Source organism: Yeosuana aromativorans, from assembly GCF_014646655.1.
Lineage (GTDB): Bacteria > Bacteroidota > Bacteroidia > Flavobacteriales > Flavobacteriaceae > Yeosuana > Yeosuana aromativorans.
Genome location: NZ_BMNR01000005.1, coordinates 173,014 through 230,684, shown reverse-complemented (window position 1 = coordinate 230,684; position 57,671 = coordinate 173,014). Strand labels below are relative to the sequence as shown.

The 57,671-nt window shown below is 34.2% G+C and carries 52 protein-coding genes (2 of these 52 only partly in view); 33 read left to right on the top strand and 19 right to left on the bottom strand.

Annotation, left to right across the window (positions count from 1 at the left end):
- A protein-coding gene (locus IEW94_RS12335; protein WP_188653488.1) for a TonB-dependent receptor domain-containing protein crosses the window boundary here: on the bottom strand, nucleotides 1-1,830 show its 5' portion. The gene continues 603 nt to the left of window position 1, outside the view; only the first 1,830 of its 2,433 coding nucleotides appear in the window; the start codon lies at nucleotides 1,828-1,830; its stop codon lies beyond the left edge, outside the window.
- 193 nt (nucleotides 1,831-2,023) lie between these two features.
- Between IEW94_RS12335 and IEW94_RS12330 the strand changes: the two genes are divergently transcribed.
- From IEW94_RS12330 to IEW94_RS12315, 4 genes are all read left to right on the top strand, one after another.
- Nucleotides 2,024-3,223 carry an alanine dehydrogenase gene (locus IEW94_RS12330; RefSeq protein WP_188653486.1) on the top strand — a complete coding sequence of 400 codons (1,200 nt, stop codon included), beginning with the start codon at nucleotides 2,024-2,026 and terminating at the stop codon, nucleotides 3,221-3,223.
- A 38-nt stretch (nucleotides 3,224-3,261) separates the two neighbouring features.
- Nucleotides 3,262-3,633 carry a hypothetical protein gene (locus IEW94_RS12325; RefSeq protein WP_188653485.1) on the top strand — a complete coding sequence of 124 codons (372 nt, stop codon included), beginning with the start codon at nucleotides 3,262-3,264 and terminating at the stop codon, nucleotides 3,631-3,633.
- A gap of 3 nt (nucleotides 3,634-3,636) precedes the next feature.
- The gene (locus IEW94_RS12320) at nucleotides 3,637-4,230 is read left to right on the top strand and encodes a sugar transferase (protein WP_188653483.1); all 594 of its coding nucleotides are present in this window, start codon (nucleotides 3,637-3,639) and stop codon (nucleotides 4,228-4,230) included.
- Nucleotides 4,231-4,336: 106 nt separating this feature from the next.
- Nucleotides 4,337-5,416 carry an SDR family NAD(P)-dependent oxidoreductase gene (locus IEW94_RS12315; protein ID WP_188653481.1) on the top strand — a complete coding sequence of 360 codons (1,080 nt, stop codon included), beginning with the start codon at nucleotides 4,337-4,339 and terminating at the stop codon, nucleotides 5,414-5,416.
- Between the two features lie 16 nt (nucleotides 5,417-5,432).
- On the opposite strand, the gene IEW94_RS12310 is transcribed toward IEW94_RS12315, so the two are convergent.
- Nucleotides 5,433-6,608 (bottom strand): proline dehydrogenase family protein, encoded by a 1,176-nt coding sequence (locus tag IEW94_RS12310; RefSeq protein WP_188653479.1) that lies wholly within the window; start codon nucleotides 6,606-6,608, stop codon nucleotides 5,433-5,435.
- Between the two features lie 92 nt (nucleotides 6,609-6,700).
- Between IEW94_RS12310 and aroB the strand changes: the two genes are divergently transcribed.
- The 3 genes from aroB (at nucleotide 6,701) to IEW94_RS12295 (ending at nucleotide 9,203) form a co-directional block, all read left to right on the top strand.
- Complete coding sequence (aroB, locus tag IEW94_RS12305) at nucleotides 6,701-7,768, top strand: 3-dehydroquinate synthase (protein ID WP_188653477.1); 1,068 nt, start codon at nucleotides 6,701-6,703, stop codon at nucleotides 7,766-7,768.
- A 265-nt stretch (nucleotides 7,769-8,033) separates the two neighbouring features.
- Nucleotides 8,034-8,345 (top strand): hypothetical protein, encoded by a 312-nt coding sequence (locus IEW94_RS12300; protein ID WP_188653475.1) that lies wholly within the window; start codon nucleotides 8,034-8,036, stop codon nucleotides 8,343-8,345.
- Nucleotides 8,346-8,456: 111 nt separating this feature from the next.
- Nucleotides 8,457-9,203, top strand: coding sequence for a tyrosine-protein phosphatase (locus IEW94_RS12295; protein WP_188653473.1), 747 nt, complete (start codon nucleotides 8,457-8,459; stop codon nucleotides 9,201-9,203).
- On the opposite strand, the gene IEW94_RS12290 is transcribed toward IEW94_RS12295, so the two are convergent.
- The 4 genes from IEW94_RS12290 to IEW94_RS12275 form a co-directional block, all read right to left on the bottom strand.
- Entirely contained in the window at nucleotides 9,192-11,585 is a 2,394-nt protein-coding gene (locus IEW94_RS12290; RefSeq protein WP_188653471.1) for a GumC family protein, read from the bottom strand. The genes IEW94_RS12295 and IEW94_RS12290 overlap by 12 nt on opposite strands.
- 9 nt (nucleotides 11,586-11,594) lie before the next feature.
- Complete coding sequence (locus IEW94_RS12285; RefSeq protein WP_229669517.1) at nucleotides 11,595-12,317, bottom strand: polysaccharide biosynthesis/export family protein; 723 nt, start codon at nucleotides 12,315-12,317, stop codon at nucleotides 11,595-11,597.
- Nucleotides 12,318-12,410: 93 nt separating this feature from the next.
- Nucleotides 12,411-14,363, bottom strand: a complete 1,953-nt coding sequence (locus tag IEW94_RS12280) for a polysaccharide biosynthesis protein (protein WP_188653469.1) — start codon at nucleotides 14,361-14,363, stop codon at nucleotides 12,411-12,413.
- Nucleotides 14,360-15,490 carry a DegT/DnrJ/EryC1/StrS family aminotransferase gene (locus tag IEW94_RS12275; RefSeq protein WP_308423696.1) on the bottom strand — a complete coding sequence of 377 codons (1,131 nt, stop codon included), beginning with the start codon at nucleotides 15,488-15,490 and terminating at the stop codon, nucleotides 14,360-14,362. Before IEW94_RS12275 ends, IEW94_RS12280 begins: the two co-directional genes overlap by 4 nt.
- Nucleotides 15,491-16,553: 1,063 nt before the next feature.
- On the opposite strand from IEW94_RS12275, the gene IEW94_RS12270 reads away from it, so the two are divergent.
- The 13 genes from IEW94_RS12270 (at nucleotide 16,554) to IEW94_RS12210 (ending at nucleotide 31,175) form a co-directional block, all read left to right on the top strand.
- Complete coding sequence (locus IEW94_RS12270; protein WP_188653465.1) at nucleotides 16,554-17,552, top strand: SDR family oxidoreductase; 999 nt, start codon at nucleotides 16,554-16,556, stop codon at nucleotides 17,550-17,552.
- A gap of 218 nt (nucleotides 17,553-17,770) precedes the next feature.
- The gene (locus tag IEW94_RS12265) at nucleotides 17,771-19,057 is read left to right on the top strand and encodes a nucleotide sugar dehydrogenase (protein WP_188653463.1); all 1,287 of its coding nucleotides are present in this window, start codon (nucleotides 17,771-17,773) and stop codon (nucleotides 19,055-19,057) included.
- 28 nt (nucleotides 19,058-19,085) lie between these two features.
- Nucleotides 19,086-20,615 (top strand): lipopolysaccharide biosynthesis protein, encoded by a 1,530-nt coding sequence (locus IEW94_RS12260; protein ID WP_188653453.1) that lies wholly within the window; start codon nucleotides 19,086-19,088, stop codon nucleotides 20,613-20,615.
- Between the two features lie 3 nt (nucleotides 20,616-20,618).
- Nucleotides 20,619-21,902: a hypothetical protein gene (locus IEW94_RS12255; protein ID WP_188653451.1), complete on the top strand. Its 1,284-nt coding sequence runs from the start codon at nucleotides 20,619-20,621 to the stop codon at nucleotides 21,900-21,902.
- A gap of 6 nt (nucleotides 21,903-21,908) precedes the next feature.
- Nucleotides 21,909-22,877 (top strand): polysaccharide pyruvyl transferase family protein, encoded by a 969-nt coding sequence (locus tag IEW94_RS12250; protein WP_188653449.1) that lies wholly within the window; start codon nucleotides 21,909-21,911, stop codon nucleotides 22,875-22,877.
- 43 nt (nucleotides 22,878-22,920) lie between these two features.
- Nucleotides 22,921-24,405, top strand: coding sequence for a glucosamine inositolphosphorylceramide transferase family protein (locus tag IEW94_RS12245; protein ID WP_188653446.1), 1,485 nt, complete (start codon nucleotides 22,921-22,923; stop codon nucleotides 24,403-24,405).
- A 48-nt stretch (nucleotides 24,406-24,453) separates the two neighbouring features.
- Nucleotides 24,454-25,566 (top strand): glycosyltransferase family 4 protein, encoded by a 1,113-nt coding sequence (locus IEW94_RS12240; RefSeq protein WP_188653445.1) that lies wholly within the window; start codon nucleotides 24,454-24,456, stop codon nucleotides 25,564-25,566.
- 4 nt (nucleotides 25,567-25,570) lie between these two features.
- Nucleotides 25,571-26,689: a glycosyltransferase family 4 protein gene (locus IEW94_RS12235; protein ID WP_188653443.1), complete on the top strand. Its 1,119-nt coding sequence runs from the start codon at nucleotides 25,571-25,573 to the stop codon at nucleotides 26,687-26,689.
- Nucleotides 26,690-26,961: 272 nt separating this feature from the next.
- The gene (locus IEW94_RS16980) at nucleotides 26,962-27,279 is read left to right on the top strand and encodes a serine O-acetyltransferase (RefSeq protein WP_262890542.1); all 318 of its coding nucleotides are present in this window, start codon (nucleotides 26,962-26,964) and stop codon (nucleotides 27,277-27,279) included.
- A 64-nt stretch (nucleotides 27,280-27,343) separates the two neighbouring features.
- Complete coding sequence (locus IEW94_RS12225; RefSeq protein WP_229669516.1) at nucleotides 27,344-28,381, top strand: EpsG family protein; 1,038 nt, start codon at nucleotides 27,344-27,346, stop codon at nucleotides 28,379-28,381.
- A 9-nt stretch (nucleotides 28,382-28,390) separates the two neighbouring features.
- Entirely contained in the window at nucleotides 28,391-29,272 is an 882-nt protein-coding gene (locus IEW94_RS12220; RefSeq protein ID WP_188653437.1) for a glycosyltransferase family 2 protein, read from the top strand.
- A complete protein-coding gene (locus IEW94_RS12215; RefSeq protein ID WP_188653435.1) occupies nucleotides 29,269-30,354 on the top strand; it encodes a glycosyltransferase in 1,086 nt (361 codons plus the stop codon). The genes IEW94_RS12220 and IEW94_RS12215 overlap by 4 nt, the downstream gene beginning before the upstream one ends.
- A 95-nt stretch (nucleotides 30,355-30,449) precedes the next feature.
- Nucleotides 30,450-31,175, top strand: coding sequence for a DUF2334 domain-containing protein (locus IEW94_RS12210; protein ID WP_188653433.1), 726 nt, complete (start codon nucleotides 30,450-30,452; stop codon nucleotides 31,173-31,175).
- Nucleotides 31,176-31,179: 4 nt separating this feature from the next.
- Here the strand turns inward: IEW94_RS12210 and IEW94_RS12205 are convergent, their stop codons facing one another.
- Nucleotides 31,180-32,031: an ATP-grasp fold amidoligase family protein gene (locus IEW94_RS12205; RefSeq protein ID WP_188653431.1), complete on the bottom strand. Its 852-nt coding sequence runs from the start codon at nucleotides 32,029-32,031 to the stop codon at nucleotides 31,180-31,182.
- Nucleotides 32,032-32,290: 259 nt separating this feature from the next.
- A complete protein-coding gene (locus IEW94_RS12200) occupies nucleotides 32,291-34,282 on the bottom strand; it encodes a right-handed parallel beta-helix repeat-containing protein (protein WP_188653429.1) in 1,992 nt (663 codons plus the stop codon).
- A 452-nt stretch (nucleotides 34,283-34,734) separates the two neighbouring features.
- Between IEW94_RS12200 and IEW94_RS12195 the strand changes: the two genes are divergently transcribed.
- A complete protein-coding gene (locus IEW94_RS12195; RefSeq protein WP_188653427.1) occupies nucleotides 34,735-35,742 on the top strand; it encodes a glycosyltransferase family 2 protein in 1,008 nt (335 codons plus the stop codon).
- Between the two features lie 22 nt (nucleotides 35,743-35,764).
- On the opposite strand, the gene IEW94_RS12190 is transcribed toward IEW94_RS12195, so the two are convergent.
- On the bottom strand, nucleotides 35,765-35,977 hold the full coding sequence (locus tag IEW94_RS12190) for a hypothetical protein (RefSeq protein ID WP_188653425.1): 213 nt from the start codon (nucleotides 35,975-35,977) through the stop codon (nucleotides 35,765-35,767).
- Nucleotides 35,978-36,658: 681 nt separating this feature from the next.
- Nucleotides 36,659-36,952: a GIY-YIG nuclease family protein gene (locus IEW94_RS12185; RefSeq protein ID WP_188653424.1), complete on the bottom strand. Its 294-nt coding sequence runs from the start codon at nucleotides 36,950-36,952 to the stop codon at nucleotides 36,659-36,661.
- A 987-nt stretch (nucleotides 36,953-37,939) separates the two neighbouring features.
- Between IEW94_RS12185 and IEW94_RS12180 the strand changes: the two genes are divergently transcribed.
- The 7 genes from IEW94_RS12180 to IEW94_RS12150 all read left to right on the top strand — a co-directional run bounded on the left by IEW94_RS12180 (nucleotide 37,940) and on the right by IEW94_RS12150 (nucleotide 45,806).
- Nucleotides 37,940-38,689, top strand: a complete 750-nt coding sequence (locus IEW94_RS12180) for a hypothetical protein (protein ID WP_188653422.1) — start codon at nucleotides 37,940-37,942, stop codon at nucleotides 38,687-38,689.
- A 478-nt stretch (nucleotides 38,690-39,167) separates the two neighbouring features.
- Entirely contained in the window at nucleotides 39,168-40,364 is a 1,197-nt protein-coding gene (locus tag IEW94_RS12175) for a glycosyltransferase family 4 protein (RefSeq protein ID WP_188653420.1), read from the top strand.
- Between the two features lie 13 nt (nucleotides 40,365-40,377).
- Complete coding sequence (locus IEW94_RS12170; RefSeq protein WP_188653732.1) at nucleotides 40,378-40,989, top strand: sugar transferase; 612 nt, start codon at nucleotides 40,378-40,380, stop codon at nucleotides 40,987-40,989.
- Nucleotides 40,990-40,991: 2 nt separating this feature from the next.
- A complete protein-coding gene (locus tag IEW94_RS12165; protein ID WP_188653418.1) occupies nucleotides 40,992-42,047 on the top strand; it encodes a hypothetical protein in 1,056 nt (351 codons plus the stop codon).
- A gap of 180 nt (nucleotides 42,048-42,227) precedes the next feature.
- A complete protein-coding gene (locus tag IEW94_RS12160) occupies nucleotides 42,228-43,259 on the top strand; it encodes a GNAT family N-acetyltransferase (protein WP_188653416.1) in 1,032 nt (343 codons plus the stop codon).
- Nucleotides 43,260-43,348: 89 nt separating this feature from the next.
- On the top strand, nucleotides 43,349-44,557 hold the full coding sequence (locus IEW94_RS12155; RefSeq protein WP_188653414.1) for a GNAT family N-acetyltransferase: 1,209 nt from the start codon (nucleotides 43,349-43,351) through the stop codon (nucleotides 44,555-44,557).
- A gap of 7 nt (nucleotides 44,558-44,564) precedes the next feature.
- Complete coding sequence (locus tag IEW94_RS12150) at nucleotides 44,565-45,806, top strand: GNAT family N-acetyltransferase (protein WP_188653412.1); 1,242 nt, start codon at nucleotides 44,565-44,567, stop codon at nucleotides 45,804-45,806.
- Between the two features lie 12 nt (nucleotides 45,807-45,818).
- Here the strand turns inward: IEW94_RS12150 and IEW94_RS12145 are convergent, their stop codons facing one another.
- The 7 genes from IEW94_RS12145 to IEW94_RS12115 all read right to left on the bottom strand — a co-directional run bounded on the left by IEW94_RS12145 (nucleotide 45,819) and on the right by IEW94_RS12115 (nucleotide 52,923).
- Nucleotides 45,819-46,913: a GNAT family N-acetyltransferase gene (locus IEW94_RS12145; protein WP_188653410.1), complete on the bottom strand. Its 1,095-nt coding sequence runs from the start codon at nucleotides 46,911-46,913 to the stop codon at nucleotides 45,819-45,821.
- The gene (locus tag IEW94_RS12140) at nucleotides 46,910-47,602 is read right to left on the bottom strand and encodes an HAD family hydrolase (RefSeq protein ID WP_188653408.1); all 693 of its coding nucleotides are present in this window, start codon (nucleotides 47,600-47,602) and stop codon (nucleotides 46,910-46,912) included. Before IEW94_RS12140 ends, IEW94_RS12145 begins: the two co-directional genes overlap by 4 nt.
- Complete coding sequence (locus IEW94_RS12135) at nucleotides 47,586-48,551, bottom strand: ATP-grasp domain-containing protein (RefSeq protein ID WP_188653406.1); 966 nt, start codon at nucleotides 48,549-48,551, stop codon at nucleotides 47,586-47,588. The genes IEW94_RS12140 and IEW94_RS12135 overlap by 17 nt, the downstream gene beginning before the upstream one ends.
- 62 nt (nucleotides 48,552-48,613) lie before the next feature.
- Nucleotides 48,614-49,573, bottom strand: a complete 960-nt coding sequence (locus IEW94_RS12130; RefSeq protein WP_188653404.1) for a hypothetical protein — start codon at nucleotides 49,571-49,573, stop codon at nucleotides 48,614-48,616.
- A gap of 5 nt (nucleotides 49,574-49,578) precedes the next feature.
- Complete coding sequence (locus IEW94_RS12125; RefSeq protein ID WP_188653401.1) at nucleotides 49,579-51,030, bottom strand: MBOAT family O-acyltransferase; 1,452 nt, start codon at nucleotides 51,028-51,030, stop codon at nucleotides 49,579-49,581.
- 185 nt (nucleotides 51,031-51,215) lie between these two features.
- Nucleotides 51,216-51,695 carry an Lrp/AsnC family transcriptional regulator gene (locus IEW94_RS12120; RefSeq protein ID WP_188653399.1) on the bottom strand — a complete coding sequence of 160 codons (480 nt, stop codon included), beginning with the start codon at nucleotides 51,693-51,695 and terminating at the stop codon, nucleotides 51,216-51,218.
- Between the two features lie 70 nt (nucleotides 51,696-51,765).
- A complete protein-coding gene (locus IEW94_RS12115) occupies nucleotides 51,766-52,923 on the bottom strand; it encodes a M14 family metallopeptidase (protein ID WP_188653398.1) in 1,158 nt (385 codons plus the stop codon).
- Nucleotides 52,924-53,224: 301 nt separating this feature from the next.
- Between IEW94_RS12115 and IEW94_RS12110 the strand changes: the two genes are divergently transcribed.
- Together IEW94_RS12110 and IEW94_RS12105 are read left to right on the top strand one after the other, a co-directional pair.
- Nucleotides 53,225-53,605, top strand: a complete 381-nt coding sequence (locus IEW94_RS12110) for a helix-turn-helix domain-containing protein (RefSeq protein WP_188653396.1) — start codon at nucleotides 53,225-53,227, stop codon at nucleotides 53,603-53,605.
- A 37-nt stretch (nucleotides 53,606-53,642) separates the two neighbouring features.
- Nucleotides 53,643-54,014 carry a DNA topoisomerase IV gene (locus IEW94_RS12105; RefSeq protein ID WP_188653394.1) on the top strand — a complete coding sequence of 124 codons (372 nt, stop codon included), beginning with the start codon at nucleotides 53,643-53,645 and terminating at the stop codon, nucleotides 54,012-54,014.
- Here the strand turns inward: IEW94_RS12105 and IEW94_RS12100 are convergent.
- The gene (locus IEW94_RS12100) at nucleotides 54,011-54,514 is read right to left on the bottom strand and encodes a hydrolase (protein WP_188653392.1); all 504 of its coding nucleotides are present in this window, start codon (nucleotides 54,512-54,514) and stop codon (nucleotides 54,011-54,013) included. The genes IEW94_RS12105 and IEW94_RS12100 overlap by 4 nt on opposite strands.
- Before the next feature lie 14 nt (nucleotides 54,515-54,528).
- Nucleotides 54,529-55,290, bottom strand: coding sequence for an MBL fold metallo-hydrolase (locus IEW94_RS12095; protein ID WP_188653390.1), 762 nt, complete (start codon nucleotides 55,288-55,290; stop codon nucleotides 54,529-54,531).
- Nucleotides 55,291-55,485: 195 nt separating this feature from the next.
- On the opposite strand from IEW94_RS12095, the gene IEW94_RS12090 reads away from it, so the two are divergent.
- The 3 genes from IEW94_RS12090 to IEW94_RS12080 form a co-directional block, all read left to right on the top strand.
- On the top strand, nucleotides 55,486-56,598 hold the full coding sequence (locus IEW94_RS12090) for a Re/Si-specific NAD(P)(+) transhydrogenase subunit alpha (RefSeq protein WP_188653388.1): 1,113 nt from the start codon (nucleotides 55,486-55,488) through the stop codon (nucleotides 56,596-56,598).
- A 2-nt stretch (nucleotides 56,599-56,600) separates the two neighbouring features.
- Nucleotides 56,601-56,909 (top strand): NAD(P) transhydrogenase subunit alpha part 2, encoded by a 309-nt coding sequence (locus IEW94_RS12085; protein ID WP_188653386.1) that lies wholly within the window; start codon nucleotides 56,601-56,603, stop codon nucleotides 56,907-56,909.
- A gap of 83 nt (nucleotides 56,910-56,992) precedes the next feature.
- Nucleotides 56,993-57,671 carry the 5' end (the start) of an NAD(P)(+) transhydrogenase (Re/Si-specific) subunit beta gene (locus tag IEW94_RS12080; protein WP_188653384.1) on the top strand. It continues 719 nt past the right edge of the window, so only the first 679 of its 1,398 coding nucleotides appear in the window; it begins with the start codon at nucleotides 56,993-56,995; its stop codon lies beyond the right edge, outside the window.

Here is a 57,671-nt window from a genome sequence, read left to right as displayed (position 1 = left end):
TTCATAACGATAATACGCTTCAAATGTATAGGTTTTATTGATAGTGTAACCCAAAATAAACACATCATCAATTTCAGGTTTTAATCTTGGGTTTCCAGTTACATAGGCATTGTCATTTAAATAATATTTAAACGGATTTAACTCACTATATCTAGGCCTGTAAATGCGTTTGTTGTAATTAAAATACAACTCATGGTGCTCATTAAAGGTATGCAACACATGAAACGATGGAAAAAACTTAGCATAGCTGCTCTTATTGACTTGCCCTGTGGATAAAGAATTCCCTGTAATATCGGTATATTCAACACGTAGTCCCGATTTAAAGCTCCACGTTTTCCAATCTTTAGAATAACTGGTATAACCAGCATAGTTCATCTCATCATATAAAAACGTATCGGAGTTTTGTATATCTTCTATTTTTTGATTGTTTTCAAAAATATATTGCCTTAATACGCTTTGTGAATTAATACTGGATAGCTTACCCCCTGTTTCAAAACTCTCAGAATCGGTAATTGGAAGCACGTAATCTATCTGTCCCGTATATAATTTGATTTTTTGGCTAGAGAATGTTTGAAATCTATTGTTTCTGAAGGCATCGGTTTCGTTGGGCAAAAAGTAACCGGTATCAACATTTTGGTAACTTGAAAAATCATAATTGGTATGATGTGCATTTGCTGAAAGCGTTTCCCCTGCCTTTTTGAATTTATGGATATAATCCAGAGTAAAGGCCAGATTATAGGTTTCATCAACCAATCGATTGGATGTGTTGAACATAGAGTCCAAAACACTATTTGAATCAAAGACCTCGGTTAATGAATTGACAAACGTTTTGGTGTGTTCTCTTGGCGACACTAAAATATTTGAAGAAAAACCAATGCTGTTTTTGGCATTCAGTTCATAATCTATATTGGCATTGATGTTTTGTGTAGCTGTTTCCCGGGTTCTTTTAAAATCGGTTTCCCAGCTGGATATCACCTGATTGTTTTCAATAAAATTGACAGATTCAGTATTGTGCCTAAAATCTTTTCTTGGGCTAATATTGTAACTCAAAAAAGCATCAATTTTATCAGTTTTAAAAAAATGGTTGGTACCCAAAGCGTATTTTGGATATTCTGAGCCTTGCTTATAGGTGCCAAAAATACTGCCATTGTAACCTGCTATAATATTTTTACTGGTTATGATGTTAATAACTGACCCGCCTTCTGCTTCATATTTTGCAGGTGGACTGTCTATAACTTCAACGGATTTGATCGTATTGGCCGAGGTGCCTTCCAATAATTGCACGACCTCATTTGAAGATAAATGTACTTTCCTATCATTAATGTAAATAGTTGGTGCGCCGTTTGATGTGCTAATGGCATCATTAAAAACCAAAACGCCAGGCGTATGTTTTAAAATATCAAACACGTTTCCGTTGGAGAGTGTGCTGTTTTCAACGTTAAAGACCAATCGGTCAACCATGCGTTTTACTGTTGGACGCTTAGCTATAACAGTAACGTTATCTAAATTTTCTGTTTGTTCCTTAAGTACAATTGGTTTATAATTGATGGTTCCATGTAATGATACCGTATCAGTATACGTTTCAAAGCCTAAAAAACTCACTTTTAAAATGTAATCATCGGCTTTTAAGCCTTCAAACTTAAAAAAGCCATGGTCATCACTTGTCGTTCCTTTGATGAAAGTAGTTTCTGAAACAGACTGTAAAGTAATATTAGAAAAAGCAACAGGCGCATTGTTTTCATCGTTAACAACACCTTTCAAAGTGTATTCTTGAGCAATACACGTAAAAGAATATAATAAGAAAATAAGAGATGATATTCTTATAGCCATATAAAAAATTATTTACAAACTTAAAATAATTAAATTAAAATCCTTGGGGTATATTATGTAATAGTAAAAAAAATGAAAATTTAATATCTTTTGTAAACCCAAATCCGATGAAATGCATAATTTATTTTAAAATTACGTTTATGCATTCAAATATTTATTCGTAATTTGATTTTTATTAAATACGTTACTGACCATGTCAAAATCACTATCCCCGTTCACTAAGCAACAACTTTTGCCACAAGAGGAAACGTTGGAAATTTTTAAACGCAAAGGTGAATTGTTTATAGGTATTCCTAAGGAAACAGCATTTCAGGAAAAGCGGGTTTGTTTAACGCCAGACGCCGTTTCTGCACTGGTTAATAACGGCCATAAAGTACTTTTGGAAGCGGGTGCCGGTAATGGTGCTAGTTTTAGTGACAAGGATTATAGTGAAGCGGGTGCCGAAATCACTAAAGACACGGCCAAGGTATATGCCTGCCCCATGATTTTAAAAGTAGAGCCGCCCAGTCTAGAGCAAATTAAACTCTTGAATCCGCAGACGATTTTGATTTCGGCATTGCAATTGAAAACGCAAAGCAAGAAATACTTTGAAGCATTAGCGTCTAAACGGATTACTGCTTTGGCATTTGAATTTATTAGGGATAACGACGGCATTTATCCAGCTGTAAGGTCATTGAGCGAAATAGCTGGTACGGCCTGTGTATTGATAGCTTCTGAACTACTATCCAATAGCACCGAAGGTAACGGACTTATGTTTGGAAACATAAGTGGTGTACCACCAGTAGAGGTTGTGATAATAGGTGCCGGCACCGTTGGTGAATTTGCCGCAAGAAGTTCTATTGGTCTAGGGGCCAATGTCAAGATATTTGATAATTCATTGTCTAAGTTAAGACGTATTCAAACCAATTTAGGAAGGACGCTCTTCACATCAACACTTCAACCTAAGAACCTTACTAAAGCCTTAAAACGATGCGATGTGGTTATCGGCGCGGTTAGGGGAACTAACAGAGCGCCTATTGTTGTGACTGAAGCCATGGTGGAATGCATGAAAAAAGGAGCAATAATCATTGATGTGAGCATTGACATGGGAGGTTGTTTTGAAACCAGTGAAGTGACCACGCATAGAAATCCAACCTTTGTCAAGCATGATGTCATTCATTATTGTGTACCCAATATTCCAGCCAGATATTCCAGAACGGCATCAGTATCAATAAGTAACATATTTACACCTTATTTATTAAAGATAGCCGATGATGGCGGTATAGAAAATTCTTTGAGATTTGACAAGGGTTTAAAAAATGGATTGTATTTTTACCACGGTATTTTAACCAATAAATCGGTTGGAGAATGGTTTGATTTAAAATACAGTGACATTAATCTGCTCATATTTTAGTTTTCAAATTTACATCCAACAAAACATAATAATTAAAAATGAAATTAATACAGCGTGTTGGATATTATCTTGGCGGCTTTTCTATGGGACTAGTTATTCTGGCAGTAGTTTTAAATGGTAAGCATGTGTCCTGTAGTTATGGTCCAGAAGCCAGGGTTTTAAAAGACATTGGTTCTAAACGGATTATATTCAGCCCAGTTGTTCAAACGGCTTTACAAGAAAATAAAATAGATTCAACCACTATCAATCAAATTTTAAAAGGCGGCTCCATAAATTTTTCAGATAGCCAAGCCAGGCACAAACCCTGTGGAATTTATGCCATTGAAAATAAGGATGAGAAAAACCCAATTGTTTTAACCGTTGAAAATTGTGATACTCTAGCGACCATTACCAACATTCACATCAAATAGCTCATGGTAAAACGCCTTTTTGATGTTGTTGTATCGCTGTTAGGTCTTATTATCCTCACTCCTATTCTGTTACTTATTGCCATTCTTATCAAATTGGATTCCAAAGGTCCCGTACTGTTCATTCAACCTCGTGTGGGGTTGCACAATAAAGATTTCAACATCTTTAAATTTAGAACCATGGTTGTAGAATCTGACAAAAAAGGGTTGTTGACCATAGGAAACAATGATTCAAGAATCACTCGCATTGGCTATTTTTTGCGGCGTTATAAAATTGATGAATTTCCGCAACTCATTAATATTTTAATAGGAAACATGAGCTTTGTAGGGCCCAGACCTGAATTGAGACAGTATGTAAACTATTACCACGAAGATGATATGGTTGTGTTTTCAGTAAGGCCAGGTATTACGGGGTTGGCATCCATTGCATTTAGAAACGAAGTGGAACTACTAAAAAACGCTGAAGATCCAGAGCAGTATTTTATCCATTCCATCATTCCAGAAAAATTAAAACTCAACAAAGCCTATATCAAAAAGAGAGATTTTTTCTTTGATTTAAAGCTGATAGCCATAACCGTGGTCAGGGTTTTAACCAAATAAAGGGATTATCTTTCATAGCAATGAAATTGTTTAGGGTTAACGCGTTATTTTTTATATTTTGCATAAGCCTTTTAACCATGATATCTGTTTTTAAACGACAGGCTCTATGAACCAAACCAATTTTAACCGAATTAAAAAATTATTGGACGATTCTGGTTTGCTGTCACAAGCCAAGCAGGAAGCAATTGCAGATTTTGATTTCTCCAATGAAACCATTTTGATTACGGGAGCAGCTGGTACCATTGGTAGCGGCATTGCCAAACAACTCATCAAGTGTTCTTTTAAACAGCTTGTGTTACTGGATAATGCGGAAACCCCTCTTTATTTTTTGCAAAAGGAACTGGAATTGCTTCAACTAAACAAGCTTCATTTTATAGTGTCTGATATTCGTGATGAACATGCCATGAAAGAGCTGTTTAAAACCTGGAAGCCATCACTGGTTTTTCATACAGCGGCCTATAAACATGTGCCGTTAATGGAATCAAATCCTTATGAAGCCATTAAACTGAATGTTTTAGGGACTAAAATACTGGCAGACCTGGCATTAAAACACCGTACCAAGAAGTTTGTGTTCATATCGACTGATAAGGCGGCAAACCCCATAAGCGTGATGGGTATGACAAAATGGATAGCTGAAACCCATTTAGATGGATTGAATACCCTTAATAAAACAACATTTTTAATAACACGATTTGGAAATGTATTGGGTTCAAACGGATCCTTAATACCCTTATTTAAAAAACAAATCCAAGAGCAAAATGCCATTACCATTACCCATAAAGCAGTAACTAGATATGTTATAAACAAAAACAGGGCGTGCCAGCTAATTTTAAAAATAGCAAGTCTTGACCATTGGAAATCATATGTATTCACATTTGATATGGGCAAACCGATCAAAATCATTGATTTGGCCAATGTATTTATTCAGTTGCAAAATATAAAACCAGCTAGTGACGTAAAAATCAATTTTATAGGATTACGGCCTGGTGAAAAGCTGCATGAGGACATGATTTCTGATTATGAAAAATTATGCCCGACCGAATACAGTGATATTTGGTACATTATACCAAAACAAAAAAAAGAACAACCAGTCTTCAATCTAAAACCTCTACAAAATATAAAGGCTTTCCAGACAGTTTCAGATATAAAACACATAATATCTAAATTTTGCCAGGAAAACCTTTAAGAGTGCTTTGTAAATATCACTTAAGATTTCTACGTTTTTTTTCTTTGGTTATAAGTGCAAGCTCACGTCCCGTTTGACCAGCTACTGAAGTGTTTTCTTCGGCACGTCTAATCAAGTATGGCATCACATCTCTTACAGGTCCAAAGGGAATATATTTTGCAACGTTATAACCTCTGTGTGCCAAATTAAAACTAATGTGATCACTCATACCATAAAGTTGTCCAAACCAAATACGCTCATCATTGTTTTTTAAGCCTTTTTCTGCCATTAACCGCATCATGATATATGAACTCTGTTCATTATGTGACCCAGAAAACAATGACATGTCTTCTATATGATCCAACATATAGGCAACGGCCAAATTAAAATTAATATCGGTGGCTTCTTTACTAGTGCACATGGGTGACTCATAACCTTTATCTTTGGCGCGTTCATTCTCTTTTTCCAGATAAGCACCTCGCACTAACTTATAACCAATATAATAGCCTTTTTCCTTGGCACGTTTATGTTCTTCTTTCATAAAGTCCAAACGGTCTTTACGGTACATTTGCAACGTATTAAACACAATAGGCTTTTCAGTGTTGTATTTTTCCATCATTTGGGTTACCAAGGCATCTGAGGCGTCTTGCATCCAAGTCTCTTCGGCATCAATCAGTACCGCTATATCATTTTCCTTACCGCGTTTACAAACCGTGTCATATCGGTTTACTACTCTTTGCCATTCTTCCTGTTCCTTTTGTGTCAAGGCTGCTCCCTTGCCCACTTTTTCAAAAAGTTTTAACCTACCAAACCCAGTGGGCTTAAAAACAGCAATGGGCATAGCCTCTTTCTCTTTGGCAAAGTCCATGATTTTTAAGGTGGTATTCATAGCAGCATCAAACTCCTTATCATTAGCTTTTCCTTCAACTGAAAAATCCAAAACTGAACTTACCCCCTTTTCATACATCCTATCAATTACCGGTAAGCAATCCGTTTCATTAACACCACCACAAAAGTGGTCAAAAACCGTCGATCGAATCAATCCTTCTATGGGTAAATGCGCCTTGATGGCAAGATTGGTGGCTACTGCACCAATTTTAACCAATGGCTCAATAGAAATCATTTTAAACAAGTAATAAGCCCGTTCAAGTTCTGAATCACTTTTAAGTGCAAAAGCAATTTCAGTATTATCAAAAATTGGATCGTTTTCCATGTTATAAAAATTAATGCAAATATAATTATTGTTACACTACCATATTATACAAAATCTCCTTATTTTCACGCCCTAAATAACTTTTTTTACATATGGATTCCATCACAGCAAACAACGCTATTATACATTTCAATGAGAATTGTTATCAGTCTTTAAATCAGCATATTAAGACAAATAATTTTTCCAAGATTTTTATTCTTGTAGATGAAAATACACATGCATGTTGCTTGCCAATCCTATTGGAACAATTAGAAACAACTAGCAACATTGAAATTATAGAAATTGAAGCTGGAGAAACCCATAAAACCATTGAAACCTGTGTTGGTGTTTGGAATACTTTGTCTGATTTTGACGGTGACAGAAAAAGCTTGCTCATCAATGTAGGTGGCGGCGTGGTAACCGATTTAGGTGGTTTTGTAGCTTCTACTTTTAAGCGAGGTATTGCCTATGTTAATATCCCTACAACACTCCTTTCAATGGTTGACGCATCGGTTGGTGGCAAAACAGGTGTTGATTTGGGGACCTTAAAAAATCAAATAGGCGTCATTAGTTCACCAGATTTAGTACTTATTGATACACAATATCTAAATACCTTGCCACAAAACCAAATGCGATCAGGCATGGCAGAAATGCTTAAACATGGTCTGATAAGCAGTGAAGCTTATTGGAATAAGTTTAAAGACCTTTCAAAATTAACGCTGGATGATTTGGATGAATTGATTTATGAGTCCATACTCATTAAAAAGCACGTCGTAGATGTGGACCCATTTGAAAACAATCTTCGTAAAACACTTAACTATGGACACACACTGGGACATGCTATTGAATCGTATTTTTTAAGCAATCCCAACAAAACAGATTTATTGCACGGTGAAGCCATCGCCGTTGGTATTGTATTGGCAAGTTACATTTCAACCAGATTGGTTGGCTTACCTATGGAAACAACTACTGAAATAAAAGCGGTGTTCAATAATTATTATGGTATAATAGATTTTGAGGAATCCGATTTGAAGCCCATTTTTGAATTGCTCAAGTACGATAAAAAAAACAACCACGGCAATATAAATTTTGTGCTTCTAGAGGCCATAGGAAAGCCCAAAATAGATTGTTTGGTTGAAGATGCCATCATTCTTGAGGCTTTTAAATTTTACGCTTCCTGATTTTAGATTAAAAAAAAATTGTAACTTTATAATATTAGCGTTTGTATTGAAATAAACCTTGTGTTTATTGCCAATAAGTTTTTTATTAGGATAGATCATACCGCCTTAGGAATCATTCCCAAAGTGATCATTAAGTATGATAGCACAGTAAAAAATAATAATTAAATGATCTACAGATGAAACACCTGTAAGAGAAATAACTTCACATATGATTATGATTTAATGGGGTATTACACATGACCTCTAAAAGAATAAATACTAGCATATGAAACGAATTATTGTTGATTACAAAAAGTTAACTCCAGAATTGCTCAAACTCTTGACTGAGAAATTCCCTGATGGCTATAGTGATAAAGACATTATTACCTTTGATAACCATCGTAACGAGACCGTTGAAGCCGTTCAAATAACAACAGACGACACCATCTATTTGGTAAAGGTTAGTAGTAAACTGCACTATACCATGACCAATTTTGATAGTGATGACTTTGAAGTGGACGAGCTTGGCAATGTAGTGGTTGATCCTGATTTGGACAATATTATAGAGCCAAATGTATTTAGTGATGAAGAAGAGTAGTTCATAAGACGTCTAGGATTAGTACAATTGTTTAACTTTTAATCTATATTTGCCCATAATAGTCAATAGCCGTCAAAAAAGCACTATTCTTATAACCTACTGCCAAATATTATGGTCACAATATTTTCAAAAAAACTGTTTCTTACGGATTTACTGGAGGGCTTTGTTGATATCCACTGCCATATCTTACCGGAAATTGATGATGGTGCAAAATCAGTTTCGCAGAGTATACAGCTCATAAAAAAAATGCAGGATTTAGGTGTGCAACAGTTTATAGCAACGCCTCATATCATGCAAGACTTCTATCCCAATGATGACCAATCCATTGGTAATGCCTATCAAAACTTGATTGCAGCCTTAGCCAAAACAAAAAGTAATGATGTGGTGATCAATCCATCTGCAGAATACATGATGGACAGCCATTTTGAAAAATTATTGGATAACAAGAATCTATTTCCTTTAAAAGAAAATTATGTACTGGTTGAAATGTCTTATTTGCAACCACCTATTAATTTAGAGGCTATCATACATAATATAATTTTGAAGGGGTACATACCGGTACTGGCGCATCCTGAGCGCTATCCTTTTTACCATAACAAAAAAGAGTACTATAAAATACTCAAACAATTAGGATGTTTGTTCCAACTCAATTTATTATCATTAAGTGAACATTATGGCAAAAGTATTCAAAAAATGGCTTTGTATTTATTGGAGGAAAACCTGATAGATTTTGTGGGCAGTGATGTTCATAATGATAACCACATTCATAAATTAAGTAATTTGGTACTCACTAAATCCCAAAAAAAATGGGTAGTTCAAAGTATTGAACAAACAAAGACTGATTTTTTAGTGTCTTGAAAACCGTTTAAAAAATGATTTGCGTTTAGGAGCGCCGTAATAACCATATTTAGCACCATACCCAAAATTAGCTTGATCCACATCGTTTACAACCAGCATCATACCTTTTAATTTGTTATTGGCATGCAATTCTTTAGCAAATTTCAAAATGGGTTTTTCTGTGTATTCAGCACGTGTCATGTAAACGGTATGTCCTGCAAAATGACTAAACAACAAGGTGTCAGTCACTAACATAGCTGGAGCGGTATCAACAATCACATAATCATATTGTTCAGATACTTTATCAAACAAAGGTTTCATGCGGTCACTCATCAATAATTCTGCTGGATTTGGTGGCACTTTTCCTGATAGCATAACATCAATATGGTTCTTACCAACTTCATACGAGTTGATCGCTTCACCTACAAGAACAGAATCATCAGCCAAATATTCAGTAAGACCAATTTTAGCTATTTTATCTTTTTTCTTTTTTAAGGGCTCTAAATCAATTTTTGGATTTCTGATATCGGCTCCTATCAATAGCACACGTTTATCTGTATTGGCAAAGGTAAGGGCTAAGTTCATACTGAAAAATGATTTACCTTCACCATTAATGGTAGAGGTTACAAATATTACGTTATCATAATCTTTTACATGTCTGCCGCGCCTAACGTAATCAAAATTGGTTCGGATAATTCTGAAAGACTCTGATAATAAAGACCTGTCGTTTCGTTGCACCAAAGGTGTATGCTTGCTTTTTATCTTAGGAATCTCACCCAAAATAGTCATATTGGTGATAACCTGTTCTAAATCTTCTTTATTATGGATTTTGGTATCCAGTAAATCTTTGACATAAATAACTGAAAATGGTAAAAAGAGCGCTAAGAAAAACGCGCCAATATAAATCATTCTTTTATTAGGCGATACCGGGCTATCATATCCATAGGCACTATCAATAATTTTTAAGTTTGGAGACGTTGATGTTAACGTAATGGCTGCTTCTTCCCTTTTTTGTAGCAAATATAAGTACAAGGATTCCTTGATACCTTGCTTACGCTCAATGGATCTCAACTTGCGCTCTTGGCCCGGTACGGAATATATTTTGGAGTTAATACGATCAGACTGGTTTTCAAGACTCGCTATTCTAATCTGCAATCCTTTTTTTGAATTTTCTATATTTTGACGTAAACTTTGTCGGATACTATTCAATGACTGGTCTAATTCAACAACCACTAAATTTTTTTCACCGGCACTTCGTAAAAGTCGTTCTCTATTGGCCAATAATTCACTGTAGCGGGAAGCAAGCGCACTAATAGCCGGATCGCCAGAGCCTAAATTAGCAGGAATAGGTTCAAAAGATGCATTATCGTCACCAAGAGACTCTTCCATGTAGTTAAGGACACGTAATTGCGTTTTACTTTCATCTAAAACCTGTTGGTTTTGGGCATTTGAACTTAAAAACTGTCCAGCTTCAGAGGACACATCCGTAATTTTATTGCCAGTTTTAAACCGAACAATACTATCGTCTACATTTACTAAATCAGACGCAATTAAATCAATACGTTTGTCAATAAATTCAGCCGTATTTTTAGAACGAATATTTTTCACATAGGATGTATAGGCGTCATATTCACTAATAAGGGTATTGATGATGTCTTTGGCGCGCTCAGGAACGGCATCTACTAAATTAATAGAAATCACTTTGGATGATTTTCCTGACTGATAAATACCTATTGAATTTCTTAAACGTTCAGTAACGTCTTGTAATGGTGTTAATTGAACTCTGATATTGCTACCTATCAAAGATGCTTTAGATTCTGATTTGGGGGTAATCACCATCCCACCAAAAGGTGTTGGTATAGTTTCCCCAAACACTACTTTTTTAGGTGTATCCTCCTCATTGATACGATAATTAAAGCCAAGATCAGAGTTAATGTCTATAAAAAAATTAAAACGCGTATTGTTGATAATAGAATCAGAAGCGATAAAATTTATGGCTATGGGAATGTTTTTATATAATTCGGTCTCAATTACCCTACCCTGTGTAAAATATCGAATGTTTAAATCCAGTTTATCTGCGACCTCATTAATCACACCACGAGAACTCAATACCAAGATTTCATCTTCAACCTGGGCATCTTCCTTTTCTGAAAACAAAGAAATATCCTTAAAAACCGCACTGGGATCTGAGGCATCTGTGTCACTAATCAACATAATATTGGCGACAGCTTCATATTTAGGAATTTGATAGCGTAGGTACAAATGGGCTAATCCTAAAAAAAGAGCAATACAAAGCAAGAACCAAGCCCATTTTTTTGTATATAATGAAATGGTTTTTTTGAGATTAAAAGGTTCATTGGATTGTTGTACATCCAGCATATTTGTGTTGTTATCTGAAATCATAAATACATCTTATCTTCTAGTTACAAATATAAGGGCTGTTGTCAATATAAAAGAGGTAATGCTGATAATAGTTCCAATACGAGAATCGCCCGAAGCTCCACTGATAGCAGAATTATTAGGCTCTACATAGACCACATCATTTTGGGTTAAATAATAAACAGGCGAATTAAAGACCTCTTTATTGGTTAAATCAACTCGTGTATAGGTTTTAGTGCCATTAAAATCCCTGATGACCAATATATTGTCTCTTCGTCCTTTAATATTCAAATCACCAGCCAAAGCTAAGGCCTCTATTAAAGTAACGCGTTCCCCAGAAATCACCTTTGTGCCAGGGCTGTTTACGGCACCTAAAACAGAAATTCTAAAATTTTGAATTCTAATGTTAACAATTGGGTCTTTTAAATAGCCATCCGATAATTTCTTCTTGATCAGCTCTTTGGCTTCTTCTACGGTCAATCCCAAAAGCTTGATTTTTCCTAAGACTGGAAAATCAATATTACCATCAATATCAATTAAATAATCAATTAGTTGACCAGTGTTACCGGTACTCTTAATCAAATTAAACGGTTTGCTGGCCTCCACATCATAAGTAGACACATAGATACTAACAATGTCATTAACTTTCAATTTAGGTGTAAAAGTATCGGTATCTACCATAGTTTCAAAATTTTTGGCATTTTGAAAATATACAATGTCATGCTTGGTAGCACATGATGTTACTAATAACACCATGCAAAACATCATAAATATATTTAGCCGGATACCTGATAAAGTGGATATTGTCATCGTTTAGTTATTTGGGGAAAAATCAATGTATTTCAATTGCTATAAATTAATAAAAGTTTTATCTACGGTATTGGATAATATTCCTTTGGCTTGTTCGTAAACACGCACCCGTTTATCAAATTTCTCGTAATCGGAGTTATTCGATTTATACTCTGGAATCAATTGTTTCATTTTCAACACAATATTATTGTGTTGAAAACGATTGGTGATGCACAAGGCTTCAATATCAGCTTTCACTTTTTCATAATCCAGTTCGCGGGTCTTACTGATCATGATTTTTTTATTGTAAGTTGACAAGGTGTTTTCTCCATTGGCCAATAATTCCTCATAGAGTTTTTCTCCAGGTCGTAATCCAGTGATTTTAATATCAATGTCCTCAGGAAAACGTAGTCCTGACAATTTAATCATGTTCAAGGCAAGATAATAAATCTTGACCGATTCACCCATGTCAAAAATAAATATTTCACCACCTTTACCCATTGTGCCAGCTTCAAGAACCAATTGAGAAGCCTCAGGAATGGTCATAAAATATCGAGTGATATCTTTATGTGTCAAGGTTAAAGGACCACCGTTTTCAATTTGCTTTTTAAATAATGGAATTACAGAACCGTTAGATCCCAGTACGTTTCCAAAACGCGTGGTAATGAATTTCGTTTTACTTTCTTTTTGTAAACAACTAATGTACATTTCGGCCATACGCTTGGTAGCACCCATCACACTGGTTGGGTTGACCGCTTTATCCGTAGATATAAACACAAACTTTTTAACGTTATAACGAGAAGATATATCAGCTAATATTTTAGTGCCGTTCACGTTTATTTTGATGGCCTCATAAGGCGATGCTTCCATTAATGGTACGTGTTTATAGGCTGCTGCATGAAAAACCATGGTAGGCTTATGCTCTTGAAAAATACCGTCTATACGCAATCCATCTCGGATATCAGCAACAATAGCGGTGAAATTGTATTTACCCTGTTGTTTTAGGTCTTGCTGCAAGTCATATAATGGTGACTCTGCTTGGTCAATCAAAATCAAATGCTTGACCGCAAAATTGGATAATTGCTTTACCAACTCACTGCCTATGGAGCCGGCAGCTCCAGTAACGACAACCGTTTCACCATTAAATTCGTTTAATAAATTAGGATTATCAATCTGTATGGGGGCTCGACCCAATAAATCTTCAATCTGTACTTTTTTGATTTGGTTGGTGCTCAACTCACCATTGATCCATTGTTCAATAGGTGGCACCTTGGTAACCTTAACGTTGGTATCTATCAAAGAATCAATCAAATGCATCAAGTGATTGGTATCTATGTTTTGGGTAGCCACAACAATTTCATCAATGTGATGGGCTCTAACATAGTTAGGAGTAACGGTATTATAGGATACAATAGGCACCCCATTTATAAGCTTGCCGGATTTTTTGATGCTATCATCAATAAAGGCACAGACCTCAAATCTGGTTTTCACATTGTTCACCAAGGCATTATAGGTAACCAGCCCTGAATCACCAGCGCCATAAATCATGACTTTTTTTGAAGCCATAAGTCTACATTTAGCATAGCGATATAACACTTTAAACAGCAATCTGCTGGCACTGAGCGACATAAAACTGATAAGTGCATGAATAACAAGAATAGATAAAGGAATGGTAAACCCAGGTATCAAATTAGTAATACGATTAAAAACCACAAGGAAAGCAGTCATAAATACCATGAGTGATACCGATTTAAATAAATTGATCACATCGGTAAAACCCGTATGTCTAATAACACTTTTAAAAGACCCAACAATCAAAAAACTACAGGCAGCTATTACAAACAAGATAGGCAACTGTACTAAAAATTGGGCAATATCAAAATCGAGGGTAAAATTAAAGCGAATAACATAAGCAATAAAAAAACTAACCAATACAATGGATAAGTCAATCCCTAATACGAGCCATTTAGAGGCATATTTTTGAGAATAATAAGCAAAGTAATGTTTAATCATAATGAGAGGGTATTTGTAATTATTTGGAGCACACGTTCTAAATCGTGCTGTGTTAAGTTTGATCCACTGGGCAAACAAAGCCCTTGATTAAATAAATGTTCCGAAACACCATTGCTAAATGAAATAGCATCCTTAAATACGGGTTGTAAATGCATGGGTTTCCATAAAGGTCTAGACTCAATGTCATCTTCCAATAAGGCCAACCGAATACGCTCACGTTGTTCATAAGATGCTGTAACGATACAACTTAACCATCGGTTTGAATAAAAGCCCTTGGGCTCATCCAAAAATTGGATGGACTCAAAACCCGACAAATGGGTTTTATAAAAATCATAATTGGCACGTCTGGCTTGAACCCGCTCATCCAGAACGGTCATTTGGCCTCGTCCTATTCCAGCCAACACATTGCTCATACGGTAGTTATAACCAATAGAGGAATGTTCATAATGGGACGCGTGATCACGGGCTTGTGTAGCTAGGAAGACTGCTTTGTTTTTTTGTGCTGTAGATTTGGTAACCAACGCACCACCACCAGAAGTAGTGATAATCTTATTACCATTAAAGGATAAAATACCTAAATCAGCTAATGTGCCACAAGGTTGCTCAAAATAGGTGCTTCCCAAAGCTTCAGCACTGTCCTCAATCACAGGGATGTTGTAAGCCTTGGCTATCGCATGGATTTCCTTGGCTTTATAGGGCATACCATATAAGTGTACCGCAATAATAGCCTTTGGTTTTTTATAGTTTTTTATACGATCTTGAATGGCTTGTTCCAATAATTCTGGGCTCATGTTCCAGGTTTCGGTTTCGCTATCAATAAATACAGGAGTCGCTCCTTGGTAGATAATTGGATTAGCAGAAGCCGAAAAGGTAAAACTTTGGCAGAGTACTTCATCACCTTGACCTACACCCAATAGCTGAAGCGCCAAATGGATGGAAGCGGTGCCAGAACTCAACACTGCTACATGAGTGCTGTGCCCCAAATAAGATTCTATGGCTTGTTCAAAACCATCAACATGAGGCCCTAAAGGCGCAATCCAGTTGGTGTCAAAGGCATCTTGCACATACGTTTGTTCCAACCCACACATGTGTGGTGATGATAAATATAGTTTGGTCATGGTCAACATCTAATCCCTAATTAAGAGGAGTGTAAGAAACATCAATTTAGCGCATAATATATCAGGACAACTATAATGATTGCCTGTTCATGATACTTCAAATGTGTGTTTTGTGAATTCCCCTATTCATAAAAAACAAAATCAACTTAATTAATCATTAATTTAAATCAGCTATGCATAGATTTTACTAGAACAGATAATTTGTAATAGATAATACACATAGATTTCAAATTAATTCGTTTGCTATTAATCAATTCAATCTTGAGTTTTACGGTGTAAATTTAGTAATTGTTTCAATGCAACAAGACAATGAAATGGTTAATTCGCTAAAACCATTGTAAAAATCGGTTAACAGCATAATAGGAGTAATTTCATCCAATACTTCAACACATTTATCGATTCAGTAGCTGCCCTGAGCAAAGAACTATACTAAATCTAGTATCTTCAAGTCATTTCAAATGCAGTGAGAACTTTTAAATCAGCGAAGCTAAATCACATAAAAAGCATATGATGAGAACCTGAAACTAGTTCAGGTTGACGTAAGGAATCCTGCTTATTGTGAATTATTTTATTTTAAAAAAAAGAATCATTTCGATTGAACTGGAAAATCACATTATTTAAATAACAAAAATTTATAGTTAATTTCACTATTCACCATTCACTATTCACCACTCACATCTCCCCGCTTGTCAGTTCGAGTATTTTTCGCAGAAAATTGTATCGAGAACCATATAAACACATAAACGAATAAACGCAAAACAAGAAAATCGTATCGAGAACCATTTACATCTCACTACTCACCACCCATCACTGCGAGCAACGCAAAACAAATGCATCACATTCATGAATAATTTCAAAATATATTTTCTCTCCTCTCTACTCTCTTTTCTCTATTCTATTTTCTTAATATCAACTCACCATTCACCATTCACCATATCTACTTATCGATAAAAACAGTATCTTTATCAGTTACACTGTACGTTTATCGTAAAAACAAGGACTTAATATAAATAAAACGAAAGTTTAGGTATTTTTTTACATATTTGTGGCGCTATTAATAAACCCAAATCAAATGCAGTATCAAGAATTGAAAGAGATTCACGGTGCCAAAGTCCTGGTTACAGGCGGTGCAGGCTTTATAGGATCCAATCTGTGCGAAACACTTTTAGAACACGGTATTAATGTAGTCTGTTTGGATAATTTTGCAACTGGAAAGCGCGAAAACATACAGCCGTTTCTATCAAATTCCCTGTTTACACTAATTGAAGGTGACATAAGAAATCTAACCGATTGCCAAACGGCCTGTCAAGGTGTGGATTATGTTTTGCACCAGGCAGCTTTGGGCTCGGTACCTCGCTCTATTAAAGACCCTATTACCACCAATGAGGTGAATATCTCCGGATTTTTAAATATGTTGGTGGCAGTACGGGATGCTAAGGTAAAGCGATTTGTTTATGCAGCCAGTTCGTCAACCTATGGAGACCACGAGGCCCTGCCCAAAGTTGAGGAGGTCATTGGCAAACCGCTATCACCCTATGCCATTACTAAATATGTCAATGAATTGTATGCCGATATATTTCATAAAACCTATCAATTGGATACGGTGGGCTTACGTTATTTCAATGTCTTTGGAAGGCGACAAGATCCTAATGGTGCTTATGCAGCGGTCATTCCAAAATTCGTGATGCAATTAATGGAACATGAACCCCCCGTTATTAACGGAGATGGTAGTTATTCAAGGGACTTCACCTATATTGATAATGTGGTACAAATGAATGTGCTGGCCATGACAACAAGCAATCAAAACGCTTTGAATACGGTTTATAATGTAGCCTATGGCGAACGCACTACCCTATTGGAACTCACAAATATATTGAAAACCAACCTGGCAACTTTTGATCCAGCTATCAAAGCTATTGAAATCAAACACCGTGACAACCGATTAGGGGATATCCCCCATTCTTTGGCCTCCATTGACAAAGCCAAACAATTATTAAATTACCAACCAAAATATGATATTGCCAACGGTATTAGAGAAGCCGTAACATGGTATTGGGAACATTTAAAATAATATGCGTCATTGCGAGAAGTCCTGATAGAATCAGGACGACGAAGCAATCTACTATTTAAAAAAATAGAAATCAAGGTGTGTGAAGTAATAAATCAACAACGAATAAACGCAAAACAATAAAAATGTCAGTTCGAGTGATTTTCGCAGAAAAATGTATCGAGAACCAAACAAACCAAATCAACACATAAACGAATAAACACATCAACAAAAATACACACATGAAAGATATAAAAATTGCGGTCATTGGTCTAGGCTACGTTGGATTGCCCCTAGCCCGCCTGTTTGCCACCAAATATGATGTGGTAGGTTTTGACATCAATCAAAAACGCGTGCATCAATTACGCCAAGGTACCGATGTGACTTTGGAGGTGGATGATACGGTATTGAAAACAGTATTAAAATCAAAAAAAGTAGTCGGTAACGGTCTCTGGTGTTCGTCGCAACTGGATGATATTAAGGACTGCACGTATTACATTGTAACAGTTCCCACACCTATTGACAAAAATAACCGTCCTGATTTAACACCGCTTTATAAATCCAGTGAAACCGTTGGAAAAGTCTTGAAAAAAGGCGATATCGTAATTTACGAATCCACGGTCTATCCGGGGGTTACAGAAGATGAGTGTGTGCCGGTGTTGGAAAAAATGAGTGGACTAACATTCAATAAAGACTTCTTTGCAGGCTATTCACCAGAACGCATCAACCCGGGCGATAAACTGCATACAGTCGATAAAATTTTAAAGGTAACCGCAGGCTCCACGCCTGAGATTGGTAAACAAGTCAACGACCTATATGCCAGTGTCATTACAGCAGGAACACACCTCGCGCCTACCATCAAGGTGGCCGAAGCGGCTAAGGTGATTGAAAATTCACAACGCGATATCAACATTGCCTTTGTGAATGAGTTGGCTAAAATATTTAACTTAATGGATATCGATACCCATGCGGTTTTGGAAGCTGCTGGCACCAAATGGAACTTCTTACCATTCAAACCGGGCTTGGTAGGTGGACATTGTATTGGGGTAGATCCCTATTACTTGGCACAAAAAGCGCAAGAGGTTGGCTACCATCCAGAAATTATTCTAGCAGGCCGTAGGGTCAATGATGGCATGGGCCAATATGTGGCGTCAGAAGTGATTAAACTCATGGTACAGCACGACCTTCGCATCAAGGATGCCAACATTTTGGTGTTGGGCATTACCTTTAAGGAAAACTGTCCGGATGTCCGCAACACCAAAGTGGTGGATGTCATCAGGCAACTGCAAAGTTATGGCACGCAAGTGACCATTTATGATCCTTGGGCCAACCCAGAGGAGGTTATGCATGAATACGGATTGACCACCACCAACCAATATCCTAAAACAGTCAAAGGCTTTGATGCCATCGTGCTGGCCGTGGCACATCAAGAGTTTTTAAAAGAACCACTTGCCCCCTTATTAAATCCAAAAGGTGTATTATATGATGTCAAAGGAATCCTTAAGGAGCATGTTGATGGATGTTTATAAACATTTCAAAACCTAAAAATCAATCATTGTGAGTCAACTAAAAAAAGGTGCTGTATTAAATTACGTTATCATTTTCCTAACAAATGTGGTTGGGCTTTTCATTACGCCATTCATATTAAATCATATTGGGAGTGCACAATATGGTATCTATACAGCTATTGGTGCTTTGATAGGCACTATTTCGGTACTTGATTTGGGTCTTAATAGTTCTATTGTCAGGTTTGTGGCAAAATACAGGGCTGAAGGAGATAGACGAGGTGAAGAAAATTTTTTGGCAACCACCATGATTCTTTACAGTATAATTTCATTTACTATTATTGTAGTAGGATTGATATTTTATGGTTATATAGATACCTATTTTACAAAAATGACTCCAGATGAAATTGAGATAGCAAAAACGATTTTTATTTTGTTGATATTTAATTTAGCTATAGGATTACCAGGGGGTAGTTTTAGGGGTATAAGCTATGGGTATGAAGTTTTTGTCTTTCCTAAAACGGTTAATATCATTCGATATGTTTTAAGAACCTTAGTAGTAGTTGCTGTGTTGATAATGGGCGGCAAAGCTATAGCATTGGTTATTATTGATACTGTATTTAATATTTTGTTTATAGCCATAGAGTCCTATTATGTTTTTTTTATATTAAAAGTTCGTTTTAAACTCCATGAGTTTAAATTAAAATATGTAAAGCAAATTTTTAGTTACTCGCTTTGGATTTTTGTATTTTCAATAGTCAGTATGTTTCAATGGAAAGCGGGACATTGGGTATTGGGTAGAATAGCCACGCCAGAAGTATTGACTATTTATGGCATTGGCATTGTTTTAGGGACCTATTATGGCACGTTTTCAACGGCTATTTCTGAGGTGTTCTTGCCTAGAGCCACAAAAATGACCGTTGGTAATGCATCTGGTGAAGAACTAACATCCATGATGATTAAAATTGGACGTATTTCATTTATTGTATTAATGTACATACTAGTAGCCTTTGCGTCTTACGGCAATCAATTTGTGTATTTATGGGTTGGCAAAGAGTTAGGGGTTGAGGGCAGCCATAAAATTTGGCTAATAGCATTTTTAATTATGTTAGCATATACCTTACCACTATTGCAAGGCTTTGGCAATTCCATTCTTGAAGCCAAAAACAAATTAGCCTTCAAAGCCATCCTATACATCTCGTTTTTGTTTTTAGGCGTTATTTTAGGAGCCTTTTTGGCCAGATCCTATGGAGCCTTAGGAATGATATCAGGAACGGTAACGGGCTGGCTGATTGTACAAAACGTGATGAATTTTTATTATAATAACGTCATAGGCCTCAATATCTTAAGGTTTTTTAAGGAAATTTTCCATAAAACATTCTTGACGGTCTTGCTCTTGGTAGGAGTTGGTTATTTGATAAACCTGCTTCCAGGGGATGGTTGGTTTAATTTTGTTTTTAAAGCGGGCTTATACAGTATCATCTATTTTCCCGCCATGTATGTATTAGGAATGATAGATTATGAAAAGGAATTGTTCACAAAGCCAATACAATCATTAATCGTTAAATTAGGCAAAAATTAAATCATGAAAGGATGTGTTTTAAATTCAATAGAGTTTTTAGAAAATGGGCATAAAATTTCATTTGATTATGAAATAAGTACGTCTTTCTCTAAATATTTTAATATTGAAAATAAATTTTATGCAAAATATGATAAAGATGTTAGTAGCACACCACTAAGTATAGCTGTCGTACCCTTTTTAGCAAATGTAATGCCTATTGCCTGGTTTGCTGGGTTTGATGTATGTGTTGATGAGCTGGATAAAACATTTTTTAATGCTTTAAAAATACTGAAACAGCAGTTTGAGAAACACCATCCCAAAATAAAAAACAAAGGTAAACTGATATACAAGAAGTTAGTTGACAACAAATTTGAGGGGAATCATTCCATGTTACTGTTCAGTGGTGGTTTGGATTCATTTGAATCATTGACCCGTAATTATGACAAAGATCCCTATTTGGTTTCCATACATGGAGCAGATGTTCAAATTAGTGATCAAAAAAGATGGCATCAGTTTAAAGAATTCAATGAAAAAGAACCTATAATAGATAAATCAAAATTAACCTATATTGAATCAAATCTAAGGGATTTCTATACGTATAAAGTTGATTTACTAATAAAGAATATTGGTTGGTGGGGAGAAATTCAGCACGGTATGGCACTATTAGGGGTGTTGGCACCACTGTCTGCCCTATTGCAGGCAACCCAAATATTTATAGCGTCATCAAACACAAGTGAAGTGGATTTTAGCTGGGGGTCAAGGCCTGAGGTTGATGAAAATATGAAATGGGCCAATATACATGTAAAACATGATGGTTACCAGTTTCGAAGACCAGAAAAAGTAGCCAATGTTGTAGACTTTGCTAAACAACACCATCAAAATATCAATTTAAGGGTTTGTTATTCTGAACTGCGAAATGGTGCCAATTGCAACAGATGTGCTAAATGCCAACGAACCATGTTTGGTATTATTTTAGCAAATGATAATCCTGAAAAATACGGCTTTAAAATTCCAAATGATTTTTATGAATTAGTATTGTCCAATTTTAATAAAAAAACGCAAATGAGTACCGGTCTAAAATACGAATGGTGGTGTTTGCAGGAAAAAGCAAAAGAAAACAAGCCATTTTTTGTGATAGCCAATTTGGATAAAGAGCGCGCTTTCATTCAGAAATTTATTGACTTGGATTTACAAAAAACAATTAAAACAAATACAGATAACATAGATAGAATCCATCGATTGAAATTTATATTGCAACATAAATTCTCTGGATTATACAATTTTTACAAACAAATAAGATATAAATAAACAATCATGAAATACGGCTTACTTAATTATATTGAAAACCAAAAATATTTTAATGTTGGTGATAACATCCAAAGCTTAGCGGCTAAGCAGTTTTTACCTAAAGTAGATAAATATATTGATAGAGAATCTTTAGCTTCTTATGATGGAGATCAAGTCAAATTGATTATGAATGGTTGGTTTATTCACAATACAACCAATTGGGTGCCATCTGATAAAATAATACCTTTATTTGTATCATTTCACATGAACAATACTGCGGCTCCATCCATGTTAAGTGATAAAGGGATTGCTTATTTAAAAAAATATGAACCCATTGGCTGCAGGGATGAGTTTACCGTAAAAATTTTAAATGAAAAAGGCATAGAAGCGTATTTCACAGGCTGTTTAACCTTGACACTGGATTCTTATAAAGTAGATGATTCTGAAAGAGGAGAAGATGTCTACATTGTCGATCCACTTTATAACTACCCTAGCAAACAAAGGCTATTTTACAATTCTAAAGTTACAATCAAAAATTTATTGAATGGAAAAGCCCTTCAGCTTAGAAAAAAGCAAAAACATCTAGAAAAAATTATTAGCAAGGATATATTAGAAACAGCAAAATATATAGACCAAGAGCCATTAAATAATATAACAGACCAAGAAAAATTTAAGATGGCAGAAGACCTATTAAAAAGCTATGCCCGCGCTAAACTGGTCATCACTTCCAGGATTCACTGTGCCCTACCCTGTTTGGCCATGGGAACACCTGTTATTTACATAAACGGGTTTGATAGTTTTGTGGATTCATGTCGTTTTGATGGAATTTTAGAATTGTTCAACCGTATAGATATTAACAGCCAGACTGGGGCATATAACGCAAACTTTCCTTTGGAGGGAAAAATTGACGCCAACACAATGGTTGAAAACCTTGGATTGCATCACAAATTGGCAGAACCACTAAAAGAAAGATGTAAAAAATTTATAGCTGAATGATTAATTCTAATATTGTTATAAAAAATTAAATAAATCGAAAAAAATGGACAAAATCATTTTCTATACAAATTCTAAAATTGCTCATTTATATTTCTGGAAATGTATTGAGCAGGTCCATGATGCGTTTGAAAATTGTTCCATAATGATTTATATTGACAAAGATGCAAGAAGCTTACCAAAAGAATTTTTTTTAAACTCTTTTATAAAAAAAATAGACAGTAAATTCAGTAACTTAAAAGCCAATCCTTTTGAGTTGGTAGATTTAAATTTAAAAGCTGAAAAATTAAAAAACATTTGTATAACTGATAAACTTGATGACTTAGAAAAAAGTGAATGGATAATCTTAGAAAATAAACCATTTAAAAATAAGTTTAATGACTTTGCTAAAAATGGTTTTTTGCTTTTAGATTTAAATTACAACCTATTAAAGCATAATACGCTTAATGAAAAATTAATGATGTTGAGTATTGTTAAACTCGACCAAATATCTAAAAATTGTAAAGAGGTTTTCAAAGTGAATTTAAAATGCGAAATAGGAATAAATAACAATATCAATAAAATATTACTTAATTATTCAATATTTCTTGTAAAATTTTTAAAAAATTCCAATAGCTTTTCAAAAAAGAGAGTTTATAAAACATCAAGTTTTAAATTAACTTTTAAATCACGCATTTTCAATAAATTTAAGTTTTTGTTCTATTACTTCAATTTAATGCTAAAAATTTTTTTAAGGAAGTTAAAAAAGCAACAATTAAATTGGAAAATTGGCATAAAAAAAAATGGTGTAATAAAATTTCTAGAACAACCTAAAAATTCATTTTGGGCAGATCCATTTATTGTTATAGGAGAAAATGGTAATTCATTTGTTTATTTTGAAGAATTAAAAAATGACAGTTTAGGAAAAATATCTTGTGTTGAAATAAATTCCAAATTTGAAATAGTAGACAAACAGGATATTATTAATACCAATTATCATTTATCTTTTCCTAACGTCTTTTTAATAGATGGTAACTATTATATGATTCCAGAAAGTAGTCAAAACAGCACCTTGCAACTATATAAATGTACTAAATTACCATTTCAATGGGAGTTTAAGTTGAATTTAATGGAAAACATCAAATTATTGGACGCCACATGGATTCACCATGATGGTCTATATTGGATTTTTGCTAATAAAATTGAGGATTTTGAATACGACAATAATGAAAAATTATATCTGTATTATTCTGATGACTTATTTTCAAATAAATGGAAATCTCATATTAAAAACCCTATTGTAACTGATGCCTCCCTAGCAAGAAATGCAGGTAATTTTATTTTAAACAATGGCAAGCTAATTAGACCATCTCAAAATTGTTTTAATGGCTATGGCAAAAATGTTGTGATGAATGAGGTTAAAGTATTGAACACAGAAGATTATATTGAAGAAAAAATTAAAGAATTATTTCCTGTTAAGGGTGCTGTTGGTGCTCATACCATCAACAGTCATGAAGATCTTTGCGTCATGGATTTTTTGGTAAAAGAATAAATCTAAGTTTAATAAAAAATTTCATTTTGAGTAAAATAGATTCTAATCATGATGTCAAGAAAAATTAAATTATTATATATTACCAATCAAATTTGTGGCTCTGGGGGTTTAGAACGTGTATTGTCTGTTAAAGCAAGCTATTTAGCTGAAAAACTAAATTATCAGATTCACATCATTACCCTAAACCAAGGGGATACACCTTTATTTTACGACTTTAGTAATCAATTAATATATCATGATCTTACGGTAAAAGGTTCTAAACTCAATTACTTTTTAACTTATAGAAAAGGATTAAAAAAAATAATCAATAACGTAAAACCTGATATTATTTCTGTATGTGATGATGGCTTAAAAGGCTTACTCCTACCAGTTATCATTGGAAAGCCTTGCCCAATGGTTTATGAACGCCATGTTTCAAAAAACATAGAGGTGAAATCTGATGAAATATCATTACTTCAAAAAATAAAGTTAAAAATCACATTTGCACTAATGAATTTTGGCGCAAAGTCATATGATACTTTTGTGGTGCTCACCAAAGGAAACCTAAACGAATGGCCATTAGAGAACATTCAGGTCATTTCAAATCCACTTTCCTTCTACCCTAATGAGTCCGCTGAGTTAAAGAACAAAAAAGCCATTGCGGTTGGAAAACATTGTAGACAAAAAGGATTTGACAGGTTATTACAAAGTTGGAAATTGGTCTTAAGCAAATTTCCTGATTGGGATTTGGAAATTTATGGAACTATTGACAAATTGGAAGGATTATCTGAGTTGGCCAAGTCACTTAACATAGATAAAAACGTCCATTTTTTCCCTCCTGTAAAAAATATTGGAGAAAAATACAAAGACGCTTCTATTTACATCATGTCATCCAGATATGAAGGTTTCGGAATGGTTTTAACAGAAGCCATGTCTTATGGAGTCCCCTGTGTGTCTTTTGATTGTCCCTATGGCCCATCCGATATTATTTCAAATGGAATAGATGGTTATCTCGTGCCAAATGGCGATATTAACACCCTAAGTCAGAGAGTAATGGAACTTATAGACGATATAGCTTTGCGTCAAAACATGGGAACAAAAGCCAAAAAGAATGTAATGAGATTTTCACATGAAGCTATAGTTTTGCAGTGGGATATTTTATTTAAAAAACTAATTTGTTAGCGTTGTGAAAATAGTTTTTATCATAGATCAGGTTTATAGGCATGGTGGCATTGAAAGAGTGCTTTCCATTAAAGCAAACTATTTATCTAAATTAAAAAACTTTGACATTCATATTATTACAACAGAACAAAAGAACAATGAATCTTGTTATTCCTTTAATGATTTAATTAAATTCAAAGACTTAAACATAAACTATCACAGAAACAAATCATATTTTCATCCAAAAAATTTAATTAAAGTCCCTAGTCATATACTAAAAATAAACGCTGCCTTAAAAACGATTAACCCCAATACAGTGGTGGTTTGTAGTCATAGTGTTGATACGTATTTTTTACCTTTTATTAGAAAAAAGATTCCAAAAATCAAGGAATTCCACTATTCTAAATTTATAGAAGTGGATAAAAGAACAAACCAAACCAGTTTCTTTAAAAAACTGTTTTTTAAGTTTGCTGATTTCGTGGAATCCAAATATGATAAATTAGTGATTTTAAATAGAGATGAAGCGCACTATTATAAATCTAATAATATAAAAATAATACCAAATCCTCTTACTTTTTATCCAGAGAATGTTTCTCCATTGCAAAATCCTAAAGTTATTTCGGCCGGAAGGATAGCACCCGTAAAGCGCTTTGATACCTTGATAGATATTTGGGAGTTAGTTTATAAAAAAAACCAACAATGGCAGCTACATATTTATGGCAATGGTGAACCAGATTATATAGAATTTCTTCAATCTAAAATAAAAGAAAAAAAATTGTCTGATCATGTCTTTCTTAAAGGTGCTACAAGCGATATACAGAATAAAATGTTACATTCATCGCTTTTTGTAATGACTTCTGATAATGAATGCTTTCCTTTGGTATTGCTGGAAGCACAAGCTTGTGGCTTACCAATTATTTCTTTTGACTGTCCAAATGGGCCAAGAAACATAATAAAAGCAGATGCCGGAAAATTGATTATGATGCAAGATGTTATTGGTTTTTCTGAATCTATTTTAAACATGATATCTAATCCTGATGAGCTTAATAAATATGGTAGTAATGCAAGGAGACATGCACAAGAGTTTAAAGTAGAGTCAATCATGGAACTATGGATACAACTTTTTAAAGAATTAAATCATTAATTAAGATGAAACAATTGCTATTCGGGCTTTATAAATTATTTTTAATGCCACATCTTATTCTTTATTGGGTTAGTAAGAATAAAAATACCATCAATGAGGATTTAAATCGTTGGTCTGAAGAAAAAAAAATAAAAAAAAGCAACATTGGGTTACTACTTCACTTTTTAACGCATTCAAAAGATTTTAGAACTGTTTTTTATTTTAGGATAAACTCTCCTCTTAAGCATGTATTAAATATATATTGTAGAAAAGAAAATAATTTTACAATTGACATGAACACTAAATTAGGCGGAGGCATAGTCACTGGTCATCCTTATTGTACGGTTTTAAATGCCATAAGTATAGGCAAAAATTTTTATGTGAACCATTTGGTGACAATAGGGGAAATTGAAGGTAAAAAGCCTACCATAGGAGATAATGTATCGGTATATACCGGAGCAATCATCATTGGTGATATCACAATAGGTAATAATTGCCAAATTGGTGCAGGATCCGTAGTCACCAAAAGCATTCCAGATAATTGTGTGGTGGTTGGCAACCCTGCAAGAATCATAAAACAAAACGGAAAACGAATTAAAGCTAATATGTAAGCAAATGTTTGATTTTATTCCAGTAAAAAATTATTTTGACATCTACATAAACTTTTGTCTGTTTATGGTGTTATTTACCATATTACATACCTATGCCTTAAGACTAGAGGATACAAAGAACATCAAGTTTATTAAAGTGGCTGGGTATATTCTGTTGGTTAGTTTGATTTTTTATTTAGGCATGCGTCCCATAAGTGGAGTGTTTGGTGATACAGTTAATTACAATTATGCTTTTAAAAAATACCAATTAGGAGGAAAAATTGGTAATGAATCCGATTATTATTGGCATGTGTTTATGAAAATCATGTCTCATTTAGTTACCATCCATGTGTTTTTTACTATTTGTACGTTTTTGTACATCTATCCAATGTATCGCCTTTCAAAAACAGTGTTCAATAAATATTGGTATTATGCCTTTATGATGTTTGTGGTGTCCTTTTCGTTTTACACCTACGCGGTCAATGGTGTACGCAATGGTGCCGCCTTATCCTTGTTTCTTTGGGGGCTTTGCTATCGGGACAAAAAAATTATCATGGGCCTGTTTTTCTTGGTGGCAACCTTATTTCACAAATCAGCATTATTACCCATACTAGCCTATCTTGCTACGCTTTTTTATAACAATCCAAAAGTGTATTTTAAAGGCTGGCTGGCTTGTATCCCACTATCCTTGATTATGGGTTCAGTCTGGATTACACTCTTTACAAGTTTAGGCTTTGGCGATGATCGGCTTACGGGATACTTAACAGGTGAAGCAAGTGCCGACACATTCTCCAGTACCGGATTCCGTTGGGATTTTTTATTTTACAGTGCCTTTCCTGTTTTTGCGGGTTGGTATTTTATTTTTAAAAAGAAGTTCAATGATACGTTTTATAATCAACTGCTGAATACTTATTTAATTTGTAATGGGTTTTGGATTTTGGTCATCCGTGCCAGTTTTTCAAATCGGTTTGCCTACTTGTCCTGGTTTATGATGGCCATTGTCATCATATACCCCATGCTAAAACAGCAATTCTTTAAAAATCAGCACATCCTGATAGGTAGAGTTATCTTATTGTATTTTGGTTTCACATACGCCATGTTTTATGTTTATTACTACAAATAACCCTTTTTGATGAAAAAATTAACCGTATTTACTCCAACATTCAATAGGGCCTTTTGCTTGCCAACATTATACAACAGTTTGGTCAATCAAACCAATACAGGTTTTAAATGGCTCATTATTGATGATGGTTCCACCGATGGCACCAAAGATCTTGTGGATTCCTGGATTTCAGAGGGGCGCATAGAGATTCAATACCAGTATCAAAAAAACCAAGGCATGCATGGTGCTCACAATACGGCGTATGCATTGATTGAAACCGAATTGAATGTGTGTATAGACTCCGACGACTTTATGCCCGATGATGCCGTCGCTAATATTTTAAAGATATGGGCAGACAGGGATCCCAATGAAAATTTAGCAGGCATTATTGGTTTAGATGCTTTCAAAGACGGGCATATTGTGGAAAGAATTCCAGATAAATTTAAATATGCCACCTTATCAGAACTGGAAATTGAAAACCAAATAAAAGGAGATAAAAAAGTGGTGTTGCGTACCGAGGTGGTCAAGGAGTTCCCACCCTATCCTATTTATAAAAATGAACGTTTGGTGCCATTGGGAACGCTTTATTTGATGATAGACCAAAAATATAAGTATATCTGCTCCAATCAAGTGTTTTGTATCATTGAATATTTAGAGGATGGCTCATCCAACAACATTTTAAAACAATACAAAAAAAGTCCCAATGGGTTTTTATACTCTAGAGTTGTTGAAATGACCTATTCAAAAAGTTTTTATTATACATTTACTCGGGCCATGCATTATATTTCATCCTGTATGTTTTTGAAAAAATGGTTTTTTAATTCAGGAAACCCTAAAAAAGGAATCACCCTATTGGCATTGCCCTTTGGTGTTGGGCTTCACTGCTATATCCTATATAAAATAAGAAAATGAAGGTACTTCAATTAATAAATAGTTTAGCTACTGGCGGCGCTGAAAAATTGGTTCTTGACACGGTACCGTTATTAAATGAAAAAGGTATTAAAACCGATTTGGCCGTCTTGAACGGAACAGATCATCCTTTTTTGTTAGCATTAAAAAAACAGAATTGTTGCACTATTATTTCCTTAGGAAAGGGAAGTTTGTATAATCCCTTGTTGATTTTTAAAATTATCAGGTTCTTTAAACAATATGATGTGATCCACGTTCATATCTTCCCGGCATTGTATTGGGTAGCCCTTGCAAAAATGATTAGCCTTTCAAATATTAAATTGGTTTATACGGAACACAGTACATCAAACCATAGAAGACATAATTTGTTTTATAAAATGATTGACCGGATCATGTATTCAAATTACTCAAAAATTATTACCATTTCACCAGAAGTGGATTTTAATATTAAAAAGCATTTGGATTTTGATACTAATCAGTTTGAACTCATACAAAACGGTATCAATTTAGAACTTATTAAACAGGTCAAACCCCTCTCAAAAGAGATTTTTTTCCCCCATTTAAAGGGCCATTTAAATATCTTGATACAAGTGGCTTCCTTTAGATATCCCAAAGATCAAAAAACACTTATCAAATCCCTAACACACTTAGATGACACAATCACCTTATTACTTGTTGGTGACGGGCCATTGCGAGCCGAGTGTGAAGCGTATGCAAAATCATTGGGACTCTCAAACCGAGTGGCCTTTTTGGGCATTAGAATGGATGTAACAGCCTTGTTAAAAACGGCTGATATAGTTGTGCTGTCATCACGGCATGAGGGGCTTTCACTGTCGTCTATTGAAGGCATGGCATCCGGAAGACCGTTTATGGCTTCAGACGCACCTGGATTGGGAGAACTGGTCAGGCATGCTGGCATTTTGTTTCCCATACAAGATGATGTAGAACTGGCAACCCAAATAAATAAATTATTAACAGACAAATCATATTACGATACAACTGTTTACAATTGTTTAAAAAAAGCAGAAGCATACAGTATTGATAGCACTATAGATAAGTTAATAAAAGTATATAAAACCCTATAGAACCATGAAATATCCATTAGTGAAATTTTAAAACTACCAAAAATCATTATTTTGAATATTGCATTTGACCAATGAAAAACAATAAAAATTAACAGATGAAATACCTGATCCGCTTAGATGATGCCTGTGAGACCATGAATTTAAAAAACTGGTTAAAGATTGAAGCAATTTTTGATGCTTATCATGTAAAACCGCTTGTTGCTGTCATTCCAAACAATGAGGATTCTGGTCAGTTAATAGACCCATACAATGAAAAGTTTTGGGATTGGGTCAAGCAACTGGAACAAAAAGGTTGGAATATAGGATTGCACGGTTACAACCATGTGTATGTTACCAAAGATGGTGGCATTAACCCCATTCAAAAACGGTCTGAGTTTGCAGGCCTTCCGCTAAAGGATCAGCAAGAAAAAATTAAAAATGGTATTTTAAAAATGGCTGCTAAAGGGTTTCACCCCAGCATATTTGTGGCTCCCAGCCATACCTTTGACCTAAACACCTTGGAGGCTTTAAAAAGTAAAAGCAACATTAGAATCATTTCAGATACCATGGCCCTATTTCCTTATAAAAAACACGGTTTTACCTTTATTCCACAACAAATAGGTGCCGTGAGAAGTATATGGTTACCTGGACTCTTTACCTTTTGTTACCATCCCAACACAATGTGTGATGAAGATTTTGAACATTTAGACAGATTCCTATCAAAAAACCATACAAAGTTTACTTCGTTTAACGAATTAAATTTAAAACAGGTTAAACCTAAAACATGGTTTGATAAGCTATTGTCTTTTGCCTATTTTAAGTTTAGAAAATTGTTTAGATAATATTTTATTCCCAGTACGTGCCCCACTCCAAATCTTTAGCATAATCTTTAAATACGAAATAACCACCACTTGGCGTAAAGGTATATTCTCCAAAATAAATGTTGTTGTTTACCGAATATAGATCCATTCGAACAAAATCAAAGGGTTGTGATAATTTTTTTACTACCTCAATCATCTCATTAAAATTTTTTGGTTTTTTAATTTTAGAACTATCAGCAATCATGTTAGATGAAAATGGATATTCGATATTCTGCCATTTTTCATCAAAATATGCCGCTTTTAAATCAACAAATCTATCTACAAATACCCCTAAATAAATTTTATTTTTAAAACAATAAAACTTATAGTCTTTAGGTACCTTGCCTTGTTGGTCTAAAAGTAATTCTTCAACTAAAAGTCTGGCTTTGATGTTTTTATAATGTAGCTCCATACCAATTAAGTGATATTTTGTATTTAGCCATTTATCGGTAATTTGTTTTAACGTCTCAAAACTATATTCCGATTTGTCTTTTACTATTAAGTTAAAGCCACTACCATGATTAGCCTTGATAACAAAACGGTTGGGCAGTTGGTCATAAATAGCTTTGGTAAGCGATTCCATTTTAAATAACAGGGGCACCAAATAGTCTTCACCAATTATATCAGAAACATGTTTTCTAACTGCTATCTTATCAGAGAAACGGGTCATTTTCTCAGTATAATCAAACCGTCTTTTGGCCATGCGCTCATTATGTGTTTTTGGGTTTTTAAAATTTGGCGTATAGCCTAAGTTGGCCTTAAAGCGGTTTTTAACATAAATTTCAGGATTGATTGTTGCTAAAGCAACTTTGGCACTGTACCATAAAAAAGATTTCATTTTCTAAAAGATTTATTTAATATTCCGTATTCAAATACACGCCTTTTAATTATAAGATACCTAACAATAAAAAAGCAATTGTAAAAGTGATGTGCTATTAGATAAATCAGGGAAAATAACCAAATAAAATGGTCTTTATTGAAAACTCATTTTACCTAATTAGGAAGGGAACTCAAATATATCAAAAAAGCTCGATTACACAAAATAATCGAGCTTTTAATTGTAATTTTCTGACAATTATATTATTGCCAACTAAAAACTAATTGTTACAGGTGTTACCTGATATATTAATATTAACGCCATCTGTTGAGCTTTGGTACACACATTGCCTAGTAGCAGGAACTGATATGTTGTTATTTGCAACGGTTAGATTACTGCAACCGCTTTGTATTTCAACACCATGATTACTGCTTGAATGAATGACATTATTAGATACAGAAACCCTATCAACGCTTACCAATGACACATATTCTGAATCATTTCCTGTAAAATTAATACCATTTGATCGTTCAAATGTCACTTTATTGTTATGCAGTAAATTATTTTTAACGTTTATGACGTAATTGGCACTGTCAGCACCAGTATTAACCATCACGAAATTGATAGACTCTCTATCTACATCGGTAATGTCATTATCATAGATGTTATAATTATCCAGAGAAGTTACATTGGCAAAAATACCGTAACTTCCAGATCTGTTACTACTTAATTTATTTCCGTAAATATTGATGTTTTTACTGGTTTTGGGTAAAATACCAATGGCAAAATCACTAATGACATTGTCAAATATTTCAGTATCACGTTGGTACACGGCAATACCCGTATTGTAACCAGAAATGGTATTTCCTGAAACCACATTGTTAAACGTGGTTAATGAATCTGGGTGTCCAGTCACAATACCAGTTCCGCTAGTACTAGTTGGTCTAGAAATGGTGTTTCCTATAATTTTTACGTCTGAAGCATCCCCTATGGCGATTCCTTTTTCGGTAGTGTTATTACTTATAGTCGTTTTTTCACCAATGGCCACAATAAAGGCACCATATTTACTGCCTTTTTCTATATTGTTACTAATGGTGATGTCATAGGCTTTTTCGTAATAAATATACTGACCGTTTTCTTTTCCTCTAACAGCTTCCACATCAATAGCCCAACCAGGTCTTACACCTAAAGAGTTTGGATTATCAGCACCCGCATTTAAAAAGGTGTTGCCATCCACCAAAATATTAAACCCATCGGTGATGGACATATTGTTGCGTCGGTTATTATCAAACACACAATTGGTAATTCGTATGTTATTAGAAGGTATATAATTTGATTGAAACGTAAAATTTAAACTATTGATATCAATTCCATCTCCAGTTCCATTCTTCATTGTGACACCATCAATATCAACGTTATCTCCTCCGTGAATCATGATGACATGGCCCGAGTTACCGGTTGTTTGGCTATCATCGTGTTTATCGCGATCTCCAAATAAGTTACCACCTTCTACCCTAACATTAGAGGCATTTCTAATGGCCAACAACACATAATCATTTTGAGCATTGGGTTGTACTCTTAAAAATGTATTGTCGGTCATAATTAAGTTAAAATCAGACGGCACATTGATAGCTTCTACACTGGGATAATAATTTTGGTTTGAGGTGGTACTGGTTACTTTTGAAACTTCAAAATAAGCATCCAGTTTATCAATTTTAAAGGTATTGACTCCTAAGTCTTTTGCTTGCAACATCATAGATTCCAAAATGTTACGGTTGTTAAGTGCTATCTCCGAGGTGGTAACGCCTTCCACAATGCCCCAGCGCTGTGGGTCAAATTCAAACGTAGGATCCTTAAGTTGCGGTGTGGAACCGCTAAGTGATACGCTGGCGTTTAATAATTCACCAGAAATCACTGAGTTGTCCGCAAAATTAAGAGTACCATTGATAATATCGCCTCCTTCATATACAATAGTCACATTAGGAGGCAGATTAACGGTTTGGCCTTGTAAATCCAATACGCAGTCAATCACAACAGTGTCGCCGGATTGCACCCCATCCAGCGTGAAATCGCAAGGAGTTGAAGCATCCACAACGGGGTCAACAGTATCTTCTGGTGGCGTAGTACCATCAGTGTTTGTAGAATCAGTTGGGGTGGTCGTATCCACTGGGGTATTAACCGCTGGATCCACAAAAACTTCTTCTTTGTTACAGGATAAAAATGTAGCTACTAAGGCTAAGACAATCAGCATAGGTTTAAAAACAGTCTTCATAAAGTTCTCAATTTGGGGAGGGGTTATTGATATTGGGTACAATGTTAAAAAATTAATTTAAAATTATCGCTAAAGTGATTTGTTTTTTCGATGAAATACAATTTGAATATCCAAAAAAAATCGTTTAAAAGTAATTTTGTATCGATAAAAGTGTTTTTAATTTAATAATTATGGTTATATACGCCAAAATGAGACTCTTGGATGTTTTAATTTTGAAATGCAAAAATAAAAGGAATAATCAACTTACAATCAAATTGTTAATAACTTGTAATAACTCAAAAAAAAATAATAATAGACTGACACAAAGTATAATAGTTGATTGGATTTTAATAATTAAAAACTATAAAGATGATCGTATGACTAGTAAATAAACTTAATAATAATCAATTTGACTATTTTTTTGTTCCATTCATATAAATAAATTTAAATTAGCTATTTTGACGCAAATTAACATGAAACTGAGCATTATTATTCCACTGTACAATTCTGAAAAATTTATTTCAAAGTGTATAGAAAGTCTTTTGAACCAAAATACACCTTATGATAATTACGAACTAATTGTCGTTAATGATGGCTCTACCGATGGTAGTGAGAAAATTGTGCGCTCATTTTGTGAAGCATACAAGAATATTACTTTGATTAACCAGGATAATATGGGAAATGGAGCTGCTCGCAACACTGGTGTGGCATCTGCTAAAGGGGACTACTTGTATTTTATTGATTCTGATGACTATCTATCAAAAAATATTTTGAATAATTTACTGGAAGTCTTAGAGTTATATGATCTGGATATGTTGGGCTTTGACTCTCAAGTGGTGACTAATTCAGATTTTGATACAGCCAAACCAATTACACTAAATCCAAAAGGTCACCAACCCATTAAAGGCATCCAGTTCATAAAGGAAAGCAACTATAAAGCCGAAGTTTGGTGGTATTTTGTAAAAAAATCATTTTTTAAAGACAGCGGTATAAAATTTTATGACAGAAAGTTTGTGCAAGATTCTTATGTAACAACAACATTGCTGCTTAAATCAAACAGCTTTTTGTACCTGCCTATTGATGCGCACCGATACAGAAAACACAACAATTCAATCACTAAAAACCAATCAAGGAAACACATATCAAAACACATAAACGATATGTTTTTTGCTATTGAAAAATTGTCAGACTTAACAAATGGGATTACGGATAAAGATTGCTTAAAGAGGTTGAAGTCTAGACAAGAAAGCTACCTTTTCTTTTTATTGATGAGATTTCCAAAATCCAATGTGTCATTTACGCAATTAAATGGTTTTGTAAAAAAAGCGAAAGCGCTTCAAGTATATCCGTTGAAAAACTTTATTGGGGATGATTATAATGGTATAAGGTACAGGGTTCTGACCTTTATTATCAACAAAAAAATAGCATTGATTCTTTTTATGTTGATATTAAGAATTAAGCATAAGTGCTTTAATAAATAACATGTTATATATGTTAATAATCTTAGGAGGCATGACGATTATGGTGACCATTTATCATATTAAAGATATCTTCATAAGGCAAATCCATATAATCGCAAAATTCTTTGATGGTAATGGGCTGGTGTGAAGATTTACCATGAGCGTCCTTGATGGTTCTGACTAACTGACAGGAATGGGTATAACTTTTGCCTAAAATGATGGCGATTTCTTTCGGGTAAATACAATATCGATACATAAATTAAAATACAATTGGTGTTTTTTAAACACGGTTCTTATAGTTTTAAAATCGCCTTTCATAAAGTTATAATTAGTTGATAAATCAAAAATAAGCAACTATTAAAATGCTATGAAAAGAAGCCAAATGAGTTATTAAAAATGTTGTTAACAATTTTGGTGTTTAGTTAGGCAAACAAATAAAATAGAATCATTAAAAATTCTGTCTATCAATTTGTTATAAAGTAAAAAAAAAGGCATATTCACACAGTTATAATAGTATTTTTATCAAAACAAGAGCTATTTGAGGCTCCACCTTGATTTTATCAAGCCAAACTATATAATCTAAAAAAATAAAATCTAACCTCTCACAACTAGCTATTCACCATCTACACCACCCACCTACCGTCATTGCGAGCAAAGCGAAGCAATCTAGAATCTGGTGACCTAAAGCATAACCACTCACTCCTCACAACCCCCGTCATTACGAAGGAGAAACGACTGAAGTAATCTCTGTAGAGAAGCCTCCAAACAAACAGACTGCCACTCCGCAGGCGTCTCGCAGTGACGAATACCTTAAAATTACGTGAACTAATCCATGGTCTAAAAATCTAATCATCTAACAATCTAAAAAGTCTAACTTTTCACCATTCACCACGTGTCAGTTCGAGTGATTTTCGATAGAAAAATGTATCGAGAACAATTACGGTTTAAATTTTTTCTTTGAAAGATTTGCTAGCATTTCAAACTCATTATTAATCAGGGCCTCTATTTTTGCCTTTGACCATTTCTTAATTTGCTTTTCTGTTTCAATTGCTTTTGTTGGCTCCGTAAATTCAGCATAAAAAACCAATGAAACCGGTCTTCTTGAATGGGTATAGCTATCTTTGTGTTTGCCAGAGTTATGTTCAATGACTCTTTTATCGAGATTTGAGGTGATTCCTGTGTAATAGGTGTTATCTGAACATTTTAAGATATAAACGTAATATGTTTTCATACATTAAATATAAAATACTTCTCGATACAAATTTGTTCGCTAACGCTTCACAAATCCACTCGAAGTGACAATCAGTGCATCTTTGTCAGTTCGAGTCATTCAAAGCAGGAAAATTGTATCAAGAACATTTATAACCGAATAAACGTAAAACAAGAAAAATGTCAGTTCGAGTGATTTTCGACAGAAAATTGTATCGAGAACCATTCACCTATCACACCTGCCCACCCACTCGTCATTGCGAGCAAAGCGAAGCAATCTCGTCAAACTTCAGCTCACTATCCACTTTTCACCTTTCACCACGTGTCAGTTCGAGTGATTTACGAAGAAAATAGTATCGAGAACAGTCATAAACACATCAACGCATAAACGCATAAACGAAAAACAACATAATGCTAGTTCAGCAAGGCAATCTTTAAAACCGCCAAAGGCTAGCAGCCAACAGCTAACAGCCATCCACCATTCACGACTCACTTTTCACAACTTGTCATCTCGAATAAAATCCTTGAAACGAATTTCGCATTGAGAGCCACTCAAAGTGACAATGAGTGTCAAAGCGATCAAGTAATAATCACCCTAAAATGACTGGAAGGCTATTTCAGGAAGGTACAATTCCTTATCCAACAGCATAGATGCTTCATAGATACTCCATAGATACTGTATGGATAAAGTATGGGACTGTTAAATATACAGAACCTATACAATCTATAAAATAGTATAGATAGTATAAAAAACTGCAAAAACTACAATACTGTTAATAAAATAGATAGTACTAAAAATCCAATCATTTTAAACTAAAACAGCTAGTTAATACTAAAAGCAGAAAAACAAACACCAACAGTTTTAACCCTTATATACTTTTGAAAGGTCATTCAGTGATAGGTAAAATCTAAAGGAGCTCATTTAGAATTTAAACCATCCTGTTTACAAAAACGATTAATAGTAACCGAGTCTTAAAAAAATAGTAAAGACTCATAAAAACAACAAACCATGGCAAAGTTAAAAAGCCTTATCAAAATTGAAGGAACCCTGGATGGAATGACCTTCTACAAAGGAAAAGACGGTTATTTGGTACGTACCAAAGGAGGTGTATCAAAAAACCGCATTGAAAATGACCCAGCATTCATCCGGACCCGTGAAAATGGCTCAGAGTTTGGACACATAGCCAAAAGCGGAAAAGTGTTCAGGCAAGCCCTTACACCCATGCTAGCGGATGTAAAAGACCGAACCCTGACGGCACGCATGATGAAAATCCTGTCACAAATTAAAAATACCGACAGTACCTCTGTAAGGGGAAGCAGGCAGGTTGGAATTGGCTTAACAACACCTGAGGGCAAATCCATTTTAAAAGAATTTGATTTTAACAGCAACGCCAAGTTAAAAGGCGTGCTTTTGGCCGATTACCAATTGAACACTACAACAGGTGAGGTGACCATTACTGATTTTAACCCCATGCAACAAATGAATGCTCCTGGTGGAGCTACCCATGTAAGCTTCAGTTCTGGGATTTTAAATCTCGATTTTGTTACAGGTGAAAAAGACGTACAGATAAGCCCTGAGGTCAATCTACCAATAAATGGGAGCCTGGTAGATGTAACAATGACACCCCCTGCCCTGCCAACTGGAACAGGTCAAAACCTGTTTATTATGAAAATGACCTTCTATCAGGAAATCAATGGGGTACAGTACATGTTAAACAATGGCACATTTAACGTACTGCATATCGTGGAAATTCTTTGATCAATAGCCTGAGTAGATCACAAAGGCCTTAACCAAGCAACACGTAAGCAATTAGGTTAGGGCTTTGCTTTTTTAAACAATTATTTTGAAATTGAATCTAGGGAAAGCTTATGCAGGGCATTTATAAATTCCAAATATTAAAAATAATCTAACAATCTGACAATCTAATAGTCTAAAAATCTAATAGTCTAACGGATCTAACTGTCAAACAATCCATCCACTCGTCATTGCGAGCAAAGCGAAGCAATCTAGAATCTGGCGACCTTTAAAGTATAACCTTTCATACCTAACCATCCATCTACCGTCATTGCTAGCAAAGCGAAGCAATCTTTAAAACCACCAACAACCAACGGCGAAAACCCAATAGCTAACAGCCAGCCACCATTCATCCAAAAAAAAGGTATTAAGAAGACTTTATAATTGGCTAATCATTTCCTTTTCTATATTTGTCTAAAAATGCTTACTAACCAAATCTCAAATGACATCCAAAAAGAAACTCATTCGCGTCACAACGGTTCCTAGCTCACTTATAGGGCTACTATCAGGGCAATTAACCTTCATGAAACGTTACTATGAGGTTATTGGAATTACCTCACCCAACGAATATGATTTTTTAAAGAAATTCACAGATGCCGAAGAAATTGAAGTTATCCCTGTTGAAATGACCAGAAAAATTACGCCCTTAAAAGACTTTCTGGCCCTTATAAGATTGTATAAAATATTTAGAAGCGAAAAACCATTTATCGTTCACTCACATACACCCAAAGCGGGCACCTTGAGCATGTTGGCCGCAAAACTGGCTGGTGTGCCTCATAGACTTCACACCATTGCTGGATTGCCGCTATTGGAGGCCAAGGGCCTTAAAAGAATTTTATTGAATCAAGTTGAAAAGATAACCTACGCTTGTGCTACCAAAATCTATCCAAACTCTTTTGGCCTTAAGGACATTATCTTAGAGGAAAAGTTCACCAATACAAACAAAATAAAAGTGATAGGTAACGGCAGTTCCAATGGAATTGACACCTCTTTTTTTGAGAGTGATTTAATAAGCTCTCAAGAAAAGAATGCCTTAAAACAACACTTAGGCTTGACCAACAAGGATTTTGTTTTTGTCTTTATTGGCAGGTTGGTGACCGATAAGGGTATTAATGAGCTCATTAAGGCTTTTGTTGAAATAAACAAAAGGCATCCTCATACAAAATTGTTATTGGTTGGGGGGTATGAAACCGTTTTGGATCCCATTAGTGCCTACTCGATGGAGACCATTAAAACTCACAAAAACATTGTGCCCGTTGGATGGCAAGATGATGTGAGACCGTATTTTGCCATTTCACATGCTTTGGTATTTCCAAGTTATAGAGAAGGATTTCCCAATGTGGTGCTGCAGGCCGGTGCCATGAAATTGCCTTGTATTGTCTCTAACATCAATGGTTGCAATGAAATTATTTCAGACAACGTGAACGGATTTATCATCCCGGTCAAGAATACCGAGTCCTTGATAATCCATATGGAGCGTTTATATGCTATGAACCCAGAAGATCTTCACATAATGGGAGAAAAATCCAGGGAAATGATTATTTCTAAATTTGAACGTAAATTCGTTTGGGATTGCTTGTTAAATGAATACCAACAAATTGAAAACAAACTTGAACCCAATTTTAAAACGACTATCTAAATATCTATCAAGAATGTATGCACGTGTTTTTAAACGACTTATTGATTTTATGGCTGCCTTAGTAGGATTAATCATGTTATCGCCTATCATCATAATAACCATTATATGGCTGGCCATTGCCAACAAGGGAAAACCGTTTTTCATTCACCAAAGGCCCGGTAAAAATGAAAAGATCTTTAATTTGATCAAGTTCAAGACCATGAATGACAAAAAAGATGAACAGGGTGAGTTTTTGCCTTTTGACCAACGTGTGACCAAAGTTGGTGCAATCATTAGAAAATATTCCTTGGATGAAATCCTGCAATTAATTAATGTCTTAAAAGGAGACATGAGCTTGATAGGACCTCGTCCCTTGTTGGTTCAATATCTCCCACTTTATAACGAGACCCAAAAAAGACGCCACGAGGTCAAACCGGGTATCACAGGTTGGGCACAGGTAAATGGCAGAAACACTATTTTATGGGTAAAAAAATTTGAGTATGATGTTTGGTATGTTGACCATGTATCGTTTATGCTCGATTTAAAAATATTATTGTTGACCATAAAAAAGGTATTGATTAAAGAGGGTGTCAATAACTCTGAAAGTTTGAATATGACTACGTTTACAGGTGGTGAAAACGAATAAAAATGACTAGAAAAGAAGGTATAGGATCCTATTTTCATGACGAGGACCCAAAAAAAATGAGGTCACTGGCCGCTCCCTTGCGGTTGAATTATAACTTGTACTATACAGGAAGACATGCCTTATTGAGCATTCTTAACAGCATTGCTAAAACAACAAAAATAAACACCATTTGGTTTCCCAATTATTATTGCCAACACACTTTGGCCTGGATTAAAAAAAGTTGTTCTGGTATAAAAACCTATGAAATCAACCCTTTTGAGTTTTCGAATGATACCATTGATATAGGGAGTTTTGCGGACAACAAAGACGTAGTATTGGTCAATAATTATTGGGGGTTAAGCTCTATGTCAATTAAAAATAAGCCCCAAAACGTGGTTGTTATTGAAGATCATTCCCATGGCTGGCTCAGTGAGGCCTGCTTAAACAGTCATGCCGATTATTGTTTTGTGTCCCTGAGAAAATCCTTGCCAATCCCATTAGGAGGTGTGGCATGGCAGCCCCACCTGGAGACTTCTAGCAAACAAGAGCTTGTTATAGAGGATCAAACCATGTATGGTATATGGAACGATATGTTACGGGGCATGCAATTAAAAACCCAATATATCAAAGGGACTAGCCCAAACAAGGATTATAACTATTTACCAGTGTTTTATAAAGTTGAAGAAGCCTTGAACAGTTACTTTGATTTTGCCAAAATGCTTAATGAACATAAAACAATTATAGAATCATTCATAAATGCAAACACCCTAAGCTATAAAGAGGAACATCTGGGCTATTTATATGAAAACATTAAAGACAACCAATATTTTAAGATTGTCAAAAAAAATAACAAGACGGCATTTGGCCTTCTTTTATTGTTTAAAGAAGAGGAAATCTTTAATTCGTTAAAGCAATACCTAGTGTCACAGGATATTTATCCTTCTACATTATGGCCCGATAATCAAGTGGCGTTTCAATGGCGCTATTTTTTGAATATTCATGTTGATTTTAGGTATAACATGGACGACATGAAACATATCATGCTAACCATACAAAACTGGTTGGAGGAAGAAACATAATTAAAAACTAAAAACCAATAATCCACATTATTTATGAAAATCCATTTTTTGGCAATAAACAGATTGCATTTTTTATGGAATTTTTTTCTGTTTCATAAAATCCCCCTTTGCTACAAACAACTGAAAAACAACCTTGACGGATCTGATGAAATCAATACCAGTTACAATACTGAAAAAAACATGGGTTCTGGCATACATGAAATTAGATTCATTCCTTCATATTTTGACCTAAAGTCCGCCGATTTAGATCCTAAGTACATTACAAAAAAATATTATAGGGTTGATAATTTTCTAATAAACCTAGTTGGTTATAAAACCGCCGAAGACTACATGAAAGATAGATTGGGACCTAAAAGCAGGTCACAATGGCGAAGAAGATTACATAGATTAGAAACATGTTTTAATATTGAATATAAATTTTATTATGGCAACATTTCCAAACAAGAATATGAATCGCTATATGCTACATTTGAATTATTTATTAAAAGAAGATTCAATCAAAGAGATCAAGATTTTTCGTTTAAAGATAAATGGGATATTATTAAAACCATTTCATATAAAAAGATTTTGGAAAAAAAAGCGTCTTTATTTGTTATTTATGCAGATGGGAAACCTATCGATATTTGTTTAAGCTATCATTATCAAAATATCATGCTTCATTTAATTCGATCATACGATATTGATTATTCCAAATTTTGGTTGGGACAAATTGATATGTTTAAACAAATAGAGTTTTGCTTTTCAAATAATTTCAAAATCTTTGATTTAATGTGGGGTGAACTAGAATATAAAAATCGCTGGTGCAATAAGAAAATAAAATATGAGCATCACATAACATATAATAAAAAGTCATTAACAAGTAAACTTTTAGTTATTATTATCTTAAAATTATATAGTATAAAAGATTTTTTTAAAAGAAAAGATAGTCTGAAATTCTTTGATAATCTTAAATACTTCATTAAGAATAAAACTAAAAATGAGAATATTTTGTATACAAATGAGACATTAACTGAAATTCCTGACAAAGAGAATTTAACCAAACTCAATCTAAATTTAGAAGCGTATTCGTATTTAAGAAAACCTGCTTATGATTTTCAATATCTTAATTTTGAGTCTTCGGAAAACCTAAAGGTTTTTAAAATTAATAATGAAAAAAACGCATTTATAATTAACGGACAAGCTAGTTGTGAAAAAATAATTTTTAGAAATTAACAAGCTTCTAACAGAATATATAAATATTAACGAGTAGTAAATTTATGGAAAATAATCCCTTTTTGTCAAAAACGTATGTGTCAACTTGGTTGAGGCATTTCAATGATTCTAATCCTTCCATATCTTTTGATTTTATAAAAAACATTACTTTTATTAAAGATAAAAAATTTCCAATCTATTTCAACACAGGTAAAAACCAAACAAACGGGCTTTCATATTCTTTAAATATTTTGGAGGCTGCTAATTTTAATAATAAGGTTTTGTTAATTATGGATGTTCCTGACTATATAGAAACATCCCCAATAATCAATACATCTTTAAAATTAAAAAAAGTAAGACAATATAAAGGGTACCTTGCTAACCTGAAGGGATTCAGTAATTATGAAGCTTATATTGGGAGAAATTTTAGTTCAAAAAGCAGGAGTAGAATTCTAAAATATAAAAAAAAATTAGAGTGTTGTTTTAATATTAAATATGAAACATATTTTGGAGAAAATATAACAAAATATGAATATGAACATATTTTTCAGCGTTTTAAGGAGCTACTGAAAAAACAGGAAGACGACAAACAAATTATTAACCAAGCATTGTTTCCTAAAAATTGGGAGTACTTGTATGAACTAATATTTCCAATGATACTTAAAAAAAAAGCAGCTTTAATAGTGATTTATGATGATAATGTGCCCATTTCTATCACACTATCTTACGTTGGAAAAAATATCTTTTCAAACTCCTTAATGACTTTTGATTCGGACTATTCAAAATTTCATGTGGGCCTAATTGATATTATAATGCGTTTTCAATTCTGCATTAAAGAAAAAATTAATTTATGTGATTTTTCAAAGGGTGATCATGATTATAAAATAAGGTGGGGAAATACAATATATAATTTTGAATACCATATTATTTATAACTCAAAATCAATAGTAAGTTTAATTACTGCCAGCATTGTTATTTTTAAATTTCGCATAATTCAGTTTTTAAGAGACATAAATATTCATACATTATTTCATAAAACCATATACTTTTTAAAAGGGCATAATAATCATATTAACAAAACTGAGACCTATAAAATAACAGCATTAAATGAAGTTGATAACAATTTAAAATTGAATGAAATTGATTTTAGAAATCCTAGATATTCTTTTTTAAAAGGCACAATTTATGATTTTTTATACACTTCTTCAGAGTCGATCAATGATATTAAAGTATTGTCTGTAAATGATAATTTAAAAGAAACTTTTTTAATTATTGGAAAACACCGAAAGGGAAAAATTGTTTCAAAAAATATTGAATAATATAATTATGAAAGATAATCCATTCATCTCTAATACGTTTGCTTCGATTTGGTTAAAGTATTTTAACAATGGAAGACCAGCTATTGATTTTAAATTTATTACCAATATTTCTTTTGTTAAAACAAAATTACTGCCATTGTATGTTAACGTAGGAAAGAACTTAACCAATGGTTTAAATTATGTTATAAACAAGGATGAGACTGATTATAAAAACAAAGTTTTCTTTGTTTATGACATACCGGAATATCTTAACTTAAAAATTGAGCTAACTAATGGTTTAAAACTAAAAACTGTTAGGCAATACATAGGTTATTTAGTGGATTTAAGTAAGTATAAAAATGCTGATGATTATTTAAAAACCCATTTAAGTTCTAATAGTAGGTGGAAAATCAATAAATCCAAAAAACGCCTGGAAACTTGTTTTAACATTACATATGGGGTATTATATGGCAAAGAAACCAAAAAAGAGGATTTTGATTATGCCTTTGATTATTTCAATAAACTTTTACAGAAACGTTTTGTAGAAAAACAAATAAACAATCATTATTTATCACCAAAAAAGTGGTCCTATTTACAAGAGTTGATTTACAATTTGATTTTAGAAAACAAAGCCGCCTTATTTGTCATTTATAATGATACTATCCCAATATCGGTATATTTAAATTATGTGTCCTCAAATGTACTGTACTCGGCATTACCGGTATTTGATCCTGATTACTCCAAATTCAATTTAGGCTATATAGACAATTTAAAGCATATTGAATGGTGCTATAAAAACAATATAGATATCTTTGATTTTTCTAAAGGGGATTATGATTACAAAAAACGATTGGGAAATAAGGAGTACTATTTTGATTATCATATTTTGTACGACTCAAAATCAATACGAGCTAACCTACTATGCCAATTTATTTATTTTTATTTTAGTGGGAAACAAGCACTAAGGGATTTAAATATTCATATTCTATATCACAAAGTGATATTTTTCTTGAAACGAAACCAAAATAAGAATGTTGAATTGGAGTATAAAAGAATAGACATTAAAAATTTACCTAATGACACTCAACTAACTAAATTAGATTTTAATAGCCTTTCAAATAGTGTTATGAAAAAGTCCATCATTGAATTTTTATATAAAAGTTCTGAATCTGTTAATGACATTTCAATTTTCAAATCCAAAGAAGATGAAAGGGTGTATTTTCTTAGAGGAAAATCAATTACCGAAAAAATTATTTTGAAAAACAAATAAAAACCAACTGTTTTATACCTTATTAAGATACTTCCTGTAGGCTGGAAAGTAATTACTTTTATCAGGTTTTTCTTCAGACTCAACACCATCAACAATAACGTTGGCATTCATTATGGTATCCAGTTTATGATACATCGCTTCATTAACTATTTTTCTGCCGGTATAATAAATCACATCCTTGTCATAAGGAAAAAAGGACTTTTTATATTGGTACAAAGTGTCATTATCAACACGGCCACCGCCTAACAGATAATATTTGTAGTTATGGCTTTTTGCCCATTTCATGACTTCTATCTTTAAAAAGTCATTGGGGCGACAATGAAAGTAATCAGCCAGGGTCCCACCCAAATATGAATACAGGGTGTTGCCAGCTATTAATATCAGTTCGGCTGATATGGCAATGTTGCCCTTATAAATTAAAACGACCACAAAATTACCTTGGCTTAGTTGAATGATATTTTTAAAATATTCCAAAGAATAAAAATAGTCATCTTCTGCCCCTATCCGGTTCATGGTTTGAATGTATATATCATAATATATTTCTATATCCGAGTTGGTGATATCCTTACACAAAAATTTTGCTTCTAAGTTGTGTTCCAAACTTTTTCGGTAATTATTTCTAACCTTTTGCTTAAAGCGATCCCATTGTGCCTGTTCCTGGATTAATTTCCCTTTGACATTGGTGAGTGTTGGTACTAATACACCAGAGTAAAATTGAAAATTATGGTTCAAGCTGAACCTAATAAACTCCGATACAACGTTATTGTCCTTATACCATGCATCAACAGCTTCCCAGAATAAAATAAGATACCCTCTTGACATGTCTTCATTATATAGCGGACCGCTGTAGCCATAGGGAGAAACCACATCAAAATAAGTCACTTCATGGTCTTTATAGGGTACTTTTCGCAATAAAAATGGCATGAGTATCAAAATATCGCCTTCCTTGTCGAGAAAAGTGAAATAGCGCAGTTTATCATCAATAATTTCATTGATATTGGAGCCTAAAATCTTGTAAAATGGATTGATTATGTCAAACGACTCTACAAGGGTTAGGTAGTGTTTAAAATCAGCTTCATTTGATATTTTGTTGACTAGTAACTTCATAATACGTGTTTTACCTGGTTTATGGTAAATTCCAAATCCAATACATGAGTAATGCACTGTTTGGGCAGCTTGCTATTTTCCAGTTCAAATGATTGCTTGTGTATATTATGTCCATCATCCAATAAACAGATGGTATGCCATCCTAGAGCGTTTGGAGCCAAAAAATCCTTATGGGTATTATCACCAACATAAATATAATTCATACCACCTCCATATTGATTTTCAAAATAGGCGTAATTGGCTTTATTGGGCTTTTCTGATCCAAATTCTTCTGAAATGATAATATCATCAAAATAATCGGATAATCCAAGGGCTTCAATTTTATTACGCTGTTGCACGCTGCGTCCATCGGTAATGACCCCCACTTTAAAAACCGTTTGTTTTAATCGGAACAGCATATCTTTGACAGGCTTTTTCAAAGAAATTTGTGGTTTATGGTTTCTATATATGCTGATTAAATCGTCAACACAAATGTTCTGTATACCATAAGCATCCAATATCTCCTTAAATGCATTTAAACCACTGTTATAAAATACCATCATATCATTTAAGATCACTTGAAAATGAACGTTTGTTTCTTTAGACAAACAAATGGCTATTTCTTTATAAGCAGATTTTAAAAATTCAAGTTCCTTATAAAGGGTATCATCTAAATCAAATATCAATATGGTTCTATTTTTTGTAATCATGCACTAGTATTTCATCATCGTAACGCAGCATTAATAAATTGGATTCCCAGTCATTATAAAACGTTATGTCTTGGTTTAAAAGATACTCTTCAAGAATCCATTTAACATAGTTGGCACCAGATAAATAGGTCAACGGATAACCACCTCCAAAACGGGCATTAATTTCAATGCCATAAATGGTGCCGTTTTCCTTATGTTTGAAAAATTGAGAGGTCAAGCATCCTATAGCGCCATCTATTTGGGACAAATGGGTCTTGATATAGTTTACCAATTCGTTTTTATCTGTTAGGCCTTTGTTGACTTCTCCGTCTCGTACTTCAATGCGTTTTCTGGGTACCACGCATTTGAGATTGTGGTGTTTGTCATAATAAAGGTCACAGGTAAATTCTTCATAATCGGCATGGTCCAAATATTCCAAAAACATCAAATCAGGGTTTTTAAAATGATATTCTGTTAAATCTTCATGGTTATGAATGATAAACGTGTCAACACTTCTACTCCCATTTTGTGGTTTTATAAACAATGGCAAGGTATAATCATACTTTGAATATTCCTTGGCAACAGGGATGTTGTTGTCACGAAAAAAAGTATTCATGTTCCGCTTATTTCTACAGATATCAATAAATTTCTGGGACGATATGATGGGAATAATACCTTTTTTCAATAAACTTTTTGAGTGCTTGGCAAGTAAATGTAGTTCAGTGTCAATAGTAGGTATAATGAGCTTGATGTTATTGTTTAAGCACACATCAATAAGGCAATTTAAATAATTACTGTCATCTACCAAGGGCAATTGAAAAGCCTTGTCAGATATGTGGCAAGCGGCAGCCAGTTCAATGTTAAAATCTGTAGTCATAACTTGTCCTTGTGGAAAAATGGCCTTCAATTCTTTTTGGAATGCTCTGACCAAAGAAACGCGTCTACCTGCTGATGTTATTAAAATATTCATTAAAGATTGGGTTTAAATACAGTTTTATATACTTGGGTAAAAGTAACAAAAGTGAATGACAATTAAATGGGTTTATGTTTTATATAATTAGCTATTAAACGAGCAATCAACGTTCGTCCATGATTGTTCCAGTGCATATCATAAATGAGTGTAGTTGGTCTTTTGGATTGATTTAAAGTTTTAGAAAAATCTAAATATTCAAAGCCATGGTCATCTAAGTATCGCAAAAATAAGTCTGGCGTTTTTTCTTTATTCAATAAAAACGTAAAGCGCTTTTTATCAAACCCATAAGTCTGTATCAGTTTTTCAAAATTTTGTAAATAGCTTTCCTGTAAATCTCTCTTCCTTTCTAAATCTGTTTTACCCTGATTGCTTATCTTCTCAGAATGCATGCCTATTGACAGTATTTTTCTGGTCAACTCCCGTGCCGCATCAAAAGCACCGATGTTTTGCAAATACACCAATAGTTTTATTTGCCGTAAGGATCTATACAAAGGCGATTCAAGTTTCATTCTTTCAGCTAAAATACTATAGTCACCACGCGTTAAGTCATTTTCAAATTTCATCCCAATAAAAACATGATCAATTAAATCAAAGGTTGATTGGTATTGTGCTATTAAATGAAGCTCATCTGCAAAATCATAACCGGCATAACCAAATTCATAGACTTCAATGCTATCCAGTTGGTTCTCTATTTTTTTTCCGATGGAATTATAATAATTCTGATGAAATCCCTCAATAAATGAATCACCCACCAAAGCAATTTCAAAACGATCTTTAGTAGGCTTAAATTCCCTATAGGAGTTATATCCAAAATCGTTGATATGGTATTCAGAAAAATTTTGACGTCTAATACCGGTAACAGAATACCCATCTTGGTCAGGGACCCATTTTTCAACACCATATTGATCTACATAGCGTGTGGGATAATCTTTTGTTAAATGAAATATTCGAATAATTGATTCTAACACCAACAAAATGAGAAAGGCATACAATATAAATTTCAAGAATAGTTTTTTCATAATGTCTAAAATTGAAAGTAAATAAAGGATCTGTCAATGCTATCATCATAAAATAACAACATACCCAAAATGACCAGCGTATAAAACACAAAACGAACAGCTTTTGATTTAAACTTAAATGGAGAGCGCTCATCTTTTCTAATACGGTATTCATAAAGTACAAAGAGCCCTATTAAAATATAATAATCAATCATGCGGTAACCCATGGGATGATGATATGGCTCATAGGTAAAATCAGTGACAATTCGTTTCATAAACATAAAGGCATCGGTTATGGATGCCGATCTAAAAAATATTCTGGAAAAGGTGACAATCCCAAATGTGAGCAGCACCTGTCCAATCTCAACTAAGCTTGGAAAAAGGGTATTTTCCCCTACTACAGAGTCCTTATAAATGGCATTACGGCCCATTAAAAATACTGGGATAAAGGCCACTGCATGAAACGCACCCCAAAATATAAAAGTCCAATTGGCACCATGCCAAAAACCACTAATCAAAAACACAATACAGATATTCCTGATCGACTTTAATTTACTGACCTTTGATCCTCCCAAAGGAATATATACATAATGCCGAAACCAAGTTGATAAAGACACGTGCCAACGTTGCCAATATTCAGCTACATTACGGGAAAACTGTGGGAATTTGAAATTGGACATAAGCTCAACCCCAAACAATTTGGCCGTTCCAATAGCAATATCAGAATAGCCACTAAAATCGCCATATACCTGAAAGCTAAATAAAGTAACTCCTAAAATGAGCGTAGAAGCCGGATAGGTTGAATAATTGGCAAAAATATCATCAACTATGGGACCTATGGAATCGGCAATAACCACTTTTTTAAACAGGCCCCATAAGATCAACTTCAAACCACTGGCAGCTTGTTCATAACTAAAGGTTCTTTTATTTAATATTTGTGACAATAAATTGGATGCGCGTTCAATAGGTCCAGCTACCAACTGTGGAAAAAAACTAACAAAGGCTGCAAACGAAAGAAAGTCAGAGGTTGGTTTTAGTTTTTTATAATACACATCAAACGAATAGGACATGGTTTGAAAGGTGTAAAACGAAATACCCACAGGCAAAATAACATGCAACATCCAAGGGCTCTTAACCTCATGACCAAGAAGGGACATAAAATCTATCCAGGAACCTACAAAAAAGTTAAAGTACTTAAAAAAGCCCAAAAGGCCTATGTTGAACACAACACTAACCCAAAGCCATTGTTTTCGTTTGACCTTGTCTTCTAAAGAATAAATTTTTAGGGCTACATAGTAATCTACCACAGTACTCAATAAAATAAGGGATAAAAAACGCCAATCCCATAAACCATAAAACACATAACTGGAGACTAAAATGAGGATGTTTTGAGCCTTTAAATGCTTATTAAAAACAAACCAGTAAAGCACAAATACAACAGGAAGGAAGATAAAAAACTCTAAAGAATTGAATACCATATAAAATTGTTATAACAATAAGAGATTAAATAGCATATTTTTGATAAACAAACATCATATATTTCTACTAAGATTTCAAAAAAAGTCTTTGAATTGTAATATTATGACTATAACAGGCAAAACAATTGCGCATAAAAAAACCCTTTGATTTAAAGGGTTGTAAATTTAATATGCTTAATGGTTTACTACATCTCGTTGAATATAGAATGCATCAAACGCTTTTTGTCATTAATACTTTCTTCAAGTGAAATCATGGTTTCGGTTCTGTAAACACCTTCAATGTCATCCAACATGAAAATGATTTCCTTAGCATGCTCAGTACTTCTAGCCCGTATTTTACAAAAAATGTTGAACTTACCAGTGGTAATATGGGCAACCGTTACAAATGCAATATCATTGATGCGCTCCAACACAAATTTTGTTTGCGAGGTATTGTTCAAATACACACCCACATAGGCAATAAAGGAATAGCCTAATTTTTTATAATCCAAGGTTAAAGACGACCCTCTGATTATACCGGCTTCTTCCATTTTTTTAACACGTACATGAACAGTCCCAGCAGAGATCAATAATTTTTTGGCTATATCTGTAAATGGAATCCTGGTATTGTCAATTAACATGTCCAGAATTTGGTGGTCTATTTCGTCTAATTTAATTTTCCCCATGGTTGCTTATTTTTAAATAATAAACAAAATTAATACATTTTTAATGAAAAATACATATATTTTTCACACTTTATTTCAATAATAATGAGATTTTCTTATTATTTATTGTTACGAAAACGATTTCGCTACCGGTTTCCAAATCAGTTTCATCCTCAGTAACCACCTCATGTTCTTGAGCGTTAATTTCCCTATGACCAAAAAAACCGGATAAATTGTCTATTTTCTCAATCTTTGGGATAAATTCTATTTTGCCATTTTTTAGTGTTTCTTGATACAAAATGCCTATATCCTTAAAATCATCTTGTGTACCTGGATTGATGTTGGCCTTTCTAATAATGATGTCAAAAAAACATTTGTCATTTTCTGGAATCTCAAAATAGGATTCGTGATACCTTCCGTCAATGTCGTTTTTCGATATATAGTCCAAGGACTCCAACATCGAGTAATAAATAAACTCGCGTGTCGTGTCACGCCCATAATCATTTGGGAAATGACCGGCTTCAAACAACATGGTCGGCACATTTTCACTTTGAAACGTGTCACCCACACAGTTGATATTAAAAGCATCATCATATACGCCTACCTGATTGGGAATCAGCGTTTGCAGCATCGTATTCATCACACCAATGATTTCCATAGCAACTTTTCGGTTATCTGTTACGGTACATTGCTCATCTTGAGCTGGAGCCAAAAACGACACGGTAGCTGGATTTTTGCTGCTACCAGCACTAAATATGGTGCGCTGACCATGCAGATTGTAACAAAAATGAGGCTTAAACGAAAGGAAAGCCTGCCGCAACACCTTACTTTCCGGTTGGGATAAATCTTGGGCATCCCTATTTAAATCCACAGTATTGGCATTAACCCGCGTATAGGCCTCTGCACCATCCGGATTCAAAATAGGAATAATATATAGCGTACAAGTGTTAATAATATGCTCAATAATCGAGTTGCCAGAGGTCAAGGTATTAAACACATCGAAAAGGGCTTTGGTTGTAGTGGACTCATTACCGTGCATTTGTGACCACATAAGGATTCTTTTTTGCCCTCGGCCAATGGTGATGGCATAAATGGGTTTACCTTTAACGGAGTACCCAATAGTCTTAATAATGGCAGAGTCATCTAATTTTGAAATTAAAGGTTTGATATGATCATTTGTTATATAACGATGTGAAAGACGATGTTCCTTGTACTGCTCAAACAGCGCTTTTAAGATGTCAATTTCCATTTAAAATATTTAAGATACAAATGTAAACATTTAGGTATTTACAATTGTAAACAAAAATGTAACGAATATTTGTTTACATTATTATACATTAGTAAGGGTTTCAATTCATAATTATAAACACAAGAATTGCCATATTTATTAAATATTAAATTTATATATTATTATATTTATTTTCAGTATATTAAAAGTATTTATATGATGTTTTAATTTAACTAATATATCAGTTTATATATATATATATGCTGAAACTCAGCTTATTTAGTTACATTTGTAAAATAAATTTAATATTAAATTGTTTACAATGGTAAACACTGAAAAATTTGCTGAAAGGCTACAAAAAGTCATGGATTTTTATGGAGAATCGGCCTCCTCATTTGCTGAAAAAATTGGAGTACAACGATCAAGCATTTCTCATATCCTTTCAGGTAGAAATAAACCCAGTTTGGAATTTGTCTTAAAAATCCTGTCATCCTTTCCTGAAGTGGAATTGTATTGGCTGTTAAATGGTAAAGGCACGTTTCCTGCGGAGTCAGAACCTAATGTTAATATTGACACCTCACAAGACCCAATTCAAAATTCTGCAGTTAACAAAAAAATGGTTCCTGCTAATCCTCAGGAAAAGATCATTGAGCGCATCGTTATCTTCTATTCTGACGGAAGTTTTGAAAATTTCCAAAATTGACCATTTTCTTTAGTAATTTTGTTCGCAAATCATAAGCATGAAAAAATTATTTGCCTTAGGAATTGTCTTTTTATTTGTTAGCTGTTTTGAAACACAACGTAACTGCAGTGATTTTAAAACCGGTACATTTAAAAGCGAGGTCACAATCAACGGGATTCTTTACAAGTCTACTTTTACACGCACAAAAAATATTCAGGTAGAATATTATGAAGGCAAAACCGATTCCTCACATGTAAGATGGATAAACGATTGTGAGGTCATTTTCAAGACCATTCACCCCAAAAACATGGCTGAGCAAAAGGATATTGACTTAAAAATATTATCGACTACTGATTCATCTTACACCTATGAGTACTCCTATGTTGGTGAAAACAAAAAACAAAAAGGAATAGCTTACAAAGTGGACTAAGAATTTGTGGGATACAAAAATGATTCTACAACATTAAACTTCACTTCGTTATCTGTTGTGACTTCATAGGTTAAAAACAGCTCACCCCAAAAAACACCATCCGTAAAATCAGCTATAATCCATTTGTGATTTAGGAGTTTAACTGTATTAATCATCATTTTTCGGCCTTCACTGGCTGCATACGGAATCAACGGATGGTCTCCTTTTATTTCGTTGAGTTTGTAGAGTTCATCCTTAATAAACGGAATTAATGTATCTATTTTATACCCTTTATTTTCAAAATAAGATATGGCATCTTCATTTCGCTCTAAATTAAAATGCAATAGATTTAAAATGTCCTCTTCAAGCGATGCTATAGAATCCTTGTAGGTTTCAACTCTGCTATGGGATGTTTCCAATTGCTTATTTTGAACTTCAAACAATCGTTTGGAATTGACATATTGAAACAAATTCAACAATGCTGAAAAAATAAACAAGTAAATAAAAATGCGCTGTTTCATAAGTAAAGTAAGTACTATATAGTAAGTTGTAAATTATCATAAGCTAAAAAAACACCATCCGGAAGACGCTCCTGAACGGCTTCATGAAAGCCCATTAAATGGCTGATGTGCGTAATATAAGCCGTTTTGGGATTTACCTTTTTAATAAATTCAAGTGCTTCCGCTAGGTTGAAATGTGAAATATGCGGTTCAATACGTAACGCATTAATGACCAAAACTTTTATGTTTTTGATTTTTTTGATTTCCTCATCATCAACCGTTTTCATATCCGTCAAATAAGCAAAATCCTTAAACCTAAAGCCAAAAACCTGCAATTGATGATGCAATCCATTAATGGGCACCACAGCAAGGTTTTTTAATATAAACGGTTTGTTTTCAATAACATTCACCGAAAGTGTGGGAACACCTGGATATTTATCTTCCGTATTGAAAATATAATCAAATCGCTTTGACAAGGAAGCAATAACACGCTCATGGGCATAGATTTTAATATCGCCTTGTCTAAAATAAAACGGCCTCACATCATCCAATCCGGCTACATGATCAGAATGTTCATGGGTAAAAACAATGCCATCAATTTTAGTACATCCTGCCCGTAGCATTTGTTGCCTGAAATCGGGGCCGCAATCAATAACGTAAGCATATCCATCCCACTCTACCAACACAGAAACCCGTAATCGCTTGTCCTTGAAATCGTTGCTCAGGCAAACGGGATGTTCGCTTCCAATAACCGGAATACCTTGTGATGTGCCAGTGCCAAGAAACGTTATTTTCATAAGAATAAAAGTAAAATGGGTTTAAATTTAAAACTAATTATTTAAACCCAAGACAACACGGTGTCTTTTTACGAAAACACCTTTGTTTTAACGAGAAAACTAATCAATTATTTAAAATAAAACATGATAATTATCAGATATTAAACGCTGGCAAAAGTTTAATTTTATGCAGTTAAAAACTTAAACTCTACCCAAATGATAATAGGTGTTTTAAAAGAAACCCAAAAAGGTGATAACAGAGTCGCCATCACCCCAAAAATCGCCAAACAACTTATTGAAAAAGGATTTGATGTTCGTGTAGAAGAAGACGCAGGAGCCAATTCATCTTACAAAAACTCAGATTACAGTAAAGCGGGCGCCAGTATTCGAACAAAAGAAGATCTTTTTAAAAATTCGGATATCTTAATCAAGATCAATCCGTTTGACAACAAGGAGCTTGAAAAACTCAAAAAAGGACAGATTGTGATTGCGCAACTCTTCCATAAATCCCATCCCAATGACATGAAAATCATTGCAGAACGCGGTGCTACCGCTTATTCAATGGATGCTATGCCCAGAATATCAAGGGCCCAGGATATGGACGTATTGAGTTCGCAAAACAATTTAGCCGGTTATAAAGCGGTTATTAAGGGTGCTTACGAAATGACCAAAATATTCCCACTGATGATGACGGCCGCCGGAACCATCTCGCCTGCCCGCGTGTTGGTTTACGGAGTTGGTGTAGCGGGGCTTCAAGCCATTGCAACTGCCAAACGCCTAGGTGCTATTGTGGAAGCAACAGATATCAGGACAGAAACCAAGGAACAGGCCGAATCACTGGGCGCTAAATTTATTTTAGTGGATAATAACGGAGAGGAATCCGAAGGCGGTTATGCTAAAGTAGCTTCTGAAGATTATGCTAGACGTCAAAAAGAAGCGGTTGATAAATCGTTGTTTAAAGCAGATTTAGTGATTACAACCGCCATGGTGCCTGGTAGAAGATCTCCCCTGTTAATTACCGAAGAACAAGTAAAACAGATGCAAAATGGCGCTGTTATTATTGATTTGGCCGCTGCGCAAGGTGGAAACTGTGAACTTAGCGTGATGAACAAAACGGTAGTGAAACACGGTGTTAAAATTATTGGAACAACCATTGCACCAGAAAGTGTATCTACCAATGCCAGTGATCTGTATGCCAAAAACACGTTTAATTACTTGGTGCATTTAACAGAAGGCAATCAGTTTAAATGGGATTTAGAAGACCAAATCACAGATGAGACGCTCATCGTATACAACGGAACCATAAGACAAAACGGAAAAACATCATAATCATGACACAATTAATAGAATTTATAAGTGACAATATCCAAATGATTTACATCGTCGTACTGATGATATTTGTTGGAGTTGAAATTATTGGGCACGTGCCTGCAGTTCTACATACGCCTTTAATGTCTGGTGCCAACGCCATTCACGGCGTGGTAATCATTGGTGCCATTTTAGTTTTGCTTGGTGTAAACCCAGAAAACTATTTAGGCCAAGCCCTAGGCTTTGTAGCTGTTTTATTGGGAACGCTTAACGTGGTTGGTGGTTTTGTGGTCACCGACCGCATGCTGGAAATGTTTAAAAAGAAAAAATAATCAATATATCCGTGGCGAATAAGTAGTCACAAAACATGGGTTACATGATGGTGTAGCCACTAAAAAACAATAAACACAAACCGATGAAATATATATTTAGCCTTCAGTTTATCTATCTAATAGCTTCCATGACCTACATTCTTGGTTTAAAGATGCTTGGGAAACCAGAAACCGCCAGAAAAGGGAATTTAATAGCTGCAGCTGGTATGACCATGGCAATTTTGGGAACCATTTTTTTCTACCAAGGTGAAGTACCTTCGTTTATCTATATTTTGATTGCTACCGCAATCGTTATAGGAACCATTTTAGGTTGGATGATAGCCAAAAAAGTAGCCATGACTAAAATGCCCGAGTTAGTTTCCCTTTTTAATGGTATGGGAGGTGCCAGCGCCGCATTAATAGGACTTATAGAATTTGAGCATTATACTGGTAAAACCATGTCCATTGCCACCATTGTGGCAGGTATCATTATTGGTAGTATCTCCTTTTCAGGCAGTATGATAGCCTGGGCCAAATTAAACGGAACCTTAAAAAAACCGTTACGATTGCCAAAATACAATATCCTTAATAATCTTATAATCATCGTTCTAATTTTATTTGCAACATTTATTGCTTGGTCAGGAACCGACAGTCAATTATTCTTATATGTCCTGTTCTTTGGAGCTTTGGCATATGGCGTTTTGTTTGTTTTACCAATTGGAGGTGCCGATATGCCAGTTGTGATTTCCTTGTTGAACTCATTTACAGGACTTGCAGCTGCTC

Coding starts and splice junctions, on each gene's coding strand:
- IEW94_RS12330 (WP_188653486.1), top strand. CDS start 2,024: ATGTCAAAATCACTATCCCCGTTCACTAAGCAACAACTTTTGCCACAA.
- IEW94_RS12325 (WP_188653485.1), top strand. CDS start 3,262: ATGAAATTAATACAGCGTGTTGGATATTATCTTGGCGGCTTTTCTATG.
- IEW94_RS12320 (WP_188653483.1), top strand. CDS start 3,637: ATGGTAAAACGCCTTTTTGATGTTGTTGTATCGCTGTTAGGTCTTATT.
- IEW94_RS12315 (WP_188653481.1), top strand. CDS start 4,337: ATGAACCAAACCAATTTTAACCGAATTAAAAAATTATTGGACGATTCT.
- IEW94_RS12310 (WP_188653479.1), bottom strand. CDS start 6,608: ATGGAAAACGATCCAATTTTTGATAATACTGAAATTGCTTTTGCACTT.
- aroB (WP_188653477.1), top strand. CDS start 6,701: ATGGATTCCATCACAGCAAACAACGCTATTATACATTTCAATGAGAAT.
- IEW94_RS12300 (WP_188653475.1), top strand. CDS start 8,034: ATGAAACGAATTATTGTTGATTACAAAAAGTTAACTCCAGAATTGCTC.
- IEW94_RS12295 (WP_188653473.1), top strand. CDS start 8,457: ATGGTCACAATATTTTCAAAAAAACTGTTTCTTACGGATTTACTGGAG.
- IEW94_RS12290 (WP_188653471.1), bottom strand. CDS start 11,585: ATGATTTCAGATAACAACACAAATATGCTGGATGTACAACAATCCAAT.
- IEW94_RS12285 (WP_229669517.1), bottom strand. CDS start 12,317: ATGGTGTTATTAGTAACATCATGTGCTACCAAGCATGACATTGTATAT.
- IEW94_RS12280 (WP_188653469.1), bottom strand. CDS start 14,363: ATGATTAAACATTACTTTGCTTATTATTCTCAAAAATATGCCTCTAAA.
- IEW94_RS12275 (WP_308423696.1), bottom strand. CDS start 15,490: ATGTTGACCATGACCAAACTATATTTATCATCACCACACATGTGTGGG.
- IEW94_RS12270 (WP_188653465.1), top strand. CDS start 16,554: ATGCAGTATCAAGAATTGAAAGAGATTCACGGTGCCAAAGTCCTGGTT.
- IEW94_RS12265 (WP_188653463.1), top strand. CDS start 17,771: ATGAAAGATATAAAAATTGCGGTCATTGGTCTAGGCTACGTTGGATTG.
- IEW94_RS12255 (WP_188653451.1), top strand. CDS start 20,619: ATGAAAGGATGTGTTTTAAATTCAATAGAGTTTTTAGAAAATGGGCAT.
- IEW94_RS12250 (WP_188653449.1), top strand. CDS start 21,909: ATGAAATACGGCTTACTTAATTATATTGAAAACCAAAAATATTTTAAT.
- IEW94_RS12245 (WP_188653446.1), top strand. CDS start 22,921: ATGGACAAAATCATTTTCTATACAAATTCTAAAATTGCTCATTTATAT.
- IEW94_RS12240 (WP_188653445.1), top strand. CDS start 24,454: ATGATGTCAAGAAAAATTAAATTATTATATATTACCAATCAAATTTGT.
- IEW94_RS16980 (WP_262890542.1), top strand. CDS start 26,962: ATGAACACTAAATTAGGCGGAGGCATAGTCACTGGTCATCCTTATTGT.
- IEW94_RS12225 (WP_229669516.1), top strand. CDS start 27,344: ATGGTGTTATTTACCATATTACATACCTATGCCTTAAGACTAGAGGAT.
- IEW94_RS12220 (WP_188653437.1), top strand. CDS start 28,391: ATGAAAAAATTAACCGTATTTACTCCAACATTCAATAGGGCCTTTTGC.
- IEW94_RS12215 (WP_188653435.1), top strand. CDS start 29,269: ATGAAGGTACTTCAATTAATAAATAGTTTAGCTACTGGCGGCGCTGAA.
- IEW94_RS12210 (WP_188653433.1), top strand. CDS start 30,450: ATGAAATACCTGATCCGCTTAGATGATGCCTGTGAGACCATGAATTTA.
- IEW94_RS12205 (WP_188653431.1), bottom strand. CDS start 32,031: ATGAAATCTTTTTTATGGTACAGTGCCAAAGTTGCTTTAGCAACAATC.
- IEW94_RS12200 (WP_188653429.1), bottom strand. CDS start 34,282: ATGAAGACTGTTTTTAAACCTATGCTGATTGTCTTAGCCTTAGTAGCT.
- IEW94_RS12195 (WP_188653427.1), top strand. CDS start 34,735: ATGAAACTGAGCATTATTATTCCACTGTACAATTCTGAAAAATTTATT.
- IEW94_RS12190 (WP_188653425.1), bottom strand. CDS start 35,977: ATGTATCGATATTGTATTTACCCGAAAGAAATCGCCATCATTTTAGGC.
- IEW94_RS12185 (WP_188653424.1), bottom strand. CDS start 36,952: ATGAAAACATATTACGTTTATATCTTAAAATGTTCAGATAACACCTAT.
- IEW94_RS12180 (WP_188653422.1), top strand. CDS start 37,940: ATGGCAAAGTTAAAAAGCCTTATCAAAATTGAAGGAACCCTGGATGGA.
- IEW94_RS12175 (WP_188653420.1), top strand. CDS start 39,168: ATGACATCCAAAAAGAAACTCATTCGCGTCACAACGGTTCCTAGCTCA.
- IEW94_RS12170 (WP_188653732.1), top strand. CDS start 40,378: ATGTATGCACGTGTTTTTAAACGACTTATTGATTTTATGGCTGCCTTA.
- IEW94_RS12165 (WP_188653418.1), top strand. CDS start 40,992: ATGACTAGAAAAGAAGGTATAGGATCCTATTTTCATGACGAGGACCCA.
- IEW94_RS12160 (WP_188653416.1), top strand. CDS start 42,228: ATGGGTTCTGGCATACATGAAATTAGATTCATTCCTTCATATTTTGAC.
- IEW94_RS12150 (WP_188653412.1), top strand. CDS start 44,565: ATGAAAGATAATCCATTCATCTCTAATACGTTTGCTTCGATTTGGTTA.
- IEW94_RS12145 (WP_188653410.1), bottom strand. CDS start 46,913: ATGAAGTTACTAGTCAACAAAATATCAAATGAAGCTGATTTTAAACAC.
- IEW94_RS12140 (WP_188653408.1), bottom strand. CDS start 47,602: ATGATTACAAAAAATAGAACCATATTGATATTTGATTTAGATGATACC.
- IEW94_RS12135 (WP_188653406.1), bottom strand. CDS start 48,551: ATGAATATTTTAATAACATCAGCAGGTAGACGCGTTTCTTTGGTCAGA.
- IEW94_RS12130 (WP_188653404.1), bottom strand. CDS start 49,573: ATGAAAAAACTATTCTTGAAATTTATATTGTATGCCTTTCTCATTTTG.
- IEW94_RS12125 (WP_188653401.1), bottom strand. CDS start 51,030: ATGGTATTCAATTCTTTAGAGTTTTTTATCTTCCTTCCTGTTGTATTT.
- IEW94_RS12120 (WP_188653399.1), bottom strand. CDS start 51,695: ATGGGGAAAATTAAATTAGACGAAATAGACCACCAAATTCTGGACATG.
- IEW94_RS12115 (WP_188653398.1), bottom strand. CDS start 52,923: ATGGAAATTGACATCTTAAAAGCGCTGTTTGAGCAGTACAAGGAACAT.
- IEW94_RS12110 (WP_188653396.1), top strand. CDS start 53,225: ATGGTAAACACTGAAAAATTTGCTGAAAGGCTACAAAAAGTCATGGAT.
- IEW94_RS12105 (WP_188653394.1), top strand. CDS start 53,643: ATGAAAAAATTATTTGCCTTAGGAATTGTCTTTTTATTTGTTAGCTGT.
- IEW94_RS12100 (WP_188653392.1), bottom strand. CDS start 54,514: ATGAAACAGCGCATTTTTATTTACTTGTTTATTTTTTCAGCATTGTTG.
- IEW94_RS12095 (WP_188653390.1), bottom strand. CDS start 55,290: ATGAAAATAACGTTTCTTGGCACTGGCACATCACAAGGTATTCCGGTT.
- IEW94_RS12090 (WP_188653388.1), top strand. CDS start 55,486: ATGATAATAGGTGTTTTAAAAGAAACCCAAAAAGGTGATAACAGAGTC.
- IEW94_RS12085 (WP_188653386.1), top strand. CDS start 56,601: ATGACACAATTAATAGAATTTATAAGTGACAATATCCAAATGATTTAC.